Raw genomic sequence first — 55,660 nt, 5'->3', positions numbered from 1 at the left:
AACGTGCGCCGCGCGCTCGGCTTCGCCCTGGAAGTCGCCCGCGCCTTCGGTGCCGCCCTGGCCGACGCCGACGCTCCGCGCCAGCTCCCCGGCTAAACGCCTCGCCACCGTCTTTTCCCACGCTTGCCCCCACAGGAGCCCCTGATGACCTCCCACTACGACATCCTCATCGTCGGCGGCGGCGCCGCCGGCATCTCCGCCGCCGCGCGCCTCTCCTCGGGAGACGCCCCCCTGCACGTGGCCATCCTTGAGCCCGCCGACTGGCACTACTACCAGCCCCTGTGGACCCTGGTCGGCGGCGGCGTATTTACCCGCGAGCACACCCGCAAGCCCATGAGCGAGGTGATCCCTCCCGGCGTCACCTGGCTCAAAGAGCCCGCCGCCACCTTCGCTCCCGACGCCCACAGCGTCACCACCGCCGAAGGCCGCACCTACTCCTACGACCAGCTCATCGTCGCCCCCGGCCTCCAGCTCGACTGGCACAAGATCAAAGGCCTCGACGGCCACATGGGCCAGGGTGGCATCTGCTCCAACTACGCCTACGACACCGTCAACTCCACCTGGGAGGCCCTCCAAAACTTCCGCGCTGGCAACGCCCTCTTCACCTTCCCCAGAGGCACCGTCAAATGCGGCGGCGCACCCCAAAAAATCATGTGGATCTCCGAGCACTACCTCCAAAAACAGGGGCTCCGCGACCGGGCCGATGTGCACTTCGTAAGCTCCGGCGGCGCAATCTTCGGCGTCGAAAAGTACAAAAAGGCCCTGCAAAAACTCGTCGCCGAACGCGACATCCACACCCACTTCGGCCGCAACCTCATTGAGGTGCGCCCCGACGAGAAGCTCGCCGTCTTTGAGAGCCTCCATGGCGAAGCCCCCCTGGAACTCCCCTACGAGATGCTCCATATCACCCCGCCTCAGAGCGCGCCGGACTTCATCAAAACCAGCCCCCTGGCCGACGCCGGCGGTTGGGTCGAGGTCGACCGCCACACCCTCCAGCATACCCGCTTCCCCGACGTCTTCTCCGCCGGCGACGCCAGCAGCCTGCCCACCGCCAAAACCGGCGCCGCCATCCGCAAACAGGTCCCCGTCCTCGTCGCAAACCTGCTCGCCAGGCGCCAGGGCCGCCCCCTGACGGCCGCCTACCACGGCTACACCTCCTGCCCCCTGGTCACCGGCTACGGCCGCCTGATCCTGGCCGAATTCGACTACGACGGAAACCCCGTCGAGAGCTTCCCCTTCGACCAGGCTCAGGAGCGCTACAGCATGTACGCCCTCAAAGCCTACATGCTCCCCGAGATGTACTGGCACGGCATGCTCAAAGGCCGGGCTTAACGTTTCCGCATTATCATCCGGCCGAGGCCAAAGGTGGCGAGGGCCGCCAGCAACGATGGGGCGCGTGGAGAGGGGAAGGGCGGAGTCCCCATATTCCGCCCCCCCCCTCTACCCTTTCGGCCGCCACTCCAAAACCGCCTCGCCCCTTCCCTCTACCCTCACGCGGGCACTCACCACCCTCCCTCCCCTCCCTCGCGCCACCCGATGACCGCGCCCGGCGCCTCGTTGGCATAGCTCAACGCCCCTCCCCTCACCGCACACCTGCAGTTCAACCACGGCGCCCGAAACCCCGAAGGCGGCTAGCGGCATCCCCCGATTCATACACACTCCGCCCCTCCCCTTCTCCCCCCGGGAACCGAATCCCCTCAATCGCAGGGCGCCTCACTCAGCCCCGACAAAAGCACTCGCTCCGGTGGCTCTTCCAGCTGCGCGACCAGGGCCTCGACCTCACAACGCCTGAGTTTGGGGGAGTTTTCGATGCTCAACACTTCATTAACCCGCTGCAGGTTCTCCAACCCTTCCAGTGAACTCAACTCAACAGCGTAATTGATCCTCAGCGTGTCCACCTCTTTTAACGACTCCAACCCCCGCATCGACTCCAGCCCTGTCTCGTACGAAATGCGAAATCTCCCTCCGATTCTTTCTAGAGACTCCAGACCGGTCATATCTTTAAGCCCCTTATTCGATGACAGATAGAGCCCCTGCTCATAGCTTCCCCCGATCTCTCCGATCTGTCGAACATTTGCCAACAGGCGAAGATCTTTGAGTTTATAATTATTCTCAAACCCCACCGCAAACCCCACATGTTCCAGACTCGCAAAGGGCTCGATCGTCTCCAGCCCCCAATTTTCATAAATAGAAATCCCCTGCTCGATCGTGGTCAGACCATGAAAGGCATCAATCTCCCGAAGATCATGCATCGACGAGAACCTCAGCCCCTTAACCGACTCCACAAAATGAAACCCTTCGAGCTTTCCCAGACCTTCCAGAAGAAAAAACGCCATCGTCCGAGATACCCTGGAACAGCGCTGTTCGCAGCCGAGATCCAGATCGGACACCTCCTGAAAAAGAACCTCCAAATCAAACTCGTCGACATGAAAGGGCTGCATGTCGCAATCCCGCGCTTCACTTTGGGCGATCAGACAGGAGTCCGGCGAGGGATGTAGCACCGGCTCAGGATCCCCGCATGATGTGAGTAGGAACGTGGCGCCAAGCATTGCCATCACCATGTTAGCGTGGTTGTTCATCATATCTCCTAAAAACAAAACAGGGCACCAACCCCTACTTGAGCCCTCGGCATAAACGCGTGCGTGCGTACAACATCATCTCTCCGTACTCTCACGCGTCGAAGGCCCCGCCGAACCCCATGCTCGACGGTCCTACTTCAACTGTTGGGATAAGCCATGGTTAGCACTCAAATCACCACCCCACCAGGGGTAATCCATGAGCGACCCACGCCTGCCCCCCTGGCCACCCGGCGCGTAAGCCCTTAGGCTCCGGAGACTCCCGCCAGCCTCTCCTGACCTGAGCCCTCCGCATGGCCCTTCGACAGATCGACATCTACCTGCCCCCGGGCCCGGAGGCGCTGGGAGAGATGGAGGATGCCCCCAGCGTGCTCTCACGCCATGATCTCACGCTGGAGGATGGCGCGCAGCTCACCTCCATCGTGCTGGAGACCGGCGACGCCGACGCGCTGCTGGAGTGGCTGCATAAGCAGGTCGGACAGATCGAGGGGCATCGCATCGTGGTGCTCGAGGTGCTGGCCACCCTGCCGCGCCAGGGCGAGGAGGAGGGAGAGACGAGCGTCGACGAGCTGGGGGCCCTCGATGAGTCTGCGGGCGACACCGGGCCCGAGGAGCCGGAAGAAGAGGAGGAGGAGCCCCGGGGCGCCGCGGCCACGGTGAGCCGGGAGGAGGTCTATCAGGATGTGACCGAGTCGATCCGCGTGACCTCGGTGCACTACGCGCTGGTAGCCCTCTCCACCATCGTGGCCGCCGGGGGCATGCTGCGCGACAGCACGGCGGTGGTGATCGGCGCGATGGTCATCGCGCCCCTGATCGGCCCGAACATCGCGCTGGCGCTGGGAGCCACCCTGGCCGACTGGACGCTGATTCGCCGCGCGGCCCTGGTCAACCTGCTGGGATTGGTGCTGGGGCTGGGGCTGGCGGTGCTCGGGGGCTTTCTGTTTCCGGTCGACGTCACCGTCGCCGAGATCGCCAGCCGCACCCGGGTGGGGCTGGCCGACGTGGTCCTGGCGCTGGCCGCCGGCTCCGCCGGCGTGCTCTCGGTAACCCGGGGCGTCTCCACCGCGCTGATCGGCGTGATGGTCGCCGTGGCTCTGCTCCCCCCACTGGTGGCCACCGGGCTGCTGATGGGCACCGCCCACTGGAGCGGCGCCTACGGCGCCGCCATGCTCACCCTGACCAACCTGGTGGCCATCAACCTGGCCGGCATCATCACCTTCTGGATCCAGGGCATCCGCCCGATGACCTGGTACGGCGAAGAAAAGGCCCGAAAACTGAGGCGCTACGCGATCTCGCTCTGGGTGTTGTTGCTCCTGGTGCTGGTCGGGGCGATCGTCTTCGCCCCCCCGAGCTCCATCACCGGCGATCAGGCCTCCACGACCATCGAGACCCCGCTGGACTGAGTCTGGCCCTCAGGCCTCAGGCCTCACCCCTCGCTCAGACTCTTCAAAAGCCCCTGCTGCGAGACAAAGGCCTTCTCCTCCTCTCCGGGCCCCACCCGCCGATAATCCCCCTCGGGGCCCAGATCCCAGGCGTTGGCGGTGTCGCGAAAATGCACATCGAGGCCTTCTTCGATGACCCGAGCCCGGAGCGCCTCATCCTCGATCGGGAAAGCCACCTCGATGCGTCGGAACATGTTGCGCTGCATCCAGTCGGCGCTGGCCAGGTACACCTTCGGGTCGCCGCCGTGATGGAAGTAGTAGACCCGGGAGTGCTCCAGAAAGCGCCCCAGGATCGAGCGCAACCGGATGTTCTCGCTGACCCCGGGCACCCCGGGGCGCAGGCAGCAAATGCCCCGAACCACCAGCTCGATCTGCACGCCGGCCTGCGAGGCCTTGTAGAGCTCACGAATGAGCCGGGGCTCGGTGAGCTGGTTCATCTTGGCGCGGATCAGCGCCGGCTCCCCGGCCTTGGCCGCCTTGATCTCGTGACGAATCAGGCGCAGCAAACGCTTGTGCAGATGAAAGGGCGCCTGAACCACCTTCTTGAGCTTGAGCGCCTTGCCCAGGCCGGTGAGCTGCTGAAAGACCCGGTGCACATCGGCGGTGATGGTCTCATCGGCCGTCATCAGCCCGAAGTCGGTGTAGTGGCGCGCGGTCCGCGGGTTGTAATTCCCCGTCGACAGGTGCACGTAGCGCTTCAAGCCCCCGGCCTCTCGCCGCACCACCAGCGACATCTTGGCGTGGGTCTTATGGCCCATTACCCCGTAGAGCACGTGGGCCCCGGCGTCCTGGAGGCGGTTGGCGATGGCGATATTAAAGGCCTCGTCAAAGCGCGCCCGCAGCTCAACCACCGCGGTGACCTCCTTGCCCGCGCGGGCCGCCTCGGCCAGGGCCTGGGGGATCGGCGACTCGGGATCGGAGCGGTAGAGCGTCTGCTTGATCGCCAGCACGTTGGGGTCGGCGGCGGCCTGCCGGATAAACTCCAGCACCGGGAAAAACGACTGATAGGGGTGATGCATCAGCACCGTGCCCTGGCCGATGGCCTCAAAGACCTCGCCATGGCGGATCGGCCCGGTGGGCATCGCCGGCATAAACCCCGGGTACTTCAGGTCGGCCCGCTCCAGATCGGCCGGGATCATCATCAGGCGGTTGAGGTTCACCGGTCCCATCACCTGGTAGAGGTCGGCCTCCCCCAGTTCGCACTGCTCCAGCAGAAAGCGCGCCACGTCCATCGGGCAGTTATCGGCCACCTCCAGACGCACGGCCTCCCCGTAGTTGCGGGCGTAGAGCTCGTCTTCCAGGGCGATCATCAGGTCTTCGACCTCTTCCTCGTCGACGTAGAGCTCGCTGTTGCGGGTGATGCGAAACTGGTAGCAGCCGGTCACGCTCATGCCGGCAAAGAGCTCGTCGACGTGCGCATGAATCACCGACGACAAAAACACGTAGTCGTGCGCCCCTCCGCTGACCTCCCGGGGCACCTGAATCAGCCGGGGCAGGCACCGGGGGGCAGGCACCACCGCCATGCGGCTGGCGCGCCCGAAGGCATCCTTGCCCTCCAACGAGACCACGAAGTTGAGGCTCTTATTGACCACCCGGGGGAAGGGGTGAACCGGGTCGATGCCCATCGGGCTGAGCACCGGCAAGACCTCCTCCTCAAAGTAGCGCTCCACCCACGCGCGCTGACGCGCGCTCCAGTCGGCCCGCTTCAAAAAGCGCACTCCCTGCTCGGCCAGCTCCGGGATGATCACCTCGTTGAGCAGGCGGTACTGCTCCTGCACAAAGGCCGAGCAGCGCTCCCCGATCTCCCCGAGCACCTCACGGGGGCGCATCCCATCGGGGCCGATCTGCTCGGCATCCAGCGCGATCTCGTGTTTGAGGCGAGCGACACGAATCTCAAAGAACTCATCGAGATTGGTGCTGGAGATGCAGAGGAATTTGAGGCGTTCCAGCAGGGGCACGCGCTCATCCTGGGCCATGGCCAGCACGCGCTCATTAAACGCCAGCCAGTTCAGCTCACGGTTGAGGTAGAGGCCCGGATCACGAAGCGAGATGCTCTTTGCCATCGGTATCACCCAGAAAAAATAGAGACATGAAGAGTCGAGCGCAGACCCCGGCGGCGCGGCCCCTGACGAGGGTCGCTCAAAGCGCCGGCCTATCCGGTGTCCCCGAAGATGCCCCATTCGGGGCAAAAAGAAAGTACGATGCCGTAAGCAGAAGCGGATGCCAGAAGATGCACTATCGAGAGTGCCACACCACCTCCAGGCGCGCTCACCCCGAGCAGACATGCCCCCCTGCGAAGCGCGCCGCCGGGCTATCGGGTGAGTTCGTCGAGCGACCAGCGCACGCCCGCGCTCATAAAGAGCTGCCAGTTAAAGGCCACGGTGTAGCGCCCCGGGCTGGCAAAACTCTGGTAGCCCTCAAAACGCTCAAAGGTCGACTCGGCCACAAAGGGATTCCAGCTGGCCGAGAGCATCAAGGGCACCTTGAACTCGCCACGATCCAGGGTGTAGCCCAGCGCCAGGGCCGCCCCCAGCGCCGAGGGCGCGCGGGAGTTCATCGGAGTGGAGGAGCTGCCCTCAGGGCTGCTCTCCTCAAGGGTGGCCTGGCTGGCCAGCCCGACCAGCAGCTCGGGCCCCACACCCAGGCTCAACCCACCGGCCTCCCGACCGTTGGAAAGCTCCAGCAGCAGGGGCACGCGCAGGCTATGCGCTGCCATCCGCATCTCCAGGCGCTCACCGCTGTCGACGTCTTCGGCGTGACCACGCCCGCTCTGATAGCCGTAGAGCGCATCGGCCACCAGACTCACCCGGGCCCCGGACCCCTCCCAGAGGGGCTGGCGCAGGGTGGGGCCAACGACCAGCCCCATGCCCCGAAACGCCGTGCCGTAAAGCAGCGTGGGCGCCCCCACCGGATCGACCGGGCGGTAAAGCCACCCAAAACTCCCGCCGACCCGGGCGCCCACCTCGGCCTGACCCCACTCCAGCGCCGAGGCCTCCACCGGGCCCAGCAGGCAAGCCAGCGCTCCACACATCAGCGCGCTGGCTCGCCAGGCCCCCCTCCATGTGCCGGGCCTCGGGATGTTCATACGCGCTTGATCTCCACCTTCTGCATCACGGCGTCTTCGTGGGGACGATCGCGGCGGTCACGCGGCAGGTTGCCGATCGCCTCGACCACATCCATCCCCGAGACCACCTCCCCGAAGACCGCGTGGCGATTGTCCAGGTGCGGCGTCGGTCCCAGCGTGATGAAGAACTGGCTGCCGTTGGTGTTCGGACCGGCGTTGGCCATCGAGAGCATCCCGGCTTTGGTGTGCTTGAGCTCCGGGTGGAACTCATCGGCAAACTTGTAGCCCGGTCCCCCGGTGCCCTGACCCAGCGGGTCGCCGCCCTGGATCATGAAGCCCGGGATCACCCGGTGGAAGATCACCCCGTCGTAAAACGCGCCGGTGGTCTCCTCAAAGGTCTCCAGGTCGGTGTAGGGGCGCTTCCCGGTGGCCAGACCCACGAAGTTGGCCACGGTCTTGGGCGCGCGCTTCTCAAAGAGTTTGATGTCGATCACACCGTGGTTGGTGTGAACGATCGCGTGCAGCTCACCCTCGCCGCCCACGTAATCGGAGGGGACTTCATTAAATTGCTTCAGCTGGTTCATGGTAGCTCCCTTGAAAAGTGCGCGTTTAAGCGCGCGTAGAAACGTCATCTGTAAACCTCTAAAGGCGCTGGCGCAGAAGCATTACAGCAGCAGGTCAAACTCGTAAAGCACGCCGGTAAACACCCCGACATGCCCCTGGTAGATGCCGTCGTAGGTGATCTCGCCAGTGCTCTCGTCGTAGGTGGCCCGCTGGCTCATCGCCTGGTCAAAGCCCAGGTTGTAGCCCATCCGCAGCTCCACCGGAATGCGCACCGGACCGGCCTTAATCTCCATGCCCGCGCTCAGGGTGAGCAAGATGTAGTTGGAGGGCGCGATCTGATTGCGGGCGTTGAGCTGGTCGGTGAGGCTGCCCATCGACCCGGCGCGACGCTCCTCGCGGTACTCCAGCTCGCTCTCGGTCTGGAAGATGAACTCCGCCCCCACCCCGAACACCGGGCTCACCCGCGAAGTGGGCACCCGAAACTTCAAGAGCACCGGCAGGTGGTAGGCCCGGGAGACCTGATCGCTGTGGATACGCGCGACGGTGCGCCCGCTGAGCGCGTCGTTTTTATCCACGTACCCCGAGGCCTGGTCCACCGAGTAATAAAATCCGGTCTCCAGCCCCACAAAATCCAGTGCCCGCAGCTCCAGGCTCAAGCCCGCCTTGGGCCCCACACCAAAGTGCCCGTAGTACTCGGGCTTGGCGAAATAGACCTGGTTTCCCTGGTCGCTGGTCATCCGGGAGTCGTCGGGAATGCCCTGCCCGGCCACCATATTGATGCCGCCTTTGGCGCCGACCGCAATCTCCAGGTCAAAGGCCTCCGCCGTGGCCGGCGCGCTCGCCAGCATCCATCCCATCACTCCCGCCACCATCGCCATCTGAGCGAGCTTCATCACCACCTCATCACCAAAACGTTTCGTCACCGCATCAGGCATCGTCGCGTCCCCGAGGGCGCGACCCGGCCAGGGTCGCCTGGCCGGGCGCCCGGGTCCATCGGTTGACTCCGATGGCAGCGACCATACAACTTTGATCCCTCGACTCCAACACCCGCGCCCGGAGGCCCGCTGTGGACCCCACCCTAAGCGTCGGCATCGACCTGGGGGGCACCAACGCCCGCCTGCAGGTCTTCAACGATGCCCTCCACCCCATCGCCCAGGCTCGCCAGCAAATCCGCGGGGAGTGCACCCCGGAGCAGGTCGCCTCCACCCTGGCAGCCCTCCTCACCGATTGCTGCCGCCAGGCCCACCTCTCGCCAGAGCATATCCGCCAGGTGGGCGTGGGCCTGGCCGGCCAACTCTCCGCCGACGGACGCCGCGTGCTCAACGCCCCCAACCTGGGCTGGCGCGACGTCGAGGTGGCCGACCTCCTGGAACGCACCCTGGCCGACCAGGCCCACGTCCGCGCTCCGCTCCACCTCTTCAACGACCTCAACGCCCTGGTCGCCGGCGAACACCTGCGCGGCGCGCTGGTCGGCCTGGATGATGTGCTCGCCGTCTACGTGGGCACCGGCGTCGGCGGCGCCATCATCGCCGGCGGTCGCCTCCTGGAGGGCGCCGGCAACAACGCCGCCGAGATAGGCCACGTCAAAGTCGTGCCCCGGGGCCGGCGCTGCGGCTGCGGCCAGCGCGGCTGCCTGGAGGCCTACGCCGGCGGCCTCCACCTGGAGACCCGCGTCCAGGAGGTGCTCAGCGCCCACCCCACCCTGGGTGCCCTGGCCGCCTCCGCCAACGGCGCCGGACTGCGCCTCTCCGCCATCGACCCGGTCGCCGCCGATCACCCCCCGCTCAACGACCTCTGGGAGGAGACCAGCGACCTGCTCGCGCTGAGCCTGGCCAACGCCTGCACCCTGCTCAATCCGGCCGCCCTGTTGCTCGGTGGCGGCGTGCTCGAACACTGCCCCTACCTCCACCGATTAACCCTCGATAAAACCCTCCCCCTGGTCCTCGAAGTCGCTCGCCGCGATCTCACCCCCCTGACCCCCACGCTCGGCGAAGAAGCCGGCACCCTGGGGGCCGCCTCCATGGCGGCGCTTCGCCAGGCGAAAAACACCCCGCAAAGCCACGCTCAGACTTGATTTTTTGCGCGTCTTTCATTAGAGATTCGCCCCCTGTCAGCGCAGGCATTTTCGGGCGCCCTCCCCCCCCCTTTCCTACGCCCGTTTCGCGCTGACTTCGTCCCCCGACTCCTCTGTCGGGCTTGTGCCAACATCCAATGGAGATCACATGCAGTGAACAGATTTCCTCAGATCCGACCGGCTGCCCTCGATCCTGCTCACCAGAACTGGTGGGTCCGCGACGGCCTTCGCCCCGAAACTCATCGCCTCCAGATCGCCGGCCACGACGCCGAGACCCTTGCCAGACGCGCTGATAGACCGCTCTTCGCCTACGACCTCGACCGGGTCGAAGACAACTTTATGCGGCTCCATCAGGCCTTTGCTCGCCACGGACACCCCTTCCAGGTGTTCTATGCGGTCAAAGCCAATCGCTTCCGGCCGATCCTCGAGACCCTGCGCGCCACCGGCGTCGCCGGAATCGACGCTGCCAGTCCCCGCGAGGTCTTGTATGCGTTGGAGATGGGCTTTCCCGCTGAGAAAATCACGTTCACCAATGTCAGCGTCAGCAAACGCGACCTCGAGCAGCTCAAAGGGCTGCCGATCATGCTCAACTGCGACTCGCTGAGCGTCATCGAGAAGGTCGCCCAGGTCGATCCCGGCCGGGCCATCGGCCTGCGCATCAACCCCCAGGTCGGGGTGGGCATCAACGAAAACCTGACCTACGCCGGACAACGCGCCACCAAGTTCGGCATCTACCTCGATCGCCTGCCCGAAGCCCTGGCGCTGATCGAGAAGCACGGGCTGCGCCTCCAGGGCCTGCACATGCACGTGGGCTGCGGCTGGACCGGCTCGGCCATCACCCAGTACTTCCAGGCCGTCGACCGCCTCACCGCGATCGCGCGCCAGGTCATCGACACCCACGGCCCGCTGGAGTACTTAAACTTCGGCGGTGGCCTGGGCGTCCCCCTGACCGCCGGCGACGGCTCGGTCGACGTCAACCTCTACGCCCGGGGCATCGTCGAGCGGGTGCGCCAGCTGGGCCTGGGCATCAAGGTCTGCGTGGAGCCCGGCGACTACATCGTCAAAGACACCGGTGTGCTCCTCTCCGAGGTCGTGATGGTCGAGGAGAAGGGCGGCACCGAGTTTGTGGGCGTAAACACCGGCTTTAACGTCCATACCGGCGCCAGCCACTACAACCTCTACCAGGAGTTTGTGCACACCACGCGCGCCGACTTCAGCCCCGAACACCAGGTGACCATCGTCGGCAACATCAACGAGGTCATCGACGTCTTCGCCAGCGACCGGCCCATGCCTCGCATCCAAGAAGGCGACATCCTGGCCATGCTCAACGCCGGCGGCTACGGGGCCTCCATGATGATGGAACACTGCCTGCGCGAGCCGGCCATGCAGATCGGCCTCTCGCAAAAGGGCAACCCCTTCGCCGAGTCCCTCTAACGCGCCGTACACCGCCTCACCTGGCGAGGCGGTCTGGAGTCATGATTCACACCGACATCAACACTCAGACCGCCTCGCTCACCCTGATCCGCACCGATCGCGGCCGCCCCGAAATCTTCTGGGCGCGGCGTCGGGCGGATCGCGCGTTTCTTGGTGGCTTTTTTTCCTTCTTTGCCGGCTCGGTGGAGCCCACCGACGCCGCGCTCCCCACCACCGGGGCGCCCCCAAACGAGCGCGCTCCGGCCGACCTTCACCTGCGCACCGCCGCGCTCCGAGAGTGCTTCGAGGAGTGCGGCGCACTCTTCTGTGCCACCGGCCTCCTCGCCCCCGGCACGCTGGCGCGCGACCCCGCCCACCAGCTCTCCGAGCATCTCCCGGCCCCCCTGGACACCGCGCGCCTGCACTGTGCGGGCACCTGGCGCACCCCCTCCTGGATGCCCCCCACCTGCACGACCTTCTTCACCCTGACGCTCACCCACGCCGAGGCCCGCACCCTCGACACCCTGGCTGAGCATCTCGACCCCGACGAGCTTGAGTGGGGCCAGTGGATCACCCCGGAGCAGGCCCTGCACGCCTGGCACCACGGCCTGGCCCTCTTAACCACCCCGCTCACCGCCCTCCTCGCGCAGCTCGCCAGCCAACCCGGCCACCCGACCCTGGGCCCGACAGGCCACCCGGCCCCCACCGCCGAGGCCATCGAGTACCTCGGCGGCATCGTCGCCCTGCCCCTGCGCACCGCCACCCTGCCCCCGGCCACCCACACCAACACCTACCTCATCGGCCGAGAGCGATTCTTGATCGTCGACCCCGGCCCCGACGACGCCGACGAACTGGCGCGCCTCATCGCCCTGATCGACGCGCGCCGAGCCCGCGGCCACACCCCGACCGCCATCCTGCTCACCCACCATCACCCCGACCACGTCGGGGGCGCCCGGGCGCTGGCCGAGCGCTTTCACCTGCAGATCCTGGCGCACCCGCGCACCGCCGAGATCCTCCCGGCGCTGGGCGCCACCCACCTGACCCACGGTCAGCGCCTGGAGCTGGGAGCCTTTGGCGAACTCGAAGCCTGGCACACCCCGGGCCACGCCCCCGGCCATCTGGCGCTCGTCCACGCCCCCACCCGCAGCGTGTTTGCCGGCGACCTGGTGGCCTCCAGGGGCACCATCATCGTCAACCCGCCCCGCGGACACATGGGCGACTACCTGCGCAGCCTGCACACCCTCCTGACCTTCAATCCCGACATCATCTGGCCGGCCCACGGCCTGCCCATCGTGGCCACCCGCGCGCTGCTCACCGGCTACATCGACCACCGCTTTGAACGCGAGGCCAAGGTCCTCGACGCGCTCCGCGCCCACCCCCGGGCCACCGCCGCCGAGCTCGTCCCCGGGGTCTACCCCGAGCTGCCGCCACAGATCTGGCCCCTGGCCGAGCGCAGCCTCCTGGCCCACCTGATCCACCTGGTCGAACAGGGGCTGGCCCGGGCGCTTGACGGCGATCGCTATCAGGCCCGCTGAGCCAGCCCCTCCTTCCCCGGCGGGGTTTTGACAGCCCGGCGCGCGTCGTGGCAAAACCGAGCGCCTCAGCCTTTCCCACATCCACTGCTCGCCAAAGGAGCGCATCATGACCCAGGCATCGCCCCAGATCGGCCCGCTCGGATCTCCCTTTGAGGTGCCCGCCCACCCGCAGCGCTCACTCGCGGAGCTCGTCGAAGACGCCGGCCTCGACCGCGTGCATTTCTTCATCGACGAGGCCATCTCCTCCCGGGCCATTGAGGAGGATGACGCGAAGGGCGACACGATCTGCCTGGCTCTGCTCCCCTACGACCACCCCACCGACGCCCTGGACGACGCCCTCTTTGAGCACCTTGAGAACGCCTCGCTTCAGCCGGCCACCCTGCGCGACCTGGTCTGCTTCGCCATCGCCCACCCCGAGGCCGGGCTGGAGCACGAGATCGTGGCCACCGGCACCATGCGCACCCGCCATGTCTACGGGGCCCAAAAACCCGGCGAGACCACCTGGAAGCACACGACCCGCGACAAGACGATCTGCCAGTGGGTCACCGGCTTAAGCCGCACCGGCCATCAACGCGAGCTGGTGCCGATGGAGATCTACCTCAAAGACCTGCTCCGCCAACCGGCCCGAGTGCTGGTGCGCGTGAGCTGAGCCCGCTCCGCTCCTCGCCAACAAAAAAGCCCCGGCAGCTACGCCGGGGCTTTTTTTAGGAACGCTCTCCCCACATTCAGGACGCGTCCGCGCTCTCAACAGCCGGCGCCTCGCGCAACCCGAGGAAGCGCCCTCCTCGCCGACGCTCCTCCATCTCCGCTTCCCAGGCCGCCCGCTTCCGAGCCTCCTCCTCCGAGGCCACCTTGCGATCGGCCTCCAGCGCCTCCTGAAAAACGTCGTCGAAGGTCTCCAACGTACCGACCTTCTCTTCGCTGCCGTCTTCGTTGATCTTGATCAGGGTGCCATCCTCCGCCTCGCGCAGGCGTCCGGCGGCGATCTCCGCCTCCACATCGACCTCCCTGGCGTCAGCCAGCTCGCCGAGGACCCCCAGGCCCTCCTCGCCAATGAGCGGCGCAGGCCCCCCAATGTAGGTGTCATCATGGGCGGCGATGATGCCCTCGTAGGAGCGGGCGTAGCCGCTGTTCTCAAAGGCGCGGATCTTCACCGAACTCAAATGGTGGTTGAAGTGCTTGATCGGCACCGACACCGTCAACAGCCCCAGCGGAATCCCCAGCAGCGTCACCGCCACCGTGGCCAGCGGCCACATCATCTTGGTTTGAGGCAACACCCGAAACGCCAGCCACAGAACCACAGCTCCGGCTCCCACCACCGTGACAAAGGGGAACATGCGGATCGGATCGATATAAAGCTCAAACTGAATCCAGGCCGCCACCGTCGGCACCCACCAGGCCAGCATCCCCCCGATGAGCAACTTCCACCGGCTCGGGTTCAGCCCCTCGAGCACGCCGGCATCCTCACGCCTTTTGAGCACCACCGCGTGGAGAATCGCCGCCAGCACGATCATCCACACCCCGAAACCCACAAATTGCATCGCTCCCAGGATGGACTCGCCATCGAGCGCAGCCGAGATCACGTTCCTCGATCCGAGCCACACGCTGAGCGAACCGAAGATATAAACCAGCAAATAAATCACGCCCATCTGACCACCTCCCGGGTGTCTGACTTCGCCAAAAATTTCTCGGTACCACCGGAGTGCGACAGTTTTAGGCATTCCCGTCCGGCACGCAAACGTCGTTCTCACCGGCAAAATCCCTCGACATCGCGCGCGCTCAAGCACAACGCCGCCACAAAGGCCCCCCCCCCCGACGTCCAGCGCGACCACGAGCTGGTGCCGGTGGCGCTCTACCTCAAAGCCCTGCTGCGCCAACCGGTCCCGGTGCTTGGTGCGCATGAGCGGAGCGCGCCCGCTCCTCGCCAATAAAAAAGCCCCGGCAGCTACGCCGGGGCTTTTTTGTGAACGCTCTTCCCGCATTCAGGATGCGTCCGCTGACCTTCGTATCCATGCTCTCCCAAACCCAAAAATCCGCCCTCCCTGGCGACGCTCCTCCACGTAAGCCTCCCAGGCCGCCCGCTCCCGGGCCGCGGCCTCCGCGGCCGTCGCCGCGTCGGCCGCCAGCGCCACGTCCAAACGCTCCCCAAAGTTCTCAAGCTCCTCGAGCACTTCTTCGCGCCCATCGTCGTGAATCTTAATCCAGGTGCCATCCTCCAGCTCGCGCATACGCCCGGCGGCGATCTCCTCAGCTACGTTGATCGTACGTGCGCTGGCCAACACCTCGAGAAAGGGCTGGCTCTCCTCACCGAAGATCGGCGCAGACGTCTCGAGGTAGGTCACATCATCCGCGTTGAGAATGGCCCTGCTTCGCTCACCGTAGAGCGCGCCGGTGCTATAGGAGCCGATGTCCACCGCACTCAAATGGTACGTGAAGTGCTTGACCGGCACCGATAACGTCATAAGCCCCATCGGAATCCCCACCAGGCTCATCGCCACCATCCCCACAGGCCCCTGGTATGTGCGCCCGGGTAGCCCCCGAAACACCCCCCACAGCGCCACAGCGCAGGCTCCCCCCAACGTGACCAGGGGGAACATGCGAATCGGATCGAGAAAACACTCAAACTGGATCCAGGCCGCCAGCGTCGGCCCCCACCAGCCCATCAGCCCCAGGACGAGCCACCGCGGTCCAACCGGGTTCCGCCCTTCGCGCAGGCCGCCATCCTCATGGCGCAAGAGCACCACCGCGTGAAGCACAGCCGCCATCACAATCATCAGCGTCCCAAAGCCCAGGATTCGAAGGCCCGCCATGATCGGATCGCCCTCGAGCACAGCGGTGAACACGCGCCATGAGCCAGTCGACACAATGACGGAACCGAAGACATAGATCAGCAAATAAATCACGCCCATAGGCCCTCCTCCGGGGTGTCTCACGCGCCCCAAAAAAACGTCTCGATCCATCTAAGCCGCGACAGTGTGGGGCATTGCCAGCCAGCGCGCAAACGTCGTTCTCACCCGCTCAAGCGCTCGCCATGGCCGACTCTCGACCACAGATCCACCACTTAAGCCCCCTGACCTCGCGTTCTGCACATCCAGATCCACCACTTAAGCCCCCTGACCTCACGTTCTGTTGACCACAGAACGCCTACTCGGACCCCTGACCTCACCTTCTGTTGACCACAGAACGCCTACTCAGACCCCTGACCTCACCTTCTGTTGACCACAGAACGCCTACTCGGACCCCTGACCTCACGTTCTGTTGACCACAGAACGCCTACTCAGACCCCTGACCTCACCTTCTGTTGACCACAGAACGCCTACTCAGACCCCTGACCTCACCTTCTGTTGACCACAGAACGCCTACTCGGACCCCTGACCTCACGTTCTGCACATCCAGCTCCACCACTTAAGCCGTCCACCGCCCGGCCCCGACCCTGCCTTGCCGCCCGGGGGGCGCCGGGGCTATCCTCGCATCTCGTCTCCACGGGCTTGAGCCTGCCCTCCTTCGTCCTCGGCCCCGTATGCTCCAGCGCATCACCGCCATTCTCCTGCTCGGCGCCCTCGTCCTGGGGAGCGCCCCGAGCGCCTCCGCCCAGTCGGCCCCCCGCGGGTTTGGTCCCACCGTACGCATCGGCGGCTCGCTCCCCTCTCAGGAAGCCGAGGCCGAAGCCCGGCTGCGCGCCACCCGCGCCGCGCTCCGAGAGCAGGCCCGTCAGGCGCTCTACGCCGCGCTCACCGACCCGGGCACCGACGACGACGCCGCGGCGCGCCAGACCCTCCAGCGCGTGATCGACGACGAGTCCACCACCTCCGGCTTTCGCATCGCCCTGCAGCTCCAGCTGGCCGCGCTGCACCTCTACCGCGATCGCCCCGAGCAGGCCGACCAGACCCTGGCCCGCGCCCGACGCCTGGCCGGCGAGTCGCGCACCCTCCTGCAGAGCCTGGACCTCTTTGAGGCCGGCCGCGAGCTTTTGGACCACCGCCCCGAACGCGCGCGCCAGCTTCTGGACTGCCCCTCCTCGCCAGAGCACAACCAGGCCCTGGCCGCCCTCTGCACCCCCGACACGGCGCTGCCCCCCGCCGCGCTCTTGCGCCGGGAGTTCTTCGTCGCCGCCCTCCTCCATCGCCCCCTGGACGACGCCCGCGACACGCACCTGGCACGCCAGCGCTTCGTCGTGGAGCCCCTGACCCTCGCGCGCCTGCGGGCCCGGCAGGCCCCGGCCCACACCCTGGACGCCCTCCTCAACGAGGCCCGAACCCGAAACGACAACGCCGCCGAGCTCCGCCTGCAGCTGGCCCGCGCTCGCCAGCTCCTCCAGAGCGAGGCCGCCCCCGAGCTGGCCGCGCACGCCCTGGCGCGGGCCGCCGAGCTCCTCCCCGCGCTCCAGGATGACTTCGCCGGCCTGCGCCTCACCGCCCTGCAGGCCCAGAGCTGCCTTCAGGAGCGCTCCCCGGCCTCGTGCGGCGACACCGCCGCCGAGCTCACCGCCCTGACCACGCTCCCCCCCGAGCTCCTGCCCCAGATCCCCTGGCACCAGCACTGCGACCCGGCGCTGGGCCCGGCCGCCCTGCCCCTGTGCGCCCACGCCCAGACCCTGGGGCCGCCCGAGCGGCGCGCCCGGGCCACCCTGACCCGCGCCCAGATCCACCTGGAACGCTTTCAACCCGCGCTGGCCCGCGACGCCCTCCAGGGGCTGGAGGACTTTATCGGCCCCGCCCCCGCGCTCCCGGCCCCCCTGCTGGTCGATCGCTGCCACCTCCATGAGCGCGCCCGCTCCGCGCATACCTACCAGGCCTGCACGCAGGCGCTCACCGGTCTGGCCGACCTCCCCACCGACCTCGACACCTGGGCGCTGCGCCCCGGCCTGATCCTGATTCACCAGGCCCTGGCCCACGCCCCCCCGCAGAGCACCGCGCGGGCCACCCCCTCAGACCACCTGCGCCTGGCCATCGACCTGGCGCTGGCCGGCGATCGCCCCCTCTACGGGCTGGCGGCCGTCGCCGCCCTGGACCGCGCCGATCTCTACGCTCGTCGCTCCCCCACGCCGGCCGACGCCCCGGCCTACTTCGCCGAAGCCCTGGCCCTGGCCCAACGCGCCGCCCAGAGCCCCGAGCGCTCGGCCCACGACCAGGTGATCTCCCCGGCCCAGCTCGCGCGCCTGCACACCCGCTGGCTCGCCAGCCTGGCCGCGCTCAAGCTCTGGGAAGACCTGTTGACCCGCGCCCAGAAGGCCTACCTGCTGGCGCGCACCACCTCCGATCCGGTGCTCGGGGCCACCGCCCTGATGCGTCGCGCCCAGGCCCACCTGGCCCTCCAGGAGCCCGAGCGCGCCTGCTCCGCGCTGCGCGCCGCCCAGGCCCTGGGCACCCCGCCCCCCCTGCAAGAACTGGCCAGCGAGCTGCGCCCCCACTGCCTCGAACCCCCGGCGCTCGCCACACCCTAGACCTGGTCCGGCGTCTCGCTTATCTCTCTTTAGCTTCCTTTCTCATTCGACACCGAGTTCTCTATGCGCTCCTTACTCCTGCTCATCGCGCTCCTCGCAGCCGCCCCCCTCCCCTCCGCCTTTGCCCAGAGCGCGCCCGAAGAGCCCGCGGCCGCGGCCACTCCCGCCGCCGACTCTGCCGACTCTGCCGACTCTGCCGCCACTCCCGCAGCCGCCGGCGCCCACCTGGAAGACGCCCGCGCCCTCTACCAGGCCGGGCACTGGGACGACGCCGCCGCGGCCTTTGAACGCGCCTTTGAACTCGCCCCCGCACGCTCCGAACTCCGCGTGGCCGCCGCCCTGGAAGGCGGCTCCCTCCTCTGGGAACAGGGCCGCTACGCGCGCGCTCGCCAGAAGGTCTCCCTCGCGCTGAACCTGGCCCGGGAGCTGGAACTCACCGCCCCCATCGGCCAGCTCCTCTTGACCCTGGGCCATATCGAGAGCGCCACCGGCAACGTCCAGGGCGCCGAAGACACCCTCAACATCTGCGTGCAGCTCACCGGCGAACACGACGACGCGGTCTACCGCGCCCTCTGCCGGATGAATCGCCGGGTGGTGCGCACCCTCCTGGGCAAAGACCCCGGCAGCCAGAGCGACCTGCGCGCCGACATCACCACCCTCCAGAACACCGACTCCCTGCTGGCCATCGGCACCGCCCTGACCCGAACCGCCGACCTCTACCAGGACAACGGCGACCTGGCTCAGGCTCGCCAGCTCCTCGACGAAGCCCGCCGCCACATCGAGGCCTCCGAGAGCGTGCCCGCCCGGGCTCGCCATCACCTGCGCCTGGCCCAGCTCCTGAAGGCCGGCGGCGACTTTCAGGAGGCCTCGGCGCTCCTCGACAAAGCTCTGCCTCTTTTTGAGTCCATGAACAACCGCCCCATGATCGTGCACGCACTGGGGCTCAAGGCCGACATCGCCCTGGACCTCAACCACCCCGAGCAGGCGCTCCCCCTTTACCGCCGCGCCCTCGCGGTGGCTGACGCCACCGACAACCCCCTGCTCGAAGGCCGCGTCCACCTGGCCCTCTGCGAGCTCATCACCACCGGCTCGCTCCAACACTGCGAGCGCGCCATCTCCACCTTCACCGCCGGCCACCTCGCCACCTACCGCGTGCGCGCTCACGCCTCGCTGGCGCGCGCTCTCCAGCTCTCCAACCGCCTGGAAGGCGCCCGCACCAACTACCGCCAGGCCATTGAGCTGACCGAAGCCCTGCCCCGCGGCCGCGAACTCTACGCCTCCTCGCTGGCCAACCAGTACGCCAACCTCTGCCAGGTCAACACCCGCCTGAACGCCACCGGCGCCCTCTCCAGCTGCCTGGAGGCCCGCACCCGCCTCCAAGCCCTGCCCGCCGATGAAGACGACCACCAACGCCCCCTCATCCTGGCCAGCGTCATCCATTCCGCCGGCATGGCCGCCCTCCAGGAAAACAACGCCGAGCGCGCGCTCGACCTCCTGGCCACCGCCGCCGAACTCGCCATGGCGCTCCCCGCTCCCCATCTGAACATCGCCTCCGACGCCTACCTTCGCCTGGGCGCCACCCTGGCCGCCCTGCCCGATCGCGGCGACGAGGCCCGAGACGCCCTGGAGAAGGGCCTCCGGGTTCTGGCCACCGCGGAGGAACCCCGGAGCACCGACTACCGCCGCAGCGAAATCGCCCTGCTCATGCAGCTGGCCCAGCTTCAGCTCAAGCTCAAAGAGTCTTACGGCACCCTGGCCACCCTCGATCGCCTCAACCCCCTGGCCACCGAGCTCCGCGACTACACCACCCTGGCCCACTCCTTTAACCTGCGCGCCAGCGCCCACCTCCTTCTCAACGAGCAGGACGCCGCCTACCGGGCCCTGAGCACCGCCCAGATTCACGCCTCCCGCTCCGGCGATCACGAACTCATGCAGCTCATCTACGACAACGTCAAACGCTTCGAACGATGATGACCTTGGTGCTCGCCAGTGTGCTCTTAGCTTTGCCCTCACAGCCCCGGTTAAGCGGCTGTAACCTAAGGCAAAACACACAGGAGCACCCATGAACGTCTACGAAGCCATGACCGCCGATCCCGTCACCTGCTCACCCGGCGACTCCATCGAATCCGTGGCCAAAAAGATGCAGGACTTCGACTGCGGCCTGGTCCCGGTCGTCAACAAAAACGGCTCCCCCAACCCCATCGGCGTGATCACCGACCGCGACATCGTCTGCCGCCTGATCGCCCAGGGCAAAGACCTCCAGAAGTGCACGGTGGCCGACGCCATGACCGACACCGTCATCACCATCGAGCACGCCGCACCGCTGACCAACGCGCTGAACCTGATGGAGAGCAACCAGCTGCGCCGCATCGTGGTCGTCAACGACAACGACGAGGTCAGCGGCGTCATCTCCCAGGCCGACATCGCTCGCCAGGCCAGCCACGAGCTCACCGGCGAGGTCGTCGAACGGGTCTCGACCCCCTCTCCGGGCCCCTCGATGCTTCACTGAGGTCTGCCGCACCTTCGCACCACTCTACCGGCACATGGAGAGCATGTGCCGGTCCCGGGGCCGCCCAAAGGCGGCCCTTTTGCGTGCCTCCACGCTTGACCCGCTCCCACTTTATTGCTCTTTTTCGCCCCGAACCCGCAGCTTTTGCGCCCCCCGCACCGAATCTCAACGCCCCGCTGGAGCTTTTTGATGTCTACGCTTCCCCCCGTCCATATCCTCTTTGAAAACCCCGACTGGCTCCCGCCCCTGCGCGACGCGCTCCACAAAGAAGGCTTCGAGTACACCGAGATCCCGGTTCACCACGGCATCATCAGCGGCCCCCCCGCCCCGGGCATCTACCTCAACCGCATGAGCCCCTCCTCGCACACCCGCGGCCACCTCACCTCCGTGGCGCTCACCCGCGAGATTTTGGCGCACCTTCAGGCCCACGGCGCCCGGGTGGTCAACGGCCTGGCCGCCTTTGAGCTCGAGATGAGCAAGCTGCGCCAGCACCTCACCTTGCAGCGCTTTGGCATCCGCACCCCGCGCACCGCCCTGGCCGTCGGCACCGAACACCTGGTCAGCCTGGCCCGGACCTTCGAAGGCCCCTTCATCACCAAACATAACCGCGGCGGCAAAGGCCTGGGCATCGAGCGTTTTGAGAACGCCGACGAGCTCCAGGACCGCCTGGCTCAGGGCGACTTCGACCTCGGCCCCGACCACCAGGTCCTCATCCAGCAGTACATCCAGGCCCCCGAACCCTTCATCACCCGCGTCGAGATCGTCGGCCAACGCATGATCTTCGCCATGCGCTCGGCCACCGATGAGGGCTTCCAACTCTGCCCCTCCGACGTCTGCCAGGTCGAGTTGCAGCGAGAGAAAGCCCAGGCCGCAGCCCTCGCCGACAATTGCCCGATCGACGGCGGCGCCAAATTCTCCCAATCGCCGCTCAAAGCCGACGACCCGCTCGTCCTCAAGTACCTGGCCATGTGCGCTGCCAGCGGCATTGAGCTGGCCGGCATCGAGTTCGTCGAAGACGCCCACGGCCACCGCTACACCTACGACATCAACGGCACCACCAACTACAACCAGACCCTCGGCCGCCAGATGGGCATTCACGGCATGGAGGAGCTCGCCACCTACCTGCGCCACGTGGTCGCGCCCCAGGTCATGGCCGAACTCGGCTAACGCGGGAATCTCCCGGCCCACCTTGCCTCAGGCCCGAGACGGCGCAGCTTTAGCGCGCCGCCCGGGCCTTTTCTCTGCCCACCACATCAGACCCCAGGGAGCTTCAGGGGAGCGCTACCCGCCCGGGCTATGCGGCGAGCCTCCTGAGCCGTGCTCATTCGCCGGGATCGACTCTCTCCCGAGGAGCACCATGCGACGATCATGCCTTTACCTGCTGACCTTTCTTTCGCCCGCCATCGTATTCAGCACCGCCTGTTTCAACACGGAGTCGCCGCCCTCAGAACGCGCCAGGGTCACGTCTGCGACACTCGAACCCGGGCAGGCCCTCACCACCTGCAACCGGCCTCAGTCCTGCCACCAGGGCTTTGTGTGCACGCAGGGCGGCCACTGCGTCGATCCGACCGGGCAGGTCTCGGCCACGGCGGCCCTCCAGGCCGACTTCGATAACCTCCCGACCGCCGTGGGCCTGGGGGTTCCCTACGAGCTGCCTCCCAACGCGCGCCTGCGCCTCGACGACCCCGACGGTGACGGGATCGCGCTGCAGGTCACCAACCCCATCATCCTGCAGGGGCAGGGCTCGGAGCTGGTGGTCGAAAACGGCGTCATCGCCCTTCGCATCTCCGCGCCCGCCGACTGGTCTTCGGTGCGCGACTTGAGCTTTGTGCCCACCACCCCCTCCCAGCCCCATCAGGGCATCGGCATCGACGTGCGCGCCCACGGGCTCCGCCTGGACAACCTCTTCTTCGATCGCATGGGCACCGGCATTCGCGCCCACTCCATCGTCGACGGCCAGCACGCCAACCTCAACATCCAGCAGTGGAGCCGCCTGGTCTTCTGGGAATGCCACGAGCACGCCATGCACCTGGCCGGCGGCGACACCAACGCCGGCCTCTTTACCGGCCTGGAGGTCCGCGCCGGAAACGGCATCCTCGACTCGTCCTTTTTGGGCAACACCTACATCTCGCCGACCATCAACTCCACCACCGTCGACGCTCTTACGCTCGACAGCTCCGCCAGCTCGGCCACGGTGCTGGGCGCCTACACCGAGATCAACGCCCCGCTGATGCGCGCCAACTCCTTCCACGACCTGCACCTGGGAGGCAACGCCATCGACCGCCTGGATTCGGAGGGCGATCGCATCGGCCGCCACCACGCCTCGCTGCGCTTTCGCGACCCGCAAACCGGCCTGCGGGTGCGCATCCCCGGCGCGTCTCACGCCGCCCTGGCCTTTCATCACCCCAACGATGGCGAGTGGTGGTACCTGCGCTATTTTGACGAGCCCAGCCGAATGATGTGGGGCTTCTCCTACCGAAACACCTCCACCTCGGCCTACCGCTGGACGGGCCACCAGCACCCCCAGGGCCCGGCGCTCTACCAGGCGGGCACGCCCCTTAACACCACGCTCGCCATGCAGACGCTCTCCTCCGAATCCTCCACCACCCCCGGCGGCCCCCCGGCCCACGCCCCGGCCCTGGGCAAACGGGCGCAGACACCGGTCACCCCCGACCCCAACTGGGATGGCTCGGAGCCTCCCCGCTCCGAAGATCCCTACTTCGACATCACCCCCGACGAAGACGCCTTCTTCTGGGAAGGCATGTCCCCCCCCTGAATCCCCTGAACTGTCCGAGAGACGAACATCCCCAACACTCACGCGCCCCACCCAACCCGCGCACAAACCTCCCCACACCGCATACCTCCCCCCCATCCCCACAGATCTGACCGCACTCAGGGCGGCGATTGGCAAGGAGGCCGGGACAGACGCTGTAGCAACGCTACTGCGAATCCCGGACGACGCAGCCAGCGCCGTCCTGATGCGGTCAGCGGCGGTACCCCCTGAACCGTCCGAGACACGAACATTCCCCAACACCAATGCGCCCCACCAGACGTCCGCACATATTTTTTTGTACCGCATACCTCCCCCGCATCCCCACAGATCTGACCGCATCAGGGCGAAGTCCAGCAAGGAGCCAGGACGAAGCTGTGGCAGCGCCACCGCGAGTCCGCAGCGACGCCGCTGGCTTTGTCCTGATGCGGTCAGCTCGGCGATTGGCAAGGAGGCCGGGACAGACGCTGTAGCAACGCTACTGCGAATCCCGGACGACGCAGCCAGCGCCGTCCTGATGCGGTCAGCGGCGGTACTCGGGGTTGGGGTGGCCAAAATCACACCCTTCATCCCACTCATCGCGCAGGTTGCCCCAGGCCGGAATCCCCCCGGCCTCTTTGAGCATCCGCGCCAGATGCAAGAGGTTCCACGTCATGAAGGTGGTGTTGCGCTGGGTAAACGCGTTCTGCGGCCCACCCGAGCCCTCATCGCCGTACGAGAGCCCCGGGCCGGCCTCGCCCACCCACCCGGCGTCGGCCTGCGGACCGACCAGATACCCCAGGTGCTGCAAGGCGTAGAGGATGCCGCTTGAGCAATGCTTCATGCCGTCTTCGTTGCCCGTGATCAGGCACCCGCCCACCTTGCCATAATAGAGGTACTGCCCCTTCTCGTTGGTCATCCCCGACATCGAGTAGAGGCGCTCGATCACCGTGGAACACACCGAGGAGCGCTCTCCCAGCCAGATCGGCGTGCCCAGCACCAGGATATCGGCCGCCATCACCGCTTCGAAGATCTCGGGCCAGGCATCCTCCTCCCAGCCGTACTCGGTCATATCCGGGTACACGCCGGGGGCGATGGCGTGATCCACGGCTCGCACGCTCTCCACCTGCACGCCGGCGTTACGCATGATCTGGCGCGAGACCTCCATCAACGTGTCGGTGTTGGAGCGACGCGGCGAGCGTTTGAGCGTGCAGCAGATAAACATCGCTCGCAGATCTGAGAAGTCCCAGTCGCTCGGGTCGCACGCCTTTGAGGGCTGTTTGGCCATCCTCGCCTCCTGAAGCAAAGTGGGGGTGTCTGCCTGAATCTTGGCACCTCCTCTCCCCGGTCACCCGGCCTCCCCTCCCACCACCTCCATGCAGGACCCTCAATTCACGCGCGCTTTCAAGCACTTACCCCGCGCACAAAGCGCCTCCCGTCGGCACACGAACCTTGCCTGCCCGCGGGCGATCGGCTAAGACCGCGCCCATGGACGATCTAAAGAAAAAACTCGACGCCGCCTCCGCTCTCATGGAGCAGATCATTGAAGATCGCGGCCTCCTCGCCAACATCGACGAACCGACCCAGCGCCGCTTTCTGATCGCCGCGGGCCGCGTCTCCCACCCTTCCAAGCACGCGCGCCGGGCGCTGGCTCGGGCTCGTCAGCGCGACAAACGCGACCGGGAGCGCGACGAAGACCAGGCGCTCATGGATCAGACCGGGATTCGCCAGCTTCGCGACAAACCGATCTTCGAGACCCCCAAGCGCCGCGCCGAATTCGAAGGCACGCCCCACCAGCTCCCCGAACCCTTTGAGCTGGTGCGCACCGAGCCCATCGGCCACACCCATCAGGAGCGCATCTGCTACGTGTGCCGTGAGAGCTTTGGCCAGGTGCACCACTTCTACGACCAGATGTGCCTGAGCTGTGGCGACTTCAACTTTGCCAAGCGTTCCCAGACCGCCGACCTGCACGGACGCGTGGCGCTCATCACCGGGGCCCGCGTCAAGATCGGCTATCAGGCCGCCATCATGCTCCTGCGCGCCGGGGCCCGCGTCATCGCCCTGACCCGCTTCCCCAACGACGCCGCGCGCCGCTACGCCGCCGAAGCCGACTTCGACGACTGGAAGCATCGTCTGGAGATCTACGGTCTGGATCTGCGCCACACCCCGGGCGTGGAGGTCTTCTGCCGCCACCTTAATCAGCACCTGCCCCGGCTGGATTTCATCGTCAACAACGCCTGCCAGACCGTGCGTCGCCCCTCCGGATTTTACGACCACCTGATGCAGGGCGAGCTCCATGGCGAGGGCGTGCCCGACACCGCGCGCCAGCTGGTGGGACGCGTGGAAGTTGCGAACAACGCCGACGGCGCCACCCTCACCCGCCCCGGCGCCAGCTCCGCGCTCCTGAGCCAGGTGGAGCTCCTCGACGAAGACGCTGAGCGCGGCCATCACCTCTTTCCCAGAGGTCAGCTCGACGCCGACCTGCAGCAGGTCGACCTGCGCAAGGTCAACTCCTGGCGCCTCAAGCTCCAGGAAGTCTCCGCGGTCGAACTCCTGGAGGTCCAGCTCGTCAATGCCGTGGCCCCCTTCATCCTCAACGCGCGCCTCAAGCCGCTGATGGAGGCCGTCCCCACCCGCGACAAACACATCGTCAATGTCAGCGCGATGGAGGGCCAGTTCTACCGGATCTTCAAGACCGACCGGCACCCGCACACCAACATGGCCAAGGCCGCGCTCAACATGATGACCCGCACCTCGGCCACCGACTACATCGAGAGCGGCATCCACATGAACTCGGTCGATACCGGGTGGGTCACCGACGAGGATCCGGCCGACCACGCCCGGGCCAAGCGCGAAATGCATCGCTTTCATCCCCCGCTGGACATCGTCGACGGGGCCGCGCGCATCATCGACCCCATCTTCAACGGCATCAACACGGGCGACCACGTCTGGGGGCTCTTCCTCAAAGACTACAAACCCACCGACTGGTAACGCCCCCCGGGCGCGCGCGCTCCACGAGGGCAGCCCCCCCTTTGCAGACCTCGCCCCCTCCCGGCATTTTGCCCCGGGAGGGGGCGTTCTTTTAGCATCGTTCTTCGTATTTGCCTTGACCGACGCGCGCGCGTTACGAGATGCCGAATGTTTTCGCACCTCGATCATTAGCCCTGAGCAACGAGCAGTCCATGAACAACCCCCTCCGCGTCGGCGGCGTCCCCGAACATTTCAACATCCCCTTTTACCGCGCGGCCGAGCGCGGGAGCTTCGCCGATCACGACTTTGACTTCAGCTTCACCGAGTACCCCGGAGGTACCGGCCAGATGCTCGCTGCCCTGGACCAGGGCGAACTCGACGTGGCCGTGTTGCTGACCGAGGGCGTGGTCACACATATCGCCTCCGGCGGCGACGCCACGATCCTGGGCACTTACGTCACCTCCCCGCTGATCTGGGGCGTGCACGTGCACGCCGACACTCCCTTTGAGCGCCTCGAAGAGCTGCGTGGGGAATCCTTTGCCATCAGCCGCCCCCGCTCCGGCTCCCACATCATGTCCTACGTGCTGGCGCGGGATCTGGGCTGGGATCCTCAAAGCGAGATGCGCTTTGAGCAGGTCGGCGATCTCAGCGGCGCGCGCCAGGCCCTGGCCCAGGGCCGTGGCACCGCGTTCATGTGGGAGAAGTTCACCACCAAGCCCCTGGTCGACTCCGGCGAGTGGCGACGGGTGGGCACCTGCGCCACGCCCTGGGCGCCTTTTGTGATCATCAGCCGCAAAGGCTTTGCCACCGAGCGTCAGGCCGACCTCAACGCCCTCTTCACCACGTTGCGCGCGCTCACCGCCGAGCTCCACGAGCAGCCCGAGGCCACCATCGCCGAGGTCGTCTCTCGCTTTGGCCAGCGCCCCGACGACGCCCGACTCTGGCTGGAGCAGACCCGCTGGGCCGAACACCCCGGCATCGATCTCCCCGAGCTCTCCCGCGTCATCGACACTCTCACCGCCGTCGGCGTGCTCCAGGCCCCGCGCCCCGCCGAAGACTTCCTCTTCGCGCGCTGAACGCTCGACACGCCCGCCTGAAGGTGAGTATCCCTGGTGTCCGATACCTCCGCGACGCCATCACAGCCGGCGTCGCTCCCCTCGCCCTTCCGCCACGTTTCGCCGTCAAGGAGTCGTCATGTCCTCGTACAAATCCCTGAAACTTCGCAGCGGTCTTAGCTTTCCGGCCCTGGGCCTGGGCACCTGGAAATCCAAACCCGGCGAGGTGTACGACGCGGTGCGCGCCGCCCTGGAGATCGGCTACCGACACCTGGATTGCGCCGCGGTGTACGGAAACGAGCACGAGGTCGGACAGGCCATCACCGACGCCATCAAAGCCGGCGACGTCTCCCGCGAGGAGCTCTGGGTCACCTCCAAACTCTGGAACAACGCCCACCTCAAAGACGACGTGGCCCCGGCCCTGGACCAGACCCTGCGCGATCTCCAGCTCGACTACCTGGATCTCTACCTGATCCACTGGCCCATCGCCTGGAAGCCCGAGGTCTCCTTCCCCCGCCAGCCCTCCGACTGGCTCACGCTGGAGCAGGCGCCCTTGAGCGCCACCTGGGAGGCGATGCTCCAGACCAAAGCCGCGCAAAAGACCCGCGCCATCGGCGTCTCCAACATGGGACCGCTCCGCCTGGAGGAGTTCCGCCAGGTTGGTGAGCTCCCCGAGGTCAATCAGGTCGAATGCCACCCGCACTTGCAGCAGCGGGAGCTTCTGGAGCGCTGCAACGAGCTGGGCATCGTGCTCACCGCCTACTCGCCACTGGGCTCCACCGATCGCGAGCACCGCAAAGACGACGAGCCCCCGCTGCTCAACCATCCGACCATCGAAGCCATCGCCGAGGAGCTCAACGCCTCCCCGGCCCAGGTGCTGATTGCCTGGGCGCTGGCCCGCGACACCGTGGTCATTCCCAAGTCGGTCAACCGCGCGCGCATCCAGCAAAACTTCGCGGCGCTCAAGGTCGCGTTGAGCCCGGCCCACCTCGACACGATCGCCGGCCTCGACAAGCATTACCGCTACCTCGACGGCGCCTTCTTCGCCGCGCACGGCTCGCCCTACTCCCCGGAGGCGATCTACCGCTAAGCGGACTCGCCAGCGAGGCACCGCGCCGCAGACCCGGCGCACACGCAAAAAAGCCCGCGACCGTTAAGGTCGCGGGCTTTTTTTAGGCTCGGCGTTCGCCCCGTGAGCGCCTTAGTTGGCGGACTCGGCGTAGGCGGCGCGGGCGGCGGGATCGGCGCTGATCTCAAAGATCTTCGCCGCCAGCTCTTCCTCCGTCATCTTCGCCTCGGCCAGGAGCGCCTCGACTTGATCGGGGTTCGCCTCGATCTTGGCGCGCAGCGCCGCGAGCTCGCGCGCCTCCTTCACCAGCGGCGACTCCGGGGCAGCCTCCTCAACCGGAGCTTCCTCCACCTGAGCCGTCTCTTCCGGGGCGGCCGACGCGGCCTCTTCTTCAGCGGGCTTCTCGCAGGCGGCCACAAAGATCAGGCACAGCGCGGCAAGCAGCGGGATCAACTTCATGCGATTCATCATCGTCTCCTTCCTTACTGATCAGCGTTGGGGTTTTTAGCTTTGCCGCCAGCGACCGCCGGACGACGCCCCTGACCGCGCTCACCGGCCTGAGCTTCTTCACCTTCGCCAGCCTCACCGGCACGCGCGGCTTTCCCTTTCTCGCCACGCTCGCCAGCCTGACCGCGCTCACCAGCCTGACCACGCTCACCAGCCTGACCGCGCTCGCCAGCCTGACCGCGCTCACCAGCCTGACCACGCTCACCAGCCTGACCGCGCTCGCCAGCCTGACCACGCTCACCAGCCTGACCGCGCTCGCCAGCCTGACCGCGCTCGCCAGCCTGACCGCGCTCGCCAGCTTGACCGCGCTCACCAGCCTGACCGCGCTCCGGACGCGGACGACGGCGCTCACGCTCCTCCCGGATCTGCGCCGCCAACGCCTGGCCGCGCACGCCCGACTCCACCTGCTCGCGCACGTACTCCCCGAACCCTTCCATCGGGCCATGCTCTCGGGCCGCTTCGGCCTCGGCCTTCAACGTGCGCGCAGCTTCGGCCGCCGCACGGCCCGCCGAGCGGGCCTGGCCTTCTTCACCCTCGCCATCAGCGACGGCTTCTTCGCCTTCACCGGCGCCTTTCTCGTCGCCCTTCGGGCCCTTCTTCAACGCTTCCAACGCTCGCTCAATCTGAGCGTTCTCCACGCCCTCGACGGCCAGCTCATGGGCCACCTCCGGAAGCGCCAACGCCTCCAGAATCTCAGCCGCGCGCTGATTTCCCTCCGGCTGGGCTTCTTCCTGAGCCACCGCCGGCACCGCCAACAGGAGCGCGCCGGCACACAGGCCGCGCTTCGTCCACTTCATCCAACGCATGTTCATACTCCTTTCTCTCTGTGGGCACAGTCACGTCGATATGCCAACCCTAGCGCAGCCGTGATATAACTGTCACCACGCAGAAACGTTACATGTCGCCGACGCGCCGCGCTTATCACGCCCCTCTTCTCGGCCCCCCTGACGTCCTCGCACCGCCACCAGGAAGCTCCTATGAGCGAGACCGACGCCCCCACTCCCGCCCTCCTCGCCAGCTGGAAAACCCTCACCCTCGCTCCCGCCAACCAGGCCACCTTGGTAGATGCCGGCCAGACCATCGCGCCGCGCAACCCCCTGGACACCTTTGAGCGCCAGCAGGCCCTGGGCGCGCTGCCCTTAATCGAAACCGATACCCGACACGTCGACAACGCCGACTTCTCCCTCAAAGACGTGCTCGGCCAGGGCGGCATGGGCGTGATTCATCTGGCCGACCAACGCTCGCTCTGGCGAGAGGTCGCCATCAAAACCATCCGCCCCGACAACCGCAACCCCGACGCGCCCCGCGGACTCCTCAAAGAAGCCTGGGTCACCGGGATGCTGGAGCACCCCAACATCATCCCCGTGCACGCCCTGGGCGTCGACGCTCAGGGCGCTCCCATGATGGTGATGAAGCGCGTGGAAGGCCGCCCCTGGAGCGACACCCTCACCCGCCCCGATCTGCTGCCCCGACGCTTCTCCGACTACCAGGAGCCCCTCGACGCCCACCTCGACATCCTGACCCAGGTCTGCGATGCCATCCATTTCGCGCACAGCCACGGCGTGATTCACCGCGATCTCAAACCCGAAAACGTCATGCTCGGTGACTTCGGCGAAGTCTACCTGGTCGACTGGGGCATCGCCGTCAGCCTGCGCGACGATGGCACCGAACGCATCCCCCTGGCCCGCAACGTCAACGAAGTCGCCGGCACCCCCTCCTACCTCGCCCCCGAAATGGCCCGCGGCGACGGCGCCGCCATCGATCAACGCAGCGACGTCTACCTGCTTGGCGCCATCCTCCACGAGCTGGTCACCGGCACCCCGCGCCACCCCGGAAACTCCGTGATGGCCGCGCTTGTCCACGCCTACCGCTCACAACCCGTCGACTACGGCCCCGACGTCCCCCGCGAACTCGCCCTGATCTGCAATCAGGCCACCGCCGCCGAGCCCGCCCAACGCTTCGCCTCCGCCGAAGACTTCCGCCTGGCCCTGACCGGCTACCAGCGCCACCGCGACTCCCGACGCCTGGCCGATGAAGCCCACTGCCGACTCCGCACCCTGCGCGACCACTTAAACGACCATCTCCCGCGCCTCGACCACACAGCCGCCGCACCCGACGACGCCCCACGGGCGATCTACCGCCTCTACGCCGAATGCCGCTTTGGTTTCGAACAAGCTCTGGCCATCTGGAACGACAACCACACCGCCACCCGGGGACTCACCGAAGCCATTGAGCTGATGCTCGACTTCGAGCTCCGCCAGGGCGACGACAAAGCCGCCGCCCTCCTTCTCGACGACTTCACCGGCGAACGCGCCCCCTACCTCGCTCGCCTCACCGCACTGCGCGAACGCCTGCAACGAGAAAAACACGAGTTCCACCAGCTCAAACAACTCTCCCGCGACGTCGACCTCGGACTCAGCAGCGCGGCACGCAGCAAAATGAGCTTCGTGCTCGGCATCATCCTCGGCGTCATCCCCCTTATCAACAGCCTGATGGTCCGCCAGGGCCTGGCGACGATGACCTTCCCCGAATACTTCCTTCAATACCTGGGCGTGATCACAGGCTCCGGGCTCATCGTCTTTCTGATGCGACGCCGACTGCTAAGCAACGCGATCAACACCCGCATCATCATCAGCATCTTCGTCATCCTGCTCGGCGCCCTGATCATGCGCCTGATGGGATTTGTCCTCGGGCTCGATGTCGCCGGTTGCATCGCCCTGGAGAACGGCCTCTTCGGCTTTGCCCTCCTGATGATGGCCACCTCCCTCGACGCTCGCCTCTGGCCCGCCGGACTTGCCTTCCTCGCCGGCGGCTTCGCCGCCGCGCTCTTCCCTCAGTGGACCCTGGAATGCGACGGCATCAGCAACGCCGCCGCACTCTGGATCATCGCCTGGATCTGGCGTGTCCCCGTCCATTCCCTGCCCCGCCAGAGCCGCAAACCCTAACCAAAATCCCATTTATAGCCCCTCGACAATGCGCTCGCTCTCATCCCAGAGCCGCGCGGCCAGTTCCATGTCCTGTCCATACCGACTGGTGCCCGCAACATCACAGTCCGCAAAGTACTTGCCGGACTGCGTCACATCCGGATGCACAGCGACATAACATTGCGTCGCTGCGCCCTGCGCGACGCTCTTTAGCGTAATCGACTCAAAAAGACCAAAAACACGCGTCAAAAAAGGATGCATATGACGCGTCAGGTTGGTGTTAATCACCCCCGGATGCACCGCATTCGCGGTGCGCTTAGTCCCCTCAAACTTACGCGCAAGCTCTCGGGCAAAGAGCAAATTGGCCAGCTTCGACTGCCCGTAAAACTTCCAGGCATCGTAGCCCTTTGACCCATCCAGGTTCTCAAAATCAATGCCACCTCTGGGGGTCATCTGATGACCGGCGCTACTCAGCACAACCACTCGGGCATCCTCGCTCAACGTGTCAAGCAAGCCGGTCGCCAGAATGAAATGACCGATGTGATTGGTAAAAAACTGAAGCTCATAACCACACTTCAATGTCAGCGTCGGCAACGCCATGATCCCGGCGTTGAGCATCAACACATCGATCGACCGCCCCAGCCCCTTTACCTGCGTCACGCATTCAAACACCGACGCCGGCTCCGAAAGCTCACAGGCCACCGCGCTGGCCTGCCCGGCGAACCCCAACTCCTCGGCGGTCGCCTGCGCCTTTTCGACCGTGCGCGCCGCTGCGATCACATGCGCCCCCCGGGCCGCCAACACCCGAAAACTCTCTTTGCCAATCCCGGAGTTGCAGCCGGTGATCAGCACGGTTTTCCCGCTCAGGTCCACCCCGGCACACACCTCCTCCGCCGTCGAACCGTACCCATATCCGCTGGGCCCGCGCCCCTTAATCGCACTCAACAATGACATCGCATCTCCCTTGCCTAAATCTCAACTTATCCCGGCGTCCATCGCGCCGGCCCCACTCTCACTTAGACACAACCATGCACAATACAACGCGCTTTACACGAAGATCCCCTGCGGCAGGGCGCCCCCCCCCCACAACCAATCAATCTCTCCCCTTCCCAACTCCCGCCTCCCCCCCTTCCCACTTCACTCTCGGCCCCCCTCTTAAAGCGCAAACCCTTCTTCATTCACGTTGCCTTCGGCGTCGACTACATACAGATACCGACCACGAAACGCCTCAAAAGCCCCCGCCTCCAGCGTCACCTCCACCCCATCATCCTCCCAAAACGTAGGAGGCTGAACCTCCCGATGACGTGTCTCCGACCAGCGCGGCGCATCTCCAATTTCAACGCGCGCCCGAGTCGTATCGATGTACACATCCCCAAAATCGGTGGTCATATCACTATAGGATTCCAGTCCGTGATCAAACCCTAACACTTTAACATTAAGACCAATATGATCGTACTCAGGCACTTTCTCAAAGTCCTCAACTTCAAACGTCCCCACCGAGCTGTGACTTACCTGCTGATAGATTCCATTAACATAATGACGAATCGTTCCACGATCGGCGTCGATGATGATCTCCATGCGGTTCCAATCGCCGATTTTTCCATCAGTCGTCCAACTCCGCCAGCCCAGATGCTCGCCACCGCTATAATCGATGTGCATTTGCGTCCAGCTGACGCGTGTGCCCTCGCCACTGGACTCATCCCACACACGAATAAACTTATTGGATCCCGGCGGATCCCCGCCACCGGGGTCCATCGAAGGCCGGTACCACCAGCTTACGTAGAGCACACGCTGGTTTGTTGGTGGGCTTGTGCCACCAAGCGCGCGAGGCCAGCCCAACGAACCATCACCGCCAGACTCACCGCCACTGACCCGATAGAATGTGCTGCGGTGCGGTCGAGGAGCGTCACTGGCAAGCCGAACATACTCGCTCCAGATATCGGAGTTCTCCATCCACGGCGCGTCTTCCCGCTCGGTCGGAACGCGCTCTCCGGCTGCCAAACCTTCGTAGGCAGGCTGATTATCCACGGTATCATAAAGGCGCGGCGCTGCCTGCGCCTTCTCGCCGAAGCGACATCCTTCAATTCGCAGCGTCCCCCCGTGGGTGAGCTCTCCATGCACCGCGAGCACTACCGGCGACTCCCCCTCCGGGCAAGGAGTGAGCCCTGACGCCGTATCCGCCTCCGCAGCATCAGGAGAATTAGCCGTGTCGGGCTCCGAAGGAGTCTCCTGCGCCACATCCGCATCCCCCCCCACATCCACTACAGATGAATCGGAGCCCGGTGCATCACCGCTGCATGCTAAAGATGCGGAAAACACCAACAAAATTAACATCAATCGCCTTAACAAAACCATAACATTCCCCTTATTCCGAAACATCGTCGCGTGCATCTCGACGAGACAGACGTACGATCAGCATAGACGCATCGTCCTGCACACATATTTTGGTTGAAGTGCACCCTGAATGGCAACAATCTACATACATTGGCAAAATTGGGTTAATACGATAATCGTTTCTTCCACACAGCACCAGCGTCCTGTATCACCTCTCCCAATCCCCGGGTTGTCCCCATTTCTTACCTCTCTATACTCTCCATCCCTTCATCGTCCGAATCAATCAACGCCTTCAGCCCCCCAACCTCGAGCTCCCTATGCACCTTCACCGCCTCCAAGTCCTCGGCACCACCCTTGCGCTGAGCCTTGCCGCCTGCGCCACCACCCCCGCCACCACCCCCGCCTCCCAGACCTTGCCCGGGGCGCCGGTGGCGCCCCGCGTCGACACCCTCACCGAGATCCACGGCCGCACCCTGGTCGACCCCTACGCCTGGCTGCGCGATCGCGACAACCCCGACACCATCGCCTACCTGGAGGCCGAAAACGCCTACGCCGCCAGCGCCATGGCCCACACCGCCGAGCTTCAAGAAACCCTCTACCAGGAGCTCCTCTCCCGCATCGATGAGACCGACCTCTCGGTCCCGGTCAAACGCGGCGACTACTTCTATTACTCGCGCACCGAAGAGGGCAAAGACTACCCCACCTCATGTCGAAAACTCGCGACCATGGACGCCGACGAAGAGATCATCCTCGACCAGAACGCCCTGGCCCAGGGTCATGATTACTTCGCGGTAGGCGCCTTCGAAGTCAGCGATGATCAACGTCTCCTGGCCTACTCCATCGACACCCGGGGCAACGAACGTTACGCCCTCTACGTCGTCGACCTTCACAGCGATGAAATCCTCGCCGGTCCCATCGAAAACACCTCCTCGGTGGCCTGGGCCAATGACAACAAAACCCTTTTCTACACCACCCTCGATCACGCCAATCGCCCCTCCAAAGTCTTTCGTCACACCCTGGGCCAGGACCCCGCACAGGACAGCGAGCTTCACCACGAACGCGACGAAGCCTTCTACGCCTACGTCTCCCGGAGTCGTAGCGGCGATTTCATCATGATGACCCTGTGGAGCAACGCCAGCGGCGAATCCCGCTTTCTCCCGGCCGACGCTCCCGAAGAAGACTTCCAGATCCTGGCCCCCCGAGCGCCCGGCGTGGAATATCGCGTCGCTCACCACGGCGATCACTTCCTCATCGTCACCAACGAAGACGCCATCAACTTCAAGCTGATGCGCGCCCCCACCACCAACGTCGCCCGCGACCACTGGGAAGAACTCCTCCCCCATCGCCCCGACGTCATGCTGCGCGCGGTCCACGCCTTTAAGGACTGGTGGATCTTTGAAGAGCGCGCCGAGGGCTCGCCACGGCTGCGCGCCCTGGAGCTCGCCACCGGCCTCGACCACGTCATCGAGATGCCCGAGCCCGTCTACTCGCTTCGCTTTGCCGAAAACCCCTCCTTCGACACCGCCACCATTCGCTTCAACTACAGCTCCCTCATCACCCCGCAGTCGGTCTTCGACTACGACCTCCAGGCCCGCCAGACCGAGCTCAAAAAAGAAAGCGCCGTCCACCACTACGATCGCACCAACTACGTCAGTCAGCGCATCTACGCCCCCTCCTCCGATGGCGTCCAGGTCCCCATCTCCATCGTTCATAAAAAGGGCATCGCGCTCGATTCGAGCCACCCCCTCCTGCTCCTGGGCTACGGCTCCTACGGCATGAACTACGACCCCTACTTCTCGGCCTCCCGCGTCGCCCTGCTGGAGCGTGGCGTGATCTTCGCCATTGCGCACATCCGCGGCGGCGGCGAGTTGGGACGCCCCTGGTATCTGGACGGTAAACTGGAGCGGAAGCAGAACACCTTCGATGACTTCATCGCCGCCTCCGAGCACCTCATCGCCCGGGGCTACACCTCGGCCAATCGCCTGGCCATCAACGGCGGCTCCGCCGGCGGTCTGCTCATGGGTGCGGTCCTCAACCAGCGCCCCGACCTCTTCCAGGCCGCCATCGCCGACGTTCCCTTCGTCGACGTCGTCAACACCATGCTCGACGCCTCCCTCCCGCTCACTGTCGTCGAGTACGCGGAGTGGGGAAACCCCAACGACCCGCAGGCCTTCGAGACCATCTACGCCTACTCCCCCTACGATAACGTGCGCGCCCAGGACTACCCCGACCTCCTGGTCACCGCCGGCCTCAACGACCCCCGCGTGCACTACTGGGAGCCGGCCAAATGGGTCGCAAAACTGCGCGCGACCCGCACCGACACCAACCTCACGCTCTTGCAAACCAACATGGGCGCCGGCCACGGCGGCGCCTCCGGTCGCTACGGCTGGTACCGCGAGACAGCGTTCACCTACGCCTTCATCCTCGACCGCCTCGGCGTCACCGAGCCCGCCGCCGAGCCCACGGCGCCCCTCTCCCCCCAGGCTCAGCCCTGAGCCTGGCCGCCCCCCCCCCGGCGCCCTGCAGGGCGCCGGGGCCTTACCGCGCCTTAAGCCACACCCGAGCTCAGGCCGTCGGCGCCTCGGCCCCTTCCTGCAAATCCACCACAAAGGGCGCAAAGGGAATCACCGACGCCGCCAGCGCCCCCGCGGTCTTCTCCAGCGTCCACTTGCTGCGGAACGCCTCCACCAGAACCCACCCCACAAACGCCATAAACAACACCCCGTGGACCATCCCCACGTAGCGCACCATCATCGGCTGGTCCGCCAGGTACTTCAGCGGCATCGCCACAAAGAGCAACACCACCATCGAGACGCCCTCAATCAGCCCCAGGGTTTTTAACGACAGTACCTTCTTCATCTCTCTCACCTCTTCCGACGCCCCGATCCTCTCGCGCGTCTTCACGACCACTCCACATCCACCTCCGCCCCTCCCCACACTCCCGGGCTAAAAGGGCCGAAACACCATCAGCCCCACACTGGCGACCATCGCCACCAGACTCACCAGCCCCAGCCCCGGGCTGCGCCGCTCCGCACGGGCCGCCGACCACATCACCGCGTTGACCACCGCCGTGATCAGCAAAAAACTCACCACGATCCAGCCGCTGAAGAGCGCGTGCCCGTAAGCCCCCACCATCAGCATGCCCCCGCCCCAGGTCGCCATATACCCGGGCGCCGCCCCAAAGTACGCCGCCCGCTGCCGCAGGCGCTGCTCTCGCCCCAGAAAGGTGACCGCCGCCCCGGCCGCAAAGAGCAGCAGACCGGCGTACTTCACAAACTTCAACAGGGGCAACATCTCGGCTGACATCACTACGCCTCTCGTGGTTTCCAGAAATCCTCCGCGGGCAACTGACGCCGCCGCCGGCCCACCTTCGCAGAATTTGCGCCCGACGCAAGACGACAACCTGTCGCATCCCCACGCCTGCCGCCCCTCATCGGCGCCTTCCACGCACAACCAAGGGCGGCCCGGGGGGCCGCCCTTGGTTGTGCATCGCTCCTCCCCACGCAGGCTTAGCCTGCGCCTTGCTCACAGACGCTCACAGGCGCTCACATCCTGGCAGACCACGCTCACGCCACAGCTGCCGTCGGTGGCCTCACACGCATCCGCCAGCCCGAATCCGGCCGGGCACACCTCGTAGCTCTGAGTGCAATCCACCACCGACCCCCGGCAGAACACGTCCTCCCCGGGGCACGCCTTGCTCGTAAAGCACATCATGTCGCTATCCAGCCCCAGATCCACGATGCACTCACTGCCCTCCACCCGCTCCATCCCCATCGGGCACAGGTAGTCCGCCGGGTTACAGCCCCCGCTCTCCACCTCGGCACAGTAAATCGTGGTGTCGCAGACCGTCACCGCCTCACACGACTCGCGCCCCTCACAGCTATCCACCTCTTCGCTGCCGCTCTGGCATTCCGGCAACGCCGCGCACGTATCATGCGTCTCACAGACGATGGTCTTGCCACACTCACTCACCTCCCGACACGTGGCCGACTCCCCACACGCATCCACCTCATCCTCGTACTCCGCGCACGTGGGCTCCGCGGTGCAGCCGGCCGCCGGCGCGCACGCGATCGACTCCCCACAGAGCGTCTCCTCCACGCAGCCCTCTACCCCCTCACACGTGGCAACCTCTTCATACCCCTCCTGGCAGCTCGGCAGCGCCAGGCAGGTATCCTGCTGATCCGCATCGCCCCCATCCGGCTCCCCGGACGCATCGTTGAGCACCTCGGCATCGGACTCCTCCGGCACATCCGCATCCGCGCTACACCCCACCACCAGCCCCCCCACCAGAAGCGCCAACACCGACATCCGAATCATCTTCATACAACCCATACCAACCTCATCGTGTCCTGATCTTTGATATCGCCCGGCTCTCGGGCGCCTTGCGCTCTTTTCTGACAGATTCTCTTGCCGGCCACAAAGCCCTTCCCCCTCCACACGCCCTCTCGCGCTCAGGGGCGCCGCCGCCAAAAAGGACGCCCCACCCCGATCGGCCGGTAAGGTAGCTGCACATCCGGGCCCTCATGGCTCGCGAAGCGATAGAGCCCGAACACCCCGATCGCCACATGCACCCCGGCAACCCCCACATAAAAACCGCCCGGCCCCATCGCTCCCATCACCAGCGCCACCCCCACCGGCCCCAGGCTCGCCCCCAGCCCGAACACCATCACCAGCGCGCTGCTCGCGGCCACCCGCTGCCCCGGCCGCAACACATCGTTGGTATGCGCCACCCCCAGCGCGTACACCGGCAGGCTAAACCCACCCAGCAAAAACGCCATCGTCAGCACCACCGCACTGCTCGCCCCCATCGCCGCCCAGCCTCCCAGCGCGGTGAGCACCGTGAGCACACTCGTCACCACGATCAACACGCGTCGCTCAAAACGATCGCTCAACCGACCGATCGGAAACTCCAACAACGCCGCCCCGGCGATCAACACCGCCATATAGATCGACACCTCCCCCACGCTCAGGCCCACCTCCTCGGCAAACACCGCCCCCATCCCCAGCAGCGCCCCCGCCGACAGCCCCGCTCCCCCACACGTCAACACCCCCAGCGGCGAGATCTTAAAGAGCTCCCGAAGCCGCAACGCTTCCTGGGCTTCGCTTGGTTGCGGGGCGCTGGTCGTCAGCGAGATCGGCACCAACGCCAGCGAGATCAGCACCGAGGTCAGCACAAAGAGCACCATCTCCGAGGGCGGTCCCACATTGAGCAAGAGCTGCCCCCCGCTCAGCCCCACGTACTGGACCACCATGTACACCGCCAGCAACTGACCCCGGGTGCGATTATCCGCGCGATCGTTGAGCCAGCTCTCCGCCACCACGTACACCCCCGCGTAGCAAAAGCCGGTCAGCGCCCGCATCACCACCCAGAACCACGGCTCCACGATCAACCCGTGCAGCAAAATCGCCGCCGAAGCCATCGACGACCACGCCGCAAACACCCGGATATGCCCCACATTCTTGACGATGCCCGGCGTCAACTTCGAGCCCGCCAAAAAACCCACGTAAAACGCCGACATAATCACGCCGGTCGCCGTCGTATCAAACCCCTCCAGCGTGGCCCGCAGCCCCAGCAGACTGGTCTGCAGCCCGTTGCCCAGCATGATCAGCGCGATCCCCACAAATAGCGCCCACGAGTGTCGAATCGCTGCCTGCACCCTCTGCCCTCACTTGCACAAGATCTGTGTTTCGAACGCGACCCGGCGCGATCGTCCGGCATCTATAGAACTTTGCCCCCCGGAGCAAGACTCGGAGCCCCACCTTCCACCCACTCCCCTCTTAATCCCCGCGCGACTCCTCCCCGGCCCCCGGCCCCCCCGGCAACCCGAACCTGCCCACACACACGCGTCACGCAAAACAAAACCCCGGCCGCTGCGCGGCCGGGGCTCCTCGTCTCTTCACAACCCCACCGGCGCGCTCCCCCCCATCCCGCAAGCGCGCGCCGGCTTCCCTCCTGCTTACTCCAGGCAGGCGTCGGGCAGGGGCGTCGGGTGCACCTCCTGGCAGGGCCCCTGATCGATCGAGCCTTCCAGCTCCGCGACCTGGACCGGCATCAGCCGATCCCCGTTGAGGCACTCCACGCCCAGCGTATCCACGCAGCTCCCCACGCTCACATAAAGGGTGCCGGCCATATCCAGCGGCACCTCCACCGCCCAGTTCCCCGACGCATCCGACACCGTCTGCGCCACCATCGCTCCCCAGCTCGCCGGGTCATCCTGGCCGGGCTCACAGCTGCGCGTGGGATGCTCCGAGTACACATACACCGGCATCCCCGGCGCCGGCGTCGAGTACCCGTTCACCGCCACATAACTCTTCAGGCAGGCCATCGATCCCGTCCCCATCACCATCGCCGTGGCCTCGGCACAGCCCTCGTCGCCACACTGCAGCGACTCCGCCCCGGCGGTGCTGGCCGTCTCCACCGCGACCGACCCTTCGCCGTCCAGCGCATACAACGAGAGCTCCACATCCTGGGGAACCTCCACGCAATAATTGCCCGACGCGTCGCTCACCGCGCTGAAGTACTGCGCGCCCAGCGCCCCCTCGTGCACCGCGTACACCGACGCCCCTTCCAACACGTTGTACGTCTCATCCAACACTTTGCCCGTGAGGCAGGTCCCGCGATTCAGGAGCTCCACGACCACCTCCTGGCACGCCCCCTCGCCAGCGCCCGAGCAATCCGCGGGCACGCTGTTACCGACCACCTGCACCGGCCCGCCTTCCTGGTAGAGGTAGTCGGCGTGGAACGCCCCGACGTCCAGCGTACCGTCGAGCAGGAAGTTCATGCACGAACGCCCCTCACCATCGGTCAGGCCCTGGCCCACCAGCGCCCCTTCAAAATCCAGCCCCATCCCCTCCAGCGCCGCTCCCGGGATCGGCTCGCCAGTCTCCCCGTCGATCACCTTGATGTTCACGCAGTTGCGCAGCGACACCGGTTTATCCGCGTTCCACCAGCTGAAGTGCGTCGGCGCACACTGGGCCAGGCGCTGGCCTCCCGCCAACGCCACCGTGCAGTTCCCCTCCTGCACCCAGCGCGCCTGCGAGAGGTCAAAATGCCAGAACTCGATCAGATCCCCTTCCTGATAGGCCTCAAACGCCTCCGGAATGAAGAACTCCAACCGGGCCTGCTCCCCTTCGGCCAGCTGCAGCTTCTCGCCATGCTGCCAGAACGAGATATCCCCCATCATCACGCTCAAAATCGGCGTCTCTTCACCACCACCCTCCGGCAGGCCCACCAGCGGCCCCGGCATAAAGCGCGCATCCTCGGTCGGATCCAGCGACGCGATCGTCGCCTCCACCTCCCCCGTCACCGCGTTGCCCTGCCCATCCACCAGGCTGTTGGCCGCGAGCTCCACCCGGATCCGCCCGCGCGAAATCGTCGCAGCCTCGTCGTGGTTAAACACGATCGGCGAGCCCAGCGGAAGGAGGCGGACAATCGCGTGAGCGGTGTGGTCGTCGGTGGCTCGCTGCACCGGGTAGTCCAGGCTTGAGGGCGCAAACCCTTCGGCGTCAATCCGCGCCACAAAGCGCTCGGCATCCTCCGGCGCGCTCAGGAGCACCCGGCCCTCCCCATCGCTGATATGCTCCACCCCCGCGTGCATCACCGCTGCCCCCACAATCGGCAGCCCCTGGCGGTTGAGCACCTGCACCTGCAAGGGCATCGCTCGCCGACCGTCAACCTCACCACCGTCGGGCTCCGCGTCGGGTTCCGCGTCAGGCTCCGCGTCGGGCTCCTCGCCATCAGGCTCGGCGTCGGGCTCCTCACCATCGGGCTCCCCGCCGTCCGGAATCTCTTGCACCGGCCCATCCGGGTTTTCATCCGAACACCCCAGCACACCACCGGCGCTCATCCCTGTGGCCAACATCAACATCAACAGGCGTCGCATCATCTTCGCGTTCATCACATCTCCTCAAAATCAGGGCCGCTCGCGCTACCTCTCCATGCATCCTTCATCAGCACAGCGAGTCGGCCCGGGGGGCAGGTTGGTTCCATACGCCTTCCCCATTGCACGGCCGATGCCAGCCTTTCCTCGCCAGGCCAAACACCCACCTATCCCCCTGCAATTAAACAAGAAAAACTCACCACTGAATAAATCTACCCGTCGCCACGTCGCCGGCCCCGCCCTTGATCGGAGTAACCCTTCTCCGCGCCATCCTGACCTTGCGGTCAACACACCTCACCCGCCTGGTAAAACGCCTGTCCACCCCCTCACCCCGACTCCACTCCCCCGCTCCCCAATTCCCGCTCCTACGTCTTCTTCCCCTCTCCCCCTCCGAAACCAAACACTCCAAAAAACGATCGGAAAGGAACACAGGCATCGGATACCGGGACCCGAGAAGCGGGAGTGGAGGGCTCCATTCTGCCCCCCCACAAAAAAAGCGCCCCCCGTACTCGGGGGGCGCCTCCTCACCTCACCACGGCGCCTGGCCGCCCGCTTTCGGGCGGCGCCAGACACGCGTCAGCTCTTACTCCTCAAAGCACATCGGCGGCGTGTTGAACTCGCCAAGGTTCTGGCAGCCTCCTGCCGCCACGCTGGCCTCGATCCCCTCCAGCTCAAAGACCACGGACCCCGACGCTTCATTGAGAAACGCCAGACACTCCGGGCCCCACTCCTCGTGGCACTCCCCGATGATCACGGTCACCTGCACATCCGTCATCAGCGGCAGATCCAGGGCGAAGCCTCCGTTGGCGTCGGTGATGCCCTCAGCCAGGATCTGTCCCCGATCTTCGGGGCCCTCGCCAGGCTCACAGCTACGATCGACGTCACCGAGATACACGTACACCGGCTGCCCGGGGCGCGGCACCGCGATGTACTCATCGTTCACCACCATGTAGGAGTTCGAGATGCCCTCCACACACGTCGTCGGTCCGCTCTCCAGCACCAGCTCGCCAGTATCCTCACAGCCATCGGAGCCGCAGGCCGCCTCGCCAAAGGCGTCGCTGTCCAGGCTCACCACCGCCTGGCCCACCGCGTCATTATGCACCGAGAGCAGCTCCACCTCGTCCACCGGCGGGATCTCCAGGCAGTAGCTGCCGTCGGCGCCCGACTCAGCGACCACCGAGCCCGGGCCGTTCATCATCTCATAGAGCCCGTAGACCGGAGCCCCGGCCACCGGCGCCGCGTCCTCATCGACCACCGTCCCGCTCAGGCAGCTGCGCGTATCGCTCATCTCGATAGTCACCTGGAGGCATTCTCCGCCCTCCTCCGACTGGCAGCTGGCGGCCGTCTCGTTGCCGACCACCGTCAGCGGTCCGTCGGCATCCTGGTAGTAGTAGGAGTGCAGCGCGCTGAGCTCGATCGTTCCCGCCCGCATAAAGTCCACGCAGGTCTTGCCCTGGGCGTCGGTGGCGCCAAAGGGAGCGACGCGGCCCAGGTAGCTCTGGGCCTCGCCCTCAATGGTCGCGCCGGGGATGGGCTCGCCAGACTCGGCGTCGATGACGGTGACCTCCACGCAGTTACGCGTCTCCAGAGGCTTATCGACGTTCCACCAGCTGAAGTGCCCGGCCTTACAGGAGGCTATCAGGCCATCGCCGGCAACAACCTCGCACTCGCTCTCATAGATCCAGCGGGCCTGCTCCAGATCAAAGCTCCAGAAGGGGATCGTGTCCCCGGCCGCATAGCCCGAGAAAGCCTCCGAGATCGGAAACTCCAGATCGGCCTCGATGCCCTCGGCCAGCTGCAGCTTTTCGCCATTCTTCCAGAAGCTGATGTCGGCCATATAGACGCTCAAAAGATCCACCGGGTCGCCCTCGGCGGGCACCCCGATCAGCGGTCCGGGCATAAAGCGCAGGTCATCGCTGGAGGGCTCAATGCCCGCAAAGGTCATCTCGGCCTGGCCAGCCACCGGATTCCCCGCGCCATCGACCAGGGCGTTGGCCGGGAGGCTAATCTTGACGCCTCGAACCTCCAGCAGCGCGTCGGCCTCGGCATCAAAGGTCTGCGCCTCTCCCAGCTTGAGCAGACGCACCAGCGCGCTCATCTCCTGCCCCTCGGCCGCTTCCACCACGGGGCGCTCGGCACTGGAGGGCGCGTAGCCTTCGGCCTCAATCTGCACGATCATCGACGCCGCCCCCTCGGCCGGTGCAATCAGCACCTGGCCGCCCAGGTCGGTGAGGTGCGCTTCCCCCTGATAGATCACGCTGGCGCCGACAATCGGCATCCCCGCCTCATCCTGCACCTTCAGCGAGAGGGGCATCGCCCGGGTCTCCACCTGCCCCCCGCCATCGGGCTCCGTATCGGGCAGCGGGTCCGCGTCCAGCTCCGCATCCGAATCCCCGGCATCGGGCACCTCGGTATTCGGATACTCATCTTCTTCGCTGGGACACGCCACCATCCCGCAGGCCAGCGCCCCTACCAACATCATCAAACTCATTCGCTTCGACATCAGATTCAACATCAGGTCCTCCATCACATTCTCTGGACGCGCCGTGCCCGCTCCTCATGAGCCTGACCCGGCCAGGGGTGCGTCCCATGTCATATGTCACATCAGGACCTCCCCCCTTCTGCACCTTCAGTGCCAGCCCGCTCCCCACCCCACCACTTTTGACGCAGCGCCGCGCCACCCCGGCGTCGTTGTTGAGCATGGGCGCAAGCCTTGACCTTCGCCCGCCCCTTCCCCCCTGTTTTGGCACCCTGGCGAGCGCCGCGCCGCTGGCAAAACCCTGCACCGCCCCCAGACCTCACCGGTAGGTTAGCACTCCACTTTCCCCCCTCATCCCCCGCACGCTTCACCTCCCCCCCAAAGCGCGCTATGTACATCAACCGGCCACCCGTATCGGCCCCATCAATGCCAGGTTCCCCTGCGGCCCCATGAGTACCTTCCAGCCCACAACCTCTCGAGATCTCAGCGCCTGGGTCCTGGGCGCGCTGGGCGCCGCCTCGGTCGGCGCCTCGCTCGATACCCTGATCGCCTTGCTGAGTTCCCCCTCGTTCAGCCTCGTTTCGGCCCTGCTGACCTGGGTGAGCACCCTGGCCCTCTGGGCTCCCGGGGCCGCCCTCTGGGCCCTCTTGAGCGCCCTGGCCCTCTTCGCGGCCACCGGGCGGCCCACCGCCACGCCCCTCCTGGACACCCTCGCGGGCTTTGGCCGCCGCGTCTGGCAACAACGCGGCTCCCCCCACGACGCGCCACGCACCGCCACCCTGGTCGCCGCCACCCTGACCCTGCCCCTCTTCGCCGCGGCCTCCGTCGGCACGACCGCCTACCTCATCGAGCACCGCAACGGCCCCCTGCTCATCGCCACCGCCTCGCTCGCCGCCCAGCTCGCCAGCGCCCTGGGGCTCCTCGTCGCCGGCGCTTCGCTGCGCCGCCTCCTTTGCGCCATCCTCTCCCGCTGGCCCTCCCTGGGGCGCGTCTTCAACACCGCCTACCTCACCACCGCCCTGGGTGCCCTGGGGCTTGTCGCTGCCCTGGCCGCCACCTGGCTCCTGCGCGACACGCTGCGCTCCATCGAAGGCCCCTCGCTGGCCCTCCTTACCCTGAGTCTCGTCCTCCACCCCTTCTGCGCGCGCTTTCTCACCCCGCACACCTCCCATCGCCTGGCCCCGGCTCTGGCCATCGCGCTCCCGCTTTTGGCCATCCCCATCGCCGGACTCGCCAGCCAACCCCCACAGACCCGGCGCACCCTGGTCTTCCACACCCAGGCCTCCCGCTTCGCCCTCGACCTCTCCCAGCGCTACCTCCACCTCGACCGCCTCTTTATGAGCGGCGACTGCCCCGTCCCCGGGCTCCTCTCCCCCGACGAGCTCGACGCTTACCTGGCCGCCTGCGCCGACCCTCAATTCGATCGCCCCACCGCCCAGGCGCGACGCCCCGACTTCCAGGCCCCCGAGCTCCCGCAGGCCCCCTCGTTCATCCTCATCACCTGGGACTCGGTCCGCGCCGAACGCCTGGGCTTTCTGGGCGGCCCGCGCCCCACCTCGCCCAACCTCGACCGCTGGGCCGAAGACGCCCTGGTCTTTGAGCGCGCCTTTAGCCAGGACTCCGGCACCGGCCCCAGCCTCTGGTCCCTCTTCGCCGGCCAGACCCCCTTCCAGGTCTCCCTCACCCACGCCGATCGCTTCCCCCCGCGCATCGCCGACGACGAAACCCTGCTCACCGAAGCCCTGGTCGCCGCCGACTACAACGCCGAAGCCGTCCTCTGCGCCAGCGTCTTTGACAGCCCCCGCTGGACCATCCGCCGCGGTTTTGAGCGTTTTGAGAACGTCTGCGGCAAGCGCCCCGCGCGCCTGGCCCCCCTGGTCACCCGCGAGGGCAAAAAAACCCTGCGCCGCCTGGCCACCCACAAAGAGCCCTTCTTCCTGTGGCTCCACTACTACGATCCCCACGCTCCCTACTTCGATCACCCCGACACCGATTTCGGAGATCGTCCCCTCGACCACTACGACGAAGAACTCCGCTACACCGATGAGCACATCGCCCCGCTTCTCGACCTCATCGACACGCTCGGCCAGCAACGCCCCATCTACACCTTCTTCGGCGCCGATCATGGCGAGGCCTTCAACGAACACGGCCCCGATCCCCACGCCCGCAACCTCTACCGGGCCGTCACCCACGTGCCCCTGGTCGCCCGCGGCCCCCACATCGCCGCCGGCCGGGTTGCGGAGCCGGTCGCCCTCAACGACCTCTACCCCACCATCCTGGAGCTGGCCGGGGTCCCCATCCCCGCCAAATCCACCATGGTCAGTCAGGTCCCCACCCTCTTTGGCGATGCCGCCGACCCGGAGCGAATGATCTTTCAGGAGAACTCCTACGCCCGGCCCCGGCGCCACACCCGCGCCGTGATTCGGGGCGATTACCAGTTCATCCTCGACCTGAGCGGCCGCACCGAAGAGCTCTACAACCTGCGCCAGGACCCCATGGCCCGGCGCAACCTCATCGGCGCCGGACTCCCCGAAGAACCCATCCTGCGCCAGGCCCTGACCCGCTTTCTCAAAACCTCCACCCTCCCCGACGAGCTCCGCGACTGACCCCCGAGCCCCACCCTCACCGCTATCCCCCCGATCTTATGAGCGAACAAAACCGCATCGTCGCCCCCACCTTCCCCTACGACATGGTCCGCCTGGAAGACGGCACCAAAACAAAGCCCCCCGAAGGCTGGGCGCTGCTCAAACCCGGCGACGCCACCCTGACCCGCCGCGTCAAAGCCGCCGGCCCCTCCTGGACCGTCCAGGAGAAGAAGGGCCGCAAGACCTTCTCCCACGGTGTCTGGGCCCCGGCCCACATCATCGAGCGCGAAACCCAGCGTCGCGAGGCCGAGAAAGCCTCCCCCGCCTACCAGCGTCGCCTGGCCGCCGACCGCGCGCGCCGCGCCAAAAAACAGGAGGAATACGCCGAAGACTTTGAGACCGCGGTCTTCGACTACCTCGACTTTCATAGCCGCTACCTCGACCTGGCCCGGACCATGGCCGCCGCCATCGCCGCCCACGCCACCCCCGTGGGCAGCGGCACCGTCGCCCGCACCAAACGCATCCCCATCGAGGAGCGCGCAGCCGCGGCCACCATCGCCTGGATGCGCCACCAGACCACCGCCTACGACGACATGCAGATCGCCCGCGTCAAAGGACGGCGGCGAGAGGTCCGCCGCGAGCTGGCCCAGCGCTCAAAAACGCTTCTTCAGCGCTACCGCCAGGGCCGCGACACCCCTGAGCGCTGCCCCCTGAAGCTCGCGCTGGCCAAACTCCCCTGAACAGCCCCCCCGCCGCCCCTCGTCACACCCCGCAGGGGCGGTCACACGCCCGCTCCGAGCCCAACGCGCAGGCCTGCTCAAAGCGCTCCCGCCCCTGTGGAAAACCCTGTGGAAACGCGCCCCCCTGCTCTATGCTGGCGCGCACCCGCCGGCCCCCTCCCCACAGCCCCGAGCCCCGCCATGAGCCCCTGCGATGCCCCCTACCCCGAACTCACCTCGGCCGTGGACCTCTGCCGACCCGACGGCCGCCTCAACCCGGCGGCCGCCGGCTTCGCGCGGCGCCCCTTGATTCGCCCCAACCTCCGGGGCGGTCCCGGCTGGTGGGGGCGCAACAAACGCTGGGAGTACTGGGGCATCGTCACCCCCGAACACGTCATCGGCGTGACCATCGCCAGCCTGGACTACGCCGGCCTCTTGCAGCTCTACCTCTACGACCGCCGCCACCCCCACGCGCCCCCCATCGTCCAGGACGCGCTCCTCCCCCTGGCCCGGGGCGTGGTCCTGCCCGACCTGGCCGCCACCTTTGAAGCCCACGGCCGCCACCGCGACCTCTCGCTGAGCTTTGCCTACACCCCTCACCACGCGCACCTGCGCCTGCGCTCCCCCCGCGTGCGCTTTGAGCTCGACGCCCCGGCCCACGGCGACGCCCTGGGCGTGGTCATCCCCTGGTCCCCCACCCGCTTTCAGTACACCCTCAAAGACGTCGCGCGTCAGCTGCGCGGACGCCTTCAGGTCGATGACGAATCCTTTGACCTGCGCCCCGCCACCAGCTTCGGCGTGCTCGACCGGGGCCGCGGCCGCTGGCCCTACACCATGACCTGGAACTGGGGCGCCGGCTTCGGGCGCCGGGGCGACCACACCCTGGGCCTGCAGCTCGGCGGCAAATGGACCGCCCACACCCCCGGCACCGAAAACGCCCTCCTGGTCGATGGCCGCCTCAGCTACATCGGCCACGAGCTCACCTGGGAGTACCAGCGCGACGACCCCACCGCCCCCTGGCGCGTGCACGGCCCGCGCCTCGACGCCACCCTCACCCCCTTTCACCTGCGCCGCGCCGACACCAACGCCCTCCTCATCGCCTCGCGCACTCGCCAGGCCTTTGGCCACTGGAGCGGCTGGGCGCTCGATGCCCACGACCAGCGCCACGACCTTGAAAGCCTGGTCGGCTGGGCCGAAGAAGCCGCCAACCGCTGGTAAGTCCTATTCACCGCAGTAACAATTCGTACACCAACCCCTTCCCAGCACTGATATCATTTGTTACCCTCCCAATACTAAAATTCAACAACCTTTATTCGGGGAGAATTAGTGCCATGAAGATTGAAGAAGCCACGAAATTCATGACGACTCAATATTTAACACGCGTTCTCAATAGCTTTACGCGTGATATTGGCAAGCTCAACGAGCATGAATCCCGTGACTACATCGTTCGCAATGCAGAAGAACTTTCGAAACCAGACAATGTACAACGCCGTCTGGACCTATTCGATGTTGATCACCATATGCGAGCACTTATTCACTACATCCTCGAAGCGATTTTGAACTCCATGGATGGTCGCATTGGTGAGCGCGAACTCACCGAATCCGTGCAGGAACGCGAGCAACGCGTCCTGGATGAAGCACAGCTCTCTGGTTCCCCCCAGTATGCCGACGAACGTTCCGTTGACATACTCAGAACCGTCCTCCAAGTCGCCTTTGATGACAAACGCATTTCTCAAGACGAATACGCTCTCATCGAAAAGCTACGACAAACACTACACATCACACGTAAACAACAACGACTTATCGAAGCAAGCATGGGCGTCTTCCCAAAACAAGATGGCACCCTACACGCTCACTCCGACATTAGCGATGCCGTCAGTCATTTACAAAAGCAAGGGGTTCTATTTTATTGCAACAAAGTCGATGATGGCCGCTCCATTGTCCTCCCGGAAGAAATGCACCGAGGTGTGAAACTCACACTTGGCATCGACCTCAGCGAGAATGCCCAAAACCTCCTCTGGTCGAAACTCAAAAACACACAACTAAAAGACATATTAAAAGCACAACACCTCCCATCCTCTGGCTCAAAAGAGGAAATGGTCGAAAGGCTCATGTCAGCAGAAATCAAGCCCAGTGAAGGACTGGCATCCTTGTCAAACAATGATCTCTACGACATTTGCCAAAGCCTTCCTGGCGTCAAAGTAAGCGGCTCCAAACTCGAACGCATCAATCGAATCATTGCCTATTTCGACAATCTACTCATCCGCGATGTGCCAGACGATGCCGACCCCGACGTTCGCTACTACGAGTACTTTACAGAACTCGCAGAACGCGACAGGGAGAACCTTCTCGCCAACAACGTCATATCTAAAGACATTGACATCGAACGAGCATTCGAGAAAGCAACGCATTTCATTTTTCGTGAAAAGCTCCAAACTGAGATCGTCAAACTTAACGGCACCGAACATCCCGACGGCTGCGTCATGATGCCCGACGGAGGTCAGTTGTTTTGGGATAACAAGTCCACAGAAAGCGTATACACCTTCCCTAACAACCACCTCCGCCAGTTTAAACGCTACCTTAGAGACACCCTGGAGCCGCGCGTAAACTGCTTTCTAATCATTGTTCCGTCTGTCAGCCCAGACGCCGAAGAGAACTGCCTCAAACTCAAGTTTGAAACCCAACACAACGCAGATGTCGCCGTGATTTCTGCAGAAGATCTAAAATGGCTCTCAGAAACATGGAAAGACTCTGCAAAATCTGAACACTTCAACCTGTCAATCTTCTGCCAAACGGGCATCCTCAGCCGAAAGAAGATTGAACAATCCATGCGTGCATTAATGTAAAAACAACACCTACATCAAAACCACACCCAAAGCCCCCCAAGGCCGTCACAAAGGCATTGGAGGGCTTTTTTCTAAAAACCTCTACCCTCAATTACATGCACACTCCGGCTTACTTACCAGCGCCGCGCCAACACCAACGCCCTCCTTATCCCCCCCACCTGCAAATCGATATGGCTCTCACCGGCTGCGAAGTCGAGAGCGCCGCGCCGACACCAACGCCCTCCTCATCGCCTCGCGCACTCGCCAGGCCTTTGGCCACTGGAGCGGCTGGGCGCTCGATGCCCACGACCAGCGCCACGACCTTGAAAGCCTGGTCGGCTGGGCCGAAGAAGCCGCCAACCGCTGGTAAGCGTCCCGCCCTCCAGACCAGCCCCCCCGAAACTTTTTGAATCAACGCGCCGCCTCCTGCGTACGTAGCCGCTGGAGCGCTGGCGAGCACCCGGGATCTCCAGGAGCTTCATGAATGACGCAGCATGGTGCTGCTCACGACGTCGTGAACACACATCGATGACCACGGCGTACGACATGATGACAATGACATGGAGACACCCTATGACATGGATGCATGGGCGCTTTGCCCCGACCACCCTTCTGTCCCTTCTCGTTGCCGGCTCCCTGGCCCTGAGCGCCTGCGGCTCCGACACCAACGCCGACGCTCCCGCGGTCGATGACACCCAGGGCGACCCTCAGACCAGCAGCTTCGACGTGGAGGTCAGTGGCGAGGGCCAGTCCACGCAGGTCAGCGGCTCTCAGGATAACGACCAGGCCTCCGACGAGACCTGGGGCGCCGCCATCGCCAACGGCGTCATCACCATCCTGATGCAAAACGACACCGGCGTGGCCATCTCCACCACGGTCGACACCTCGCTCAATACCTACGCCGACAGCACCTTTACCGTGGGTACCCCGCCCGAGGGCACCTTCGTGAGCCTGCTCGACGTGATGGCCACGACCACCTTTTCCAGCCAGGGCCAGGGCTCCATTGAGCTGACCAGCTGCCCGAAGGCCATCGGTGACAAGGTCGTGGGCTCCTTCAAAAACATCGTGCTCAAAGACGATCAGGGCCCCGGAACCCGCACGCTCAACGGCAGCTTCGATGTCATGGTCTACGCCATGACCGGCTCCCTGAACTGCGAACCCGCAGACAGCGGCGACAACGGCGACAACGGCGACAACGGCGACAACGGCGACAACGGCGACAACGGCAACAACACCTGCGAGAGCCACGACTACTGCAACGACACCCCGGGCGTCTGCTGCCCCTACACCTCGTGCCTCGCCAGCTGCAATCTCAGCTGCTTTATGGAAGACGCCGAGTGCGCCGGCGGCATGAACCCGGCGGCCTGCGCCATCTGCGCCAACAACTGCCTGGACAGCTGCGACGTCTCCACCGAGTGCCGCAGCGCGCTCACCGAGCTGATCACCTGCGAAGAAGAAGCCGGCTGCGACACCATCGAGGACGAAGACGCCTCGATCGCCTGCACCGAGAGCGCCTGCTGCGCCGAGATCAAGGTCACCTACTGATCTCGACCGACGCTTCGACTAAAAAAAGCGCGCCGCCCGCAGGGGGCGGCGCGCTTTTTTTGTGGGAGCTGGCGAGCGTTCTAGCCTCTGGCGGTCAACCCCTCACGAGCTGCACGAGAGCATCGAGCACCCAAAGCGGTCCCGGGCCCACTCCGGTCTTTTGGCCCCGAACGCCCCTCGCCCGGCCTGCTCCTGGTAGGGGTGGCGCAGCACCGCCATCAATTCATGCACCTTTGAAAAGTCGCCCTGCTCGGCCTGATCGATCGCCTCCTGCGCCAGGTAGTTGCGCAGGATGTACATCGGGTTGACCGCATTCATCGCCTCGCGCCTCGCCACGTCGCTCGTGCCATCGTTTTGCACCCGCGCCACATACGCGCGCAGCCAGGCGTCAATCGCCTCCCAATCCTCCTCCCGATGCGACTCTGGCGCGTAATAGGCCGCCATCAAGGGCGCGCGCAACGCCTCGGCGTCCACCGCGTCAGCCTCAACGCCCTCGCAACGCACCTCGGCAAGTCCGCGATAAAACAGGGTGTAATCGGTCTCCACCCGCCCGAGCATCGCCATCAATCCCTCGACCAGCACCTCATCCTCGGCGCCCGCCAGCCTCGTAAGCCCGAGCTTTTGAGCCATCATATCAAGCTGAAGCTCGCTGTAGACGGTGGGGAAATGATCGAGCGCCTCCTGCAGGGGGGCCGCGTCGTCGACCAGCGCGGCCACGGCGTTGGTGAGCTTATAGAGATTCCAGTAGGCCACGTCGGGCTGGTAGCCGTAGCGGTAGCGGCGCTGCCCCCGGTCGGTGGTGTTGGGCGTAAAGCCCGGGTCGAAGTTATCGAGCCAGCCGTAGGGGCCGTAGTCGATCGTCAGGCCGAGAATCGACATGTTGTCGGTGTTCATCACCCCGTGCACAAAGCCCACGCGCATCCAGCCCACCACCATCTCGGCGGTGCGCTCCCCCACCTCGCGCAACCAGGCGATGATATGGGCCTCGGAGATGGCCTCGTCGGGCCTGGCGAGCAGGTGCGGGAAGTAGTGACGGATCGTGTGCTCCACCAGCCCCCGCAAAATCCCCAGATCGCCGCGCGCCGCGTGAATCTCAAAGCTGCCAAAGCGCAAAAAACTCGGCGCCACCCGGCAGACCACCGCCCCGGGCTCCGGGGCCGGCCGACCGTCGTACAATTTATCGCGCATCACCTGCTCACCCGTGAGCACAAGGCTCAGCGCGCGCGTCGTAGGTACGCCCAGATGAAACATCGCCTCGCTGCATAAAAACTCGCGAATCGACGAGCGCAGCACCGCTCGCCCGTCCGCCGAACGCGAGTACGGGGTGGGACCGGCCCCCTTGAGCTGCAGCTCATGGCGCGCGCCCGTCTCCGGGTGAATCGCCTCCCCCAGCGTGATCGCTCGCCCGTCACCCAGCTGGCCGGCCCAGTTTCCAAACTGATGCCCGCCGTAGCATGCGGCATAGGGCTTCATGCCTTCGAGCAGGGCGTTGCCGGCCATCACCTGCCCAAAGCGCTCCGAGCGCACAAAGGCCTCATCAAACCCCACAAGCTCGGCCACCTCCGGCCAACAGGCCACAAGGCTGGGGTCGGCCACCGCCGAGGGCTCCACCTCGGAGTAACACGCGCCCTGCACCTGGCGCGGGCGCCGGTCGGTGCGCGCATCGGCGGGCAACTCGCGCATAAATCGGTCGTCGAAAGTTATCGAGCTCATAGCACATCCGGGGTCAGAGAGAGCGCCGCCCCGGCCAGGATCCTGGCCGGGGCGGCGCGGGCCATCGCACTTACTCTGGCAACACAGCCCATAGAGCAAGCCTTCCTCAACCGCCACCCTCAAACGTTGTGCCTGGCCGCCCTTGCACCTCGGCCAATCTCACGCGCCTCAGACGTCAAGAAGCGGAGCAAATCCACCAAAGATCATGCGCTCCCCCTCAAAAAGCCCCTTCTCGGTATGCATGCGAGCATCGCCGTAGATCTTGGGCCAGGCCGCGTCCCGAATCTCCTTCGACGGCCACTCCACCCGGGCAAAGACCACGCTCTCCTCAGCGGTGGCGTTGACCGCGCGCTTAAAGTCGGTGCGCTTCCCATCGGGCACATCATCGCCCCAGGCGTTGACCACGCGCGTGGCCCCGTGCTCCATCATCACCTCGGCGCGCATCGCCGCAAGCTCGGTGTAGGCGTCTTTGTTGGCCGTGGGCACCGGGATCACCGAGCCATCGATGTAGCCCGGCTCAGCGCCGCTATCCTTATCCAAGATCGTCGCAAATCCCCCGTAGATCACACGCTCACCATCAAAAGGCATCTGCTCCACGGCCGCCCCCATGTGCTCATCGCTCATCATGCGCTCGTTGGCCGCCTGACGAGCCTCGCGATCGGGATACTCCATCCAGGAGAAGACAATCACCTCCTCAGCGGTGGCCTCCACCGCCCGGAAGAAGTCCGTCACCTCTCCCTTCCCCACATCATCGCCCCAGGTCTCGACCATCCGGGCGACGCCAGACTCCTTGAAGAGGGGCACAGCTTCCAAAACATGCTGGCGATAGGCGTCTTTGTTGGCGGCTGGCACGGCACCTACGAATCCATCGATGTAGCTCATGGGCATACTCCCAAAAGGGGTTTTTGTGGTATACACGGCGCTGCTTCAAACGAAACATGTTGATATCGACATAGGGAAGTCATGTCGAACAAAAAAAACCTCCCGCATGCCACCACCCTTCATGTTCGCGATCATTGCCTCTGCCTGGCCGCCCAGCGCGCCAACCGCGCCCTGGCCCGGCGTTTTGATGAGGCGCTGCGCCCGGTGGGGCTTACCAGCGGCCAGTTCTCCCTGCTGATGTCGCTCAACCGCCCCGCTCCCCCGTCGATGGGCGCGGTGGCCTCGCTGCTGGCCATGGCCCGCACCACGCTCACCGCCAATCTAAAACCCCTGCAGCGGCAGGGCCTGGTGGTGGTGAGGGTCGACCCCGACGATCACCGCGGCCGTCTGCTGGAGCTGACCCCGGCCGGTCACGAAGCCCTGCTGGCCGCGATGCCGATCTGGGAGCGCACCCACGCCGAGATCGACGCGCTCGTCGGAGAAGAGGCCGCCGAGCCCCTGCGCCAAGCCCTGGCGATCCTTGCCGAACTTTGAACACATCGCCCCTTTAAAGTTAAATTCAAATCCCCCCTAAAACTCCCTACATAAGCGGCTCCCCGACAAGCCCCGCGAATACTTCGATGTACATCTAAGGTCGATGCGTTCCGGGGCACCCTCCTGCTGTTCGGGAACGCGATGCGCGTTGGCCACGGAGGTTCCGCAGCAAGAAGGGGCGACGCCGACGCGCTCAGACGCTGATAGGGCCGGCGCTTTTATGGCAAAAAAGACGCCTGTCAAACACCACAACCCGTCTCCTCGCCGCCG

Annotated in this window: 43 protein-coding genes; 23 read left to right on the top strand and 20 right to left on the bottom strand. The window is 65.5% G+C overall.

Annotated elements, in window-relative coordinates; genetic code table 11:
* The first annotated feature begins 144 nt into the window (after positions 1 to 144).
* Positions 145 to 1,332, top strand: a complete 1,188-nt coding sequence (locus DL240_RS18715) for an NAD(P)/FAD-dependent oxidoreductase (protein WP_111730055.1) — start codon at positions 145 to 147, stop codon at positions 1,330 to 1,332.
* A 365-nt stretch (positions 1,333 to 1,697) separates the two neighbouring features.
* Here the strand turns inward: DL240_RS18715 and DL240_RS18710 are convergent, their stop codons facing one another.
* The gene (locus DL240_RS18710) at positions 1,698 to 2,441 is read right to left on the bottom strand and encodes a hypothetical protein (protein WP_111731425.1); all 744 of its coding nucleotides are present in this window, start codon (positions 2,439 to 2,441) and stop codon (positions 1,698 to 1,700) included.
* A gap of 428 nt (positions 2,442 to 2,869) precedes the next feature.
* Between DL240_RS18710 and DL240_RS18705 the strand changes: the two genes are divergently transcribed.
* Entirely contained in the window at positions 2,870 to 3,979 is a 1,110-nt protein-coding gene (locus DL240_RS18705; protein ID WP_111731424.1) for a TIGR00341 family protein, read from the top strand.
* 23 nt (positions 3,980 to 4,002) lie between these two features.
* Here the strand turns inward: DL240_RS18705 and ppk1 are convergent, their stop codons facing one another.
* From ppk1 to DL240_RS18685, 4 genes are all read right to left on the bottom strand, one after another.
* Positions 4,003 to 6,081, bottom strand: a complete 2,079-nt coding sequence (ppk1, locus tag DL240_RS18700) for a polyphosphate kinase 1 (RefSeq protein ID WP_111731423.1) — start codon at positions 6,079 to 6,081, stop codon at positions 4,003 to 4,005.
* Positions 6,082 to 6,329: 248 nt separating this feature from the next.
* Complete coding sequence (locus DL240_RS18695; RefSeq protein WP_146618420.1) at positions 6,330 to 7,103, bottom strand: PorT family protein; 774 nt, start codon at positions 7,101 to 7,103, stop codon at positions 6,330 to 6,332.
* Positions 7,100 to 7,666, bottom strand: coding sequence for a peptidylprolyl isomerase (locus tag DL240_RS18690; RefSeq protein ID WP_111731421.1), 567 nt, complete (start codon positions 7,664 to 7,666; stop codon positions 7,100 to 7,102). The genes DL240_RS18695 and DL240_RS18690 overlap by 4 nt, the downstream gene beginning before the upstream one ends.
* An 81-nt stretch (positions 7,667 to 7,747) precedes the next feature.
* Entirely contained in the window at positions 7,748 to 8,581 is an 834-nt protein-coding gene (locus DL240_RS18685; RefSeq protein WP_111731420.1) for a hypothetical protein, read from the bottom strand.
* A 131-nt stretch (positions 8,582 to 8,712) separates the two neighbouring features.
* Here DL240_RS18685 and DL240_RS18680 point away from each other — a divergent pair, with 131 nt between their 5' ends.
* The 4 genes from DL240_RS18680 (at position 8,713) to DL240_RS20140 (ending at position 13,317) form a co-directional block, all read left to right on the top strand.
* The gene (locus DL240_RS18680; protein WP_111731419.1) at positions 8,713 to 9,720 is read left to right on the top strand and encodes an ROK family protein; all 1,008 of its coding nucleotides are present in this window, start codon (positions 8,713 to 8,715) and stop codon (positions 9,718 to 9,720) included.
* 153 nt (positions 9,721 to 9,873) lie between these two features.
* Positions 9,874 to 11,154 (top strand): diaminopimelate decarboxylase, encoded by a 1,281-nt coding sequence (locus DL240_RS18675; protein ID WP_111731418.1) that lies wholly within the window; start codon positions 9,874 to 9,876, stop codon positions 11,152 to 11,154.
* A gap of 41 nt (positions 11,155 to 11,195) precedes the next feature.
* Positions 11,196 to 12,668 (top strand): MBL fold metallo-hydrolase, encoded by a 1,473-nt coding sequence (locus DL240_RS18670; RefSeq protein WP_111731417.1) that lies wholly within the window; start codon positions 11,196 to 11,198, stop codon positions 12,666 to 12,668.
* 106 nt (positions 12,669 to 12,774) lie between these two features.
* Entirely contained in the window at positions 12,775 to 13,317 is a 543-nt protein-coding gene (locus DL240_RS20140; protein ID WP_158542780.1) for a hypothetical protein, read from the top strand.
* A gap of 76 nt (positions 13,318 to 13,393) precedes the next feature.
* Here DL240_RS20140 and DL240_RS18655 read toward each other — a convergent pair whose 3' ends face one another.
* Positions 13,394 to 14,317: a hypothetical protein gene (locus tag DL240_RS18655; RefSeq protein WP_111731414.1), complete on the bottom strand. Its 924-nt coding sequence runs from the start codon at positions 14,315 to 14,317 to the stop codon at positions 13,394 to 13,396.
* A 333-nt stretch (positions 14,318 to 14,650) separates the two neighbouring features.
* Complete coding sequence (locus tag DL240_RS18650) at positions 14,651 to 15,577, bottom strand: hypothetical protein (RefSeq protein ID WP_111731413.1); 927 nt, start codon at positions 15,575 to 15,577, stop codon at positions 14,651 to 14,653.
* Positions 15,578 to 16,188: 611 nt separating this feature from the next.
* Here DL240_RS18650 and DL240_RS18645 point away from each other — a divergent pair.
* The 5 genes from DL240_RS18645 (at position 16,189) to DL240_RS18625 (ending at position 23,396) form a co-directional block, all read left to right on the top strand.
* On the top strand, positions 16,189 to 18,111 hold the full coding sequence (locus tag DL240_RS18645; RefSeq protein ID WP_111731412.1) for a hypothetical protein: 1,923 nt from the start codon (positions 16,189 to 16,191) through the stop codon (positions 18,109 to 18,111).
* 63 nt (positions 18,112 to 18,174) lie between these two features.
* Positions 18,175 to 20,082 carry a tetratricopeptide repeat protein gene (locus DL240_RS18640; RefSeq protein ID WP_111731411.1) on the top strand — a complete coding sequence of 636 codons (1,908 nt, stop codon included), beginning with the start codon at positions 18,175 to 18,177 and terminating at the stop codon, positions 20,080 to 20,082.
* A 91-nt stretch (positions 20,083 to 20,173) separates the two neighbouring features.
* A complete protein-coding gene (locus DL240_RS18635; protein ID WP_111731410.1) occupies positions 20,174 to 20,620 on the top strand; it encodes a CBS domain-containing protein in 447 nt (148 codons plus the stop codon).
* A gap of 189 nt (positions 20,621 to 20,809) precedes the next feature.
* Positions 20,810 to 21,787 carry an ATP-grasp domain-containing protein gene (locus DL240_RS18630; RefSeq protein WP_111731409.1) on the top strand — a complete coding sequence of 326 codons (978 nt, stop codon included), beginning with the start codon at positions 20,810 to 20,812 and terminating at the stop codon, positions 21,785 to 21,787.
* Between the two features lie 190 nt (positions 21,788 to 21,977).
* Positions 21,978 to 23,396: a hypothetical protein gene (locus DL240_RS18625; RefSeq protein ID WP_111731408.1), complete on the top strand. Its 1,419-nt coding sequence runs from the start codon at positions 21,978 to 21,980 to the stop codon at positions 23,394 to 23,396.
* 517 nt (positions 23,397 to 23,913) lie between these two features.
* On the opposite strand, the gene DL240_RS18620 is transcribed toward DL240_RS18625, so the two are convergent.
* Positions 23,914 to 24,657 (bottom strand): flavodoxin family protein, encoded by a 744-nt coding sequence (locus DL240_RS18620; RefSeq protein ID WP_111731407.1) that lies wholly within the window; start codon positions 24,655 to 24,657, stop codon positions 23,914 to 23,916.
* Positions 24,658 to 24,857: 200 nt separating this feature from the next.
* Here DL240_RS18620 and DL240_RS18615 point away from each other — a divergent pair, with 200 nt between their 5' ends.
* From DL240_RS18615 to DL240_RS18605, 3 genes are all read left to right on the top strand, one after another.
* Positions 24,858 to 26,360, top strand: coding sequence for an SDR family NAD(P)-dependent oxidoreductase (locus DL240_RS18615; protein WP_111731406.1), 1,503 nt, complete (start codon positions 24,858 to 24,860; stop codon positions 26,358 to 26,360).
* Positions 26,361 to 26,551: 191 nt separating this feature from the next.
* Positions 26,552 to 27,415 carry a PhnD/SsuA/transferrin family substrate-binding protein gene (locus tag DL240_RS18610; RefSeq protein WP_158542778.1) on the top strand — a complete coding sequence of 288 codons (864 nt, stop codon included), beginning with the start codon at positions 26,552 to 26,554 and terminating at the stop codon, positions 27,413 to 27,415.
* A 118-nt stretch (positions 27,416 to 27,533) separates the two neighbouring features.
* A complete protein-coding gene (locus DL240_RS18605; RefSeq protein ID WP_111731404.1) occupies positions 27,534 to 28,484 on the top strand; it encodes an aldo/keto reductase in 951 nt (316 codons plus the stop codon).
* Positions 28,485 to 28,595: 111 nt separating this feature from the next.
* On the opposite strand, the gene DL240_RS20135 is transcribed toward DL240_RS18605, so the two are convergent.
* Together DL240_RS20135 and DL240_RS18600 are read right to left on the bottom strand one after the other, a co-directional pair.
* Entirely contained in the window at positions 28,596 to 28,931 is a 336-nt protein-coding gene (locus DL240_RS20135) for a hypothetical protein (RefSeq protein WP_158542776.1), read from the bottom strand.
* 14 nt (positions 28,932 to 28,945) lie between these two features.
* A complete protein-coding gene (locus DL240_RS18600; RefSeq protein ID WP_158542772.1) occupies positions 28,946 to 29,776 on the bottom strand; it encodes a collagen-like domain-containing protein in 831 nt (276 codons plus the stop codon).
* A gap of 171 nt (positions 29,777 to 29,947) precedes the next feature.
* Between DL240_RS18600 and DL240_RS18595 the strand changes: the two genes are divergently transcribed.
* Positions 29,948 to 31,915: a serine/threonine-protein kinase gene (locus DL240_RS18595; protein WP_111731402.1), complete on the top strand. Its 1,968-nt coding sequence runs from the start codon at positions 29,948 to 29,950 to the stop codon at positions 31,913 to 31,915.
* Between the two features lie 12 nt (positions 31,916 to 31,927).
* Here the strand turns inward: DL240_RS18595 and DL240_RS18590 are convergent, their stop codons facing one another.
* Both DL240_RS18590 and DL240_RS19825 read right to left on the bottom strand, forming a co-directional pair.
* Positions 31,928 to 32,848 (bottom strand): SDR family oxidoreductase, encoded by a 921-nt coding sequence (locus DL240_RS18590; protein WP_111731401.1) that lies wholly within the window; start codon positions 32,846 to 32,848, stop codon positions 31,928 to 31,930.
* A gap of 201 nt (positions 32,849 to 33,049) precedes the next feature.
* Positions 33,050 to 34,228: a LamG domain-containing protein gene (locus DL240_RS19825; RefSeq protein WP_146618419.1), complete on the bottom strand. Its 1,179-nt coding sequence runs from the start codon at positions 34,226 to 34,228 to the stop codon at positions 33,050 to 33,052.
* A 317-nt stretch (positions 34,229 to 34,545) separates the two neighbouring features.
* Between DL240_RS19825 and DL240_RS18580 the strand changes: the two genes are divergently transcribed.
* Complete coding sequence (locus DL240_RS18580) at positions 34,546 to 36,723, top strand: S9 family peptidase (RefSeq protein ID WP_111731399.1); 2,178 nt, start codon at positions 34,546 to 34,548, stop codon at positions 36,721 to 36,723.
* A 70-nt stretch (positions 36,724 to 36,793) separates the two neighbouring features.
* Here DL240_RS18580 and DL240_RS18575 read toward each other — a convergent pair whose 3' ends face one another.
* The 6 genes from DL240_RS18575 to DL240_RS18550 all read right to left on the bottom strand — a co-directional run bounded on the left by DL240_RS18575 (position 36,794) and on the right by DL240_RS18550 (position 44,623).
* Entirely contained in the window at positions 36,794 to 37,087 is a 294-nt protein-coding gene (locus tag DL240_RS18575) for a DUF3817 domain-containing protein (RefSeq protein ID WP_111731427.1), read from the bottom strand.
* A gap of 87 nt (positions 37,088 to 37,174) precedes the next feature.
* Positions 37,175 to 37,534, bottom strand: coding sequence for a hypothetical protein (locus DL240_RS18570; protein WP_111731398.1), 360 nt, complete (start codon positions 37,532 to 37,534; stop codon positions 37,175 to 37,177).
* 219 nt (positions 37,535 to 37,753) lie between these two features.
* Complete coding sequence (locus DL240_RS18565; RefSeq protein WP_146618418.1) at positions 37,754 to 38,560, bottom strand: hypothetical protein; 807 nt, start codon at positions 38,558 to 38,560, stop codon at positions 37,754 to 37,756.
* 119 nt (positions 38,561 to 38,679) lie between these two features.
* Complete coding sequence (locus DL240_RS18560; protein ID WP_111731396.1) at positions 38,680 to 39,885, bottom strand: MFS transporter; 1,206 nt, start codon at positions 39,883 to 39,885, stop codon at positions 38,680 to 38,682.
* 300 nt (positions 39,886 to 40,185) lie between these two features.
* The gene (locus DL240_RS18555; protein WP_111731395.1) at positions 40,186 to 42,126 is read right to left on the bottom strand and encodes a hypothetical protein; all 1,941 of its coding nucleotides are present in this window, start codon (positions 42,124 to 42,126) and stop codon (positions 40,186 to 40,188) included.
* Between the two features lie 565 nt (positions 42,127 to 42,691).
* Positions 42,692 to 44,623: an MSCRAMM family protein gene (locus tag DL240_RS18550; RefSeq protein ID WP_146618417.1), complete on the bottom strand. Its 1,932-nt coding sequence runs from the start codon at positions 44,621 to 44,623 to the stop codon at positions 42,692 to 42,694.
* Positions 44,624 to 45,036: 413 nt separating this feature from the next.
* Here DL240_RS18550 and DL240_RS18545 point away from each other — a divergent pair, with 413 nt between their 5' ends.
* The 6 genes from DL240_RS18545 to DL240_RS18520 all read left to right on the top strand — a co-directional run bounded on the left by DL240_RS18545 (position 45,037) and on the right by DL240_RS18520 (position 52,261).
* Complete coding sequence (locus DL240_RS18545) at positions 45,037 to 47,193, top strand: sulfatase (RefSeq protein WP_111731393.1); 2,157 nt, start codon at positions 45,037 to 45,039, stop codon at positions 47,191 to 47,193.
* A 38-nt stretch (positions 47,194 to 47,231) separates the two neighbouring features.
* A complete protein-coding gene (locus tag DL240_RS18540) occupies positions 47,232 to 47,912 on the top strand; it encodes a DUF2293 domain-containing protein (protein ID WP_111731392.1) in 681 nt (226 codons plus the stop codon).
* 180 nt (positions 47,913 to 48,092) lie between these two features.
* On the top strand, positions 48,093 to 49,109 hold the full coding sequence (locus DL240_RS18535) for a DUF2804 domain-containing protein (RefSeq protein WP_111731391.1): 1,017 nt from the start codon (positions 48,093 to 48,095) through the stop codon (positions 49,107 to 49,109).
* Positions 49,110 to 49,222: 113 nt separating this feature from the next.
* Positions 49,223 to 50,737, top strand: coding sequence for an SAP domain-containing protein (locus DL240_RS18530; protein WP_111731390.1), 1,515 nt, complete (start codon positions 49,223 to 49,225; stop codon positions 50,735 to 50,737).
* Between the two features lie 13 nt (positions 50,738 to 50,750).
* The gene (locus DL240_RS21010) at positions 50,751 to 51,086 is read left to right on the top strand and encodes a DUF2804 family protein (protein WP_111731426.1); all 336 of its coding nucleotides are present in this window, start codon (positions 50,751 to 50,753) and stop codon (positions 51,084 to 51,086) included.
* 203 nt (positions 51,087 to 51,289) lie between these two features.
* A complete protein-coding gene (locus tag DL240_RS18520; protein WP_111731389.1) occupies positions 51,290 to 52,261 on the top strand; it encodes a hypothetical protein in 972 nt (323 codons plus the stop codon).
* A gap of 102 nt (positions 52,262 to 52,363) precedes the next feature.
* On the opposite strand, the gene DL240_RS18515 is transcribed toward DL240_RS18520, so the two are convergent.
* Both DL240_RS18515 and DL240_RS18510 read right to left on the bottom strand, forming a co-directional pair.
* Positions 52,364 to 53,974: a protein adenylyltransferase SelO gene (locus DL240_RS18515; RefSeq protein ID WP_111731388.1), complete on the bottom strand. Its 1,611-nt coding sequence runs from the start codon at positions 53,972 to 53,974 to the stop codon at positions 52,364 to 52,366.
* A gap of 168 nt (positions 53,975 to 54,142) precedes the next feature.
* On the bottom strand, positions 54,143 to 54,856 hold the full coding sequence (locus tag DL240_RS18510) for a DUF1428 domain-containing protein (protein WP_111731387.1): 714 nt from the start codon (positions 54,854 to 54,856) through the stop codon (positions 54,143 to 54,145).
* Positions 54,857 to 54,937: 81 nt separating this feature from the next.
* Here DL240_RS18510 and DL240_RS18505 point away from each other — a divergent pair, with 81 nt between their 5' ends.
* Positions 54,938 to 55,390 carry a MarR family winged helix-turn-helix transcriptional regulator gene (locus tag DL240_RS18505; RefSeq protein WP_111731386.1) on the top strand — a complete coding sequence of 151 codons (453 nt, stop codon included), beginning with the start codon at positions 54,938 to 54,940 and terminating at the stop codon, positions 55,388 to 55,390.
* The last annotated feature ends 270 nt before the right edge of the window (positions 55,391 to 55,660 follow it).

The sequence above is a fragment of the Lujinxingia litoralis genome (assembly GCF_003260125.1).
In the GTDB taxonomy this organism is placed as follows: domain Bacteria; phylum Myxococcota_A; class Bradymonadia; order Bradymonadales; family Bradymonadaceae; genus Lujinxingia; species Lujinxingia litoralis.
This window is presented reverse-complemented; position numbering and strand designations above follow the sequence as displayed.

Coding starts and splice junctions, on each gene's coding strand:
- DL240_RS18515 (WP_111731388.1), bottom strand. CDS start 53,974: ATGAGCTCGATAACTTTCGACGACCGATTTATGCGCGAGTTGCCCGCC.
- DL240_RS18630 (WP_111731409.1), top strand. CDS start 20,810: ATGTCTACGCTTCCCCCCGTCCATATCCTCTTTGAAAACCCCGACTGG.
- DL240_RS18620 (WP_111731407.1), bottom strand. CDS start 24,657: ATGGCCAAACAGCCCTCAAAGGCGTGCGACCCGAGCGACTGGGACTTC.
- DL240_RS18530 (WP_111731390.1), top strand. CDS start 49,223: ATGAAGATTGAAGAAGCCACGAAATTCATGACGACTCAATATTTAACA.
- DL240_RS18635 (WP_111731410.1), top strand. CDS start 20,174: ATGAACGTCTACGAAGCCATGACCGCCGATCCCGTCACCTGCTCACCC.
- DL240_RS18565 (WP_146618418.1), bottom strand. CDS start 38,560: ATGGGTTGTATGAAGATGATTCGGATGTCGGTGTTGGCGCTTCTGGTG.
- DL240_RS18520 (WP_111731389.1), top strand. CDS start 51,290: ATGACATGGATGCATGGGCGCTTTGCCCCGACCACCCTTCTGTCCCTT.
- DL240_RS18610 (WP_158542778.1), top strand. CDS start 26,552: ATGAACAACCCCCTCCGCGTCGGCGGCGTCCCCGAACATTTCAACATC.
- DL240_RS18650 (WP_111731413.1), bottom strand. CDS start 15,577: ATGGGCGTGATTTATTTGCTGATCTATGTCTTCGGTTCCGTCATTGTG.
- DL240_RS18600 (WP_158542772.1), bottom strand. CDS start 29,776: ATGCGTTGGATGAAGTGGACGAAGCGCGGCCTGTGTGCCGGCGCGCTC.
- DL240_RS18715 (WP_111730055.1), top strand. CDS start 145: ATGACCTCCCACTACGACATCCTCATCGTCGGCGGCGGCGCCGCCGGC.
- DL240_RS18615 (WP_111731406.1), top strand. CDS start 24,858: ATGGACGATCTAAAGAAAAAACTCGACGCCGCCTCCGCTCTCATGGAG.
- DL240_RS20140 (WP_158542780.1), top strand. CDS start 12,775: ATGACCCAGGCATCGCCCCAGATCGGCCCGCTCGGATCTCCCTTTGAG.
- DL240_RS18705 (WP_111731424.1), top strand. CDS start 2,870: ATGGCCCTTCGACAGATCGACATCTACCTGCCCCCGGGCCCGGAGGCG.
- DL240_RS20135 (WP_158542776.1), bottom strand. CDS start 28,931: ATGAATCGCATGAAGTTGATCCCGCTGCTTGCCGCGCTGTGCCTGATC.
- DL240_RS18710 (WP_111731425.1), bottom strand. CDS start 2,441: ATGCAGCCCTTTCATGTCGACGAGTTTGATTTGGAGGTTCTTTTTCAG.
- DL240_RS18645 (WP_111731412.1), top strand. CDS start 16,189: ATGCTCCAGCGCATCACCGCCATTCTCCTGCTCGGCGCCCTCGTCCTG.
- DL240_RS18550 (WP_146618417.1), bottom strand. CDS start 44,623: ATGTTGAATCTGATGTCGAAGCGAATGAGTTTGATGATGTTGGTAGGG.
- DL240_RS18570 (WP_111731398.1), bottom strand. CDS start 37,534: ATGTCAGCCGAGATGTTGCCCCTGTTGAAGTTTGTGAAGTACGCCGGT.
- DL240_RS18505 (WP_111731386.1), top strand. CDS start 54,938: ATGTCGAACAAAAAAAACCTCCCGCATGCCACCACCCTTCATGTTCGC.
- DL240_RS18540 (WP_111731392.1), top strand. CDS start 47,232: ATGAGCGAACAAAACCGCATCGTCGCCCCCACCTTCCCCTACGACATG.
- DL240_RS18625 (WP_111731408.1), top strand. CDS start 21,978: ATGCGACGATCATGCCTTTACCTGCTGACCTTTCTTTCGCCCGCCATC.
- DL240_RS18575 (WP_111731427.1), bottom strand. CDS start 37,087: ATGAAGAAGGTACTGTCGTTAAAAACCCTGGGGCTGATTGAGGGCGTC.
- DL240_RS18580 (WP_111731399.1), top strand. CDS start 34,546: ATGCACCTTCACCGCCTCCAAGTCCTCGGCACCACCCTTGCGCTGAGC.
- DL240_RS18605 (WP_111731404.1), top strand. CDS start 27,534: ATGTCCTCGTACAAATCCCTGAAACTTCGCAGCGGTCTTAGCTTTCCG.
- DL240_RS18590 (WP_111731401.1), bottom strand. CDS start 32,848: ATGTCATTGTTGAGTGCGATTAAGGGGCGCGGGCCCAGCGGATATGGG.
- DL240_RS18545 (WP_111731393.1), top strand. CDS start 45,037: ATGAGTACCTTCCAGCCCACAACCTCTCGAGATCTCAGCGCCTGGGTC.
- DL240_RS18695 (WP_146618420.1), bottom strand. CDS start 7,103: ATGAACATCCCGAGGCCCGGCACATGGAGGGGGGCCTGGCGAGCCAGC.
- DL240_RS18595 (WP_111731402.1), top strand. CDS start 29,948: ATGAGCGAGACCGACGCCCCCACTCCCGCCCTCCTCGCCAGCTGGAAA.
- DL240_RS18685 (WP_111731420.1), bottom strand. CDS start 8,581: ATGCCTGATGCGGTGACGAAACGTTTTGGTGATGAGGTGGTGATGAAG.
- DL240_RS18535 (WP_111731391.1), top strand. CDS start 48,093: ATGAGCCCCTGCGATGCCCCCTACCCCGAACTCACCTCGGCCGTGGAC.
- DL240_RS18690 (WP_111731421.1), bottom strand. CDS start 7,666: ATGAACCAGCTGAAGCAATTTAATGAAGTCCCCTCCGATTACGTGGGC.
- DL240_RS18640 (WP_111731411.1), top strand. CDS start 18,175: ATGCGCTCCTTACTCCTGCTCATCGCGCTCCTCGCAGCCGCCCCCCTC.
- DL240_RS19825 (WP_146618419.1), bottom strand. CDS start 34,228: ATGTTAATTTTGTTGGTGTTTTCCGCATCTTTAGCATGCAGCGGTGAT.
- DL240_RS18670 (WP_111731417.1), top strand. CDS start 11,196: ATGATTCACACCGACATCAACACTCAGACCGCCTCGCTCACCCTGATC.
- DL240_RS18655 (WP_111731414.1), bottom strand. CDS start 14,317: ATGGGCGTGATTTATTTGCTGGTTTATATCTTCGGTTCGCTCAGCGTG.
- DL240_RS18555 (WP_111731395.1), bottom strand. CDS start 42,126: ATGAACGCGAAGATGATGCGACGCCTGTTGATGTTGATGTTGGCCACA.
- ppk1 (WP_111731423.1), bottom strand. CDS start 6,081: ATGGCAAAGAGCATCTCGCTTCGTGATCCGGGCCTCTACCTCAACCGT.
- DL240_RS18510 (WP_111731387.1), bottom strand. CDS start 54,856: ATGAGCTACATCGATGGATTCGTAGGTGCCGTGCCAGCCGCCAACAAA.